The organism is Cohnella sp. GCM10020058 (assembly GCF_042683485.1).
GTDB lineage: Bacteria > Bacillota > Bacilli > Paenibacillales > Paenibacillaceae > Cohnella.
In genome coordinates this window covers 355,890-413,560 of sequence record NZ_JBHUJV010000015.1, presented here as the reverse complement: position 1 = coordinate 413,560, position 57,671 = coordinate 355,890, and the positions used below count along the sequence as shown (strand labels likewise).

The window sequence follows — 57,671 nt, the reverse complement described above, 5'->3', positions numbered from 1 at the left end:
CCGCCGAAGTCTTCGAAGTATTCAATCTTGATCTTGTGCTTTGTGCCGCCCTGGAGAGAGATCGGTGCGCTCGTCTGCTCCTTGTCCCAATCGTTCACCCAGTGATCGATGACCGGCTGGTCGTCGATCCATAGTCTAAAGCCGTTGTCTCCGATCATGTAAAACGTATAATCGCCCGTCTGCGGCACTGCCAGCTGACCGGTCCAACGCACGTTGGCGTTGTCCTGCTTGCCCGCATAGGTCTGCAGCACAGGATCCAGATTCGTAAAGTTAATCTGCGAATCGATCGTCGTGCCCTTATAATCGCCAAAATCAAAGCTGCTCGTGCCGGCAAAATACTCGCCTAGCAGACCTTGGGCCCCCCCTACAGCCTGCGCCGCTCCATTCAAACTTGCGTCCGTCTCCGAGGCGACCGTCGTTACGGCCTCCGGAGCTCCCGTCGTACCGTCGCTTCCTGCCGCTTGCACCAGATAATAGCCTCCGGAAAATACCGAAGTCCACAGCAAGACAGCCGCCAGCAGGCGGCTTGTCCGCGCGGGTTTTCTCTTCACTCCAAATTCCCTCCCAATGAAAAAATCGCCAGTCATTAGGTAACCTTACGCTTTGGAAGCGCTGTGCAGATAGGCATGGAATGTAAAGAGATAGTCATTTCTCGGTAAATTATAGTTAGTTAGTTAGCTTAAAACAGAAACATTTCGTTAGGTAAATGGGTATAAAGATGCGTTTAAGGGGGGCGTTTTTCTCCTTTTCCTGCATAAGCAGGAAATTCCCATGCCATGCTAAGCTACGGTCCACAATACATGCCCGGGAAGCGTCGTCTACATGATCAACTTCAACCTGTCCAACCAAATCAATCAATGCGAGCATCTGATCCAGCAGCTCGTGACTCAGACTCAGCAAGCAAGCCAAATGTATCAACAACTGCAGTAGCAGGAGCAGCAAAACGCTTCGCGTCTGGAAGAACTTGCCCAACGCGAGCATAAAGCCGCCAAGCAGCAACAACAGCACTTCTCGTCGATTAACGGCATGAACAGAAGCTTCCAATAGCATCTGACTTCTCCCTGCAAAAAGCGAAAAAAGGTCGCCTGTCCGCCCGGTAATTCCACCGGGCGGCAGGCGACCTTTGCATATCACTGCAGGAGCTCGATGGCCCGCTTGGGCGTTCAGGTCCGCTCGATCCGCAGGGCGAGCGCGTCTCTGTACAGCGCCGCCAGCTCCCCCTCGGTCTCGGGATGCTGCCTGTAATGGTCGCCGAGCATCACCTTGTGATTGATCTCGATGACGAGCGGTCCATGCAGCGCGGTGTCGAGAATGTCGACGGAGCAGAACACCATATCCAGTGCCGCGGCGGCCTTTACGGCGAGCGGAGACAGGCGCGCGCGATCCGCATCCGGCACCTCGACGGAACTGGCGCCCTCCGCGAGGTTGTGCTTCCACGAACCGTTGCGCTGCTTGCCCACCCAGACGCGCGCTTCGCCGGCCAGTACGACGATCCGGTACTCGAACTCGGCTTCGCAATAGGGCGATACCGCCGCATGCCGCTCGAGCGCAAAAACGGCGCGAAGCGCCTCCCGCAGCTGTTCCTTATTGCGAACGCGGTAAACGTGTCTGCCCTGCGCGCCGTCGTCGGGCTTCACGACCGCGTCGCCGCCGAACCGCTCGAACGCGGATTCCGCGCGAATGTAAGTATCGGCGGCACCGGCGCCGAACCGGTGGCCCGGATGCGGCAGGAAGATATGCTCAACGCCGGGCACGTCTGCCGCCCGGAGCGCATCCGAGGCAGCCGATTTGCTCACAGCAAGCGCCGATGCCGAGCTTGGATTGAGGCCGAGCTCCGCATCCGTCATCAGAAAGCTCGCCTCGCCCCTTCGCGCCCGGTAAGTCAGGTTCGGCGTAATCGTCTCAAACGAGACGCCTTCCGCCTCGCCGGCCCGCTGGATCAGCTTCAAGTAGGGGCGGGTCGTGCCTTTTCCGTCCAATCGCTCCAGCCACTCATGACCCTGCGGGAACTGCGTGCGCAGCGCGTCGCGCAGCCAACCGCGCTCCGCCCCATCCAGGCGCGGCAGCATCGTGTCCAGGTCCCTCCGATCCTTCTCCCGGATCGATGAGCCCCCGCCTTTGTACAGCAGCTGGATCTCGGGTCGCAGATACGGCACTCCGCCTTCCGTCCGCAAAAATAGCTCGGCCGCCGGCTTGCGAACCGCTCGCGATCTGCGATACGTCCACATGCCGTCTACGATGTCAATCAGCATAAGCTGGAACGCCCATGGCGAATGCGCATCGCGCCTCACCCAAATATCAGTCTCCTCCGTCAGCCGATCCTGCGCGCCAAGCCGGGTCAGCCGGCCGTTTTCCGCCAAGTGAAGCTCCCAATCCGCCGCCAGCCGCTCATAGACCGAAGCAAATTCAGCGAGCGGCAGCAGCACGTCGATATCATCATGCGGCCGAGTCTGCCGGCCAAGATGCAGGTCAAGCGCCCATCCCCCTGCGATTCCCCAAGCCCCCCGCCAATCCGATAACAACCTTCGAATTTCCTCTACGCCTAGCGGCGCCCATCGGTACTTTGCGTCCGTCATATCCTTTTCCACCCGTTCGTTCTTGTTTCTTCTATTGTAATGGATGCCGCGCGCGTTGCGAAGGCGATCTTCCGTCCGCCTCTCCTGCGAGTCTTCTTATTCAGCCAACTTTCAGGCGCGTTTAAATGGCGTTTAAGGTTGACGGCGCATAATGAGTTACATCATCGATCAAGCCTATCGGCTACGATAAAAGAGGAGGGCGTTTATGGCCCAGCAAAAGTGGATCAAGTGGATCGTCGGACTGTCGGGCGTCGCTTTATTTACGGGGTTTGTCGGATTGGTGTCGGCCAAAGGCGAGACGACCTCGACCACGCCTGCCGAATCGTCGAACAGTTCGATCGCGCAAGGCGACGATCAGGTAACCGACCAGTGGCAGAGCCAGACGGACGACGGACAGACGGGCGGCTTTGGACGCCGCGGCGGAGGCCGATTCGGCGATACGGACTCGAGCAGCGGTACAAGCAACCAGAATCCCTCCGGCAATCAAGGCAGCATGAGAACGCATGCGTCTTAAAAATACTTAGAACCCCAGGAGGCGGCGCGTATGGAACACGATCATTTCCGGGCCATGAATACGACGATTGTCACGCAGGGCTTGCCGGTTCGCTGGCGCGCGCAGGCGAGGAACTGGTTCGCGTTCGCGGAAGCCCAGCTCAGCCGCTTCCTGCCGGACAGCGAGCTGTCGCGGCTAAACCGCGCCGAAGGCCGGCCGTTTCTGGCGACGCCGCTGCTCTATCAGGTGCTCGCCGAAGCGGACCGCTACCATCGCGAGACCGGCGGGTTGTTCAGCCCTTATCTGGGCAAGGAGATGGAGCGGCTCGGGTATGACAAGAGCTTCGAGCGGCTGAAGCGCGCCGAAGAGGAAGCAGGCAAGGCGAGCGGAGCATGCGGCGAGAGCGCGGGGGTTGTTGCAGGCGCAGTTGCGGGTGCAGCTACAGACACAGTTTCGGACGAAAGCCGCGGGACGCTACACCCCCCGGGTATCGCCGCCCCTGCCGCAGAGCTGGATCCGGGCAGCCGTGCGATTCGGCTGCGATCCGGCACGGCAGTCGATCTAGGCGGCATAGCCAAGGGCTGGACGGCCCGGCACTTGGCGAAGCTGGCCCGGCAGGACGGCGTACGCACGGGCGCCATCGGCGCGGGAGGCGACTTGATCCTCTGGGGCTGCCCGCCGGACGGGTGGCAGATCGGCGTCGCGGACCCTTGGCGCCCGGAGCAGGACGCGACCGGCCTCACGCTTCGCAGAGGCGCGGGCATCGCGACCAGCAGCGCGGTCAAGCGCCGCTGGCAGGACCGGGACGGGCATATGCGCCATCACATCGTCGATCCGCGCACCGGCCGGCCTGCGCTCACGGATCTGGTGCAAGTTACGATGATCGCGCCGGATGCGGTCATGGCCGAAGTATACGCCAAGTGCGCGCTGCTGCTCGGAGCGGACAAAGCTCCGGCGTGGCTTACGCGAGAGAGCCCCCGCTGCACGATGGTCGGCGTCCGGATCGACGGCTCGCTTATATACGGCGGCGATCTGGAAACGTATGTGATGGAGGAGCGTGTTAGCTATGAACGGATTGGCTGATTGGCTGACCGTGTGGACGACGACCCGCGCGGCCGGCATTACCTGTTATCTGCTGCTGTTCGTATCGACCGGCGCCGGCATATTGACGAGCCTCAAGCTGTTCGCGCCGAAAACCCGCGCGGCCGTGCTCTTCATTCACCAGTCCGCCGGCTGGTTCGGCTTCTTGTTCGGCAGCTTGCACGGGTCGGTGCTGTTGTTCGATAAATACGTCGGCTACAGCCCGCTGGAGCTGCTCATTCCTTTTGCCGCCCGTTCCCATCCTTTTTTGACGGGACTTGGCACGCTGAGCTTCTATATCGCGCTCCTGCTGCTCGTTTCGTCGGACATGATGAAGCGGCTCGGCAAAAAGACCTGGCGTACGATCCACTTTCTCGCATTCCCGGGCTTCTTCATGGGTCTCGTCCACGGGCTGCTCCTCGGTACCGATTCGAGCGAGCCCTGGATGAAATGGACGTATATCGCGACCGCCGGCTTGATCGTCGCGCTCACCATCTTCCGCATCGCCGTGCCGAGCCCGGCCGGCGTCCCGAAGACGCGGGCGAAGGCGGCAGCTTGACAGCCAAAAAAAAGCAGGCATGATCGTCCCTACCGGGGGCCATCATGCCTGCTTTTTGCATTTAACCGACTCGCACCACAAGCGCATTGCTCAGCAAGCGCCCCGGCTTCGTTACGTATTTGCCGTCTACCCACAGCCCGCTCGAAGCGCCGCCGTCCAGGTTCATCGCCTGCCAGGCACCGGCCTGCTTCATCATCTCCGCCAGCTGCGGTATCGTGGCGCCGCCCGTCGTGAGCAGGATCAGCCGGTGGTCCCTGGTAATCCCGATCGCGCTGCGGGCGCCGCCGTTCGTTAAAATTTTAGGGTCCTTGAAACCTTCGCCCAAGATATCGAGCGCGACTTTGCCGTTAGCGACGAGCTGCGGGCCCGCTTGCACGGCACCCTCGACGGTGCCTTGGTTAAAGCGTTCCATGAACGAGAGGCCCGGGACGATCTCCGCCAGTTGATGGGCATCGTATAAGAACGTCGCCCGTTTGTCGCCGGAGCTGTTTTTCTTCAGCTTGCCGCCGCCCGCGATGTAGCCGTACGGCACCTTGTAGTCGCTGTCGGTATAGGCGTCGAAAAAAGTACCGTTGATCGCGACCCGTGCCTTCGCCCGTTTTGCCATGCTGCCCAGCTCCTCAACCTTGCCGATCTTGTCCCCCGCGAGCACCGTATCGAGGCGAACCGACGGATGCAGCAGCACGATGGAGACGACTTGGGCGGAAAAGGCTTTGCCGCCGACCTTGAAGCGCTTCGACGCTTGCTCGACCGGCTTCATATCGGCCGGATGCTTCCCTCTCGCGACGGGCAGCCGCAGCGTAGCGCCCGCCGGCGCCTGCAGCTGCGCCGCGTCGTTGTCTCGCTCCCACCGCACCGTCCACCCGAACGCTGCGTTTAACGCGGACAAGGGGACGTACAAGCTCCCGCCTTTGTTGAACGGTGCAGCCTTCAATGTCACGGAAGCGCCGTTCAGCATTGCAGCCGCGCTGCCGGACGACAAGGCAAGTGTCGCCTCCTCGCCCAGCGACAAAGTCACGGAGCGGCCATCCCCGCTAGAGGCCAACCGCCCGCCTGCGAATCCGTCCAACGAACGAAGCGTAATAAAAGATCTTCCTTGCGCATCCACGTAGATCAAGCCCTTTGCGGGCACGGCTGCCGCTGCAACCGCCCTGGCATCCGAGCCTGCCGACGGCAAGACGACTGCGATCGCCGCGAAGGCAATCATGAACCACAACCACCGTTTTTTCATCTGTCTATTTCTCTCCTCTATCCCGTTCTCTTCTCTTTATCGGCAGCGAGCGGTCCGGCTGTAATTTATGGGCTATCGGCACGCAAAAAAGGAATGTCTTGCAGCCCGTTGCGAGCCGTGCAAAACATTCCTTCAAGCAGATCCGATCAAGCCATTCGCGCCGCCGTTAAGACCTACGCGTATCCGTCGGCTGCGCCTTCAGCGAGAACGGCCGCGGCCCTTGGTGCGGCCGTCCGGCCGGCTGTTGTCGCCCGCCGCCAGTCTGCGCCTGGCCTGCGCGCCCTTGCGGGGCTGCGCCGCCGCGACCGCCTTGACCCGCCGGCGCCTGGCCTCGGCCGGCGCCGTTGCCCGGGCGGCTCTCGCCGCGAGGCGCGTCTGACCTGCCGCCGCCGCTGCGCCCCGACTCCGGCCGGCCCCCGCGGCCAGCCTCCTGCCTGCCGCCGGCTGCGCCTTGACGGCCCGCTTCCTGGCCGCCGCTGCCGCCGCGACCGGCTTCGGCACGACCGCCTTGCCCAGCGCTCTGACGGACACTGCCCTGACGGCCGCCGCCTTGACGCCCGCGTCCGCCGCCGCGCTGTTGGTCGGCTTCGTCCTTCGGCTCGGCCGGTGCGGAGCCCAGCGGATACGGATGCCCCTTGATCTCGGGGATCTTTTTGCCGATGAGCTTCTGAATATCCCGCAGATACGGCAGCTCCTCATCTTCGCAGAGCGAGATGGCGGTGCCGCTCAGGCCCGCGCGGCCGGTACGGCCGATGCGGTGCACGTAAGTCTCGGGCTCGTTCGGCAGGTTGAAGTTGATCACGTATGGCAGCTCGTCGATGTCGATGCCGCGCGCCGCGATATCGGTCGCGACCAGGATGCGAGTCGTGCCGTTCTTGAAGCCCGCAAGCGCGTTCTGCCGGGCGTTCTGCGACTTGTTGCCGTGGATGGCAGCCGACGAGACGCCCGCCTTGGCCAGATGGCGGACGACGCGGTCGGCGCCGTGCTTGGTCCGAGTGAACACGAGCGCGGACGTAATCTTCTTATCGCGCAGCAGATCAAGCAGCAAGCTCTGCTTGTTGGCCTTGTCCACCAGATAGACGGATTGCTCGATCCGCTCGGCCGTGGAGGATACCGGCGTCACCTCGACCTTGGCGGGATTGACGAGAATGGTCTGCACCATCTTGGTAATCTCGGTCGGCATCGTCGCCGAGAACAGCAGCGTCTGCCGCTTCTGCGGCACCTTCGCAATGATGCGCTTCACGTCGTGCACGAAGCCCATGTCCAGCATCCGGTCGGCTTCGTCAAGCACGAGGATCTGCACGTGCGACAGATCGATGAAGCCCTGGTTCATCAGGTCGATCAGACGTCCCGGCGTAGCGATGACGATATCCGCGCCGCGCGCAAGCGCATCTTCTTGAGGCTTCTGGGACACGCCGCCGAAAATGACGATGCCGCGCACGTCAAGGTGACGTCCGTATGCGCGCACGTTGTCGTAAATCTGGATCGCCAGCTCTCGTGTCGGCGTCAGAACGAGGGAACGAATGGGCCGGCGCTTGCCCGGGGGCTTCTGCTGATCGCTCAGCAGCTGAAGCATCGGCAGCGAGAAAGCGGCCGTCTTGCCCGTGCCAGTCTGCGCGCAGCCGAACAGGTCCCTGCCCGCCAGCACGACTGGAATCGCCTGCTCCTGGATCGGCGTAGGCGTCGTATAGTTTTCTTCGCTCAGCGCTTTGAGAATCGCCGGCTTGAGCTTAAGGTCATTGAAGTTCATGGAATCTCCTTTATGTTAAAGCGTATCGTACGAATGGTCATTCCAAGCATTATACCTCACTTGAGACTGCGAATGAAAGGCAATGACGCCATATGGCCGCATGGAATGCAAAAAAAGGCAATTAACCCGGCCGTTCGAAGCGCACGCCTGCCGATTCTGCTACTATTAAAATAAACTATACCCTTTCCAGAGGGAGGCTACCCAAGATGAATAACGCCAAGCCTGAACTCGCGGACGGACGCTTTAAAATCGTCACGCTCTGCGGATCCACGCGGTTTAAGCCGGAGTTCGAGCGTATCAACGCCGAATTGACGCTTAAGGGCAACGTCGTCATTTCAATCGGCGTCTTCGTGCATGCAAGCGGTCCCGCGGTTTCCGAAGCGCAGAAGCAGCTGCTGGACCATATCCATTTGCAAAAAATCGACATGGCCGACGAGATCTTCGTCGTCAATCCGGGCGGTTACATCGGCGAAAGCACGAGAAGCGAGATCGAATATGCGACCCGAACGGGCGTCCCTGTCCGATATCTCGTCCCTCCGGGCCAGAGCGATGCAGGCGACCTAACCGCGGGGAGGCTCGCCCCTTGACCCTTATCGTACATGCCGAATCTCCCGAAGGACGTTATCTGCGGCAATCGGATCCCATGCTCGCCCGGCTGATCGAGCGGGTCGGCGAGATCCGCCTGTCGCCAAGCCGCACGCCTTACGAATCCCTCGTCGGCTCCATCGTCTCTCAGATGCTCTCCGCCAAGGTCGCAGGCGTGATCAAGCAACGGCTCGCGACGCTGAACGGCGGGCCGCTCACGCCCGAGTCGCTGCTTGCGCACGACGAGGAGACGCTGCGGGGCATCGGTCTCTCCTACGCCAAAATCCGCTCGATTCACGATCTTTCCCGGCGTACCTTGTCCGGCGAGCTGGATTACGAGGCGCTGGGCGTGCTGCCGGAAACGGAAGCGGTCGCCATGCTGACGCAGGTCAAAGGGATCGGGAAATGGACGGCCGAGATGTTCCTGATCTTCTCGCTCGGACGGCCGGACGTGCTCTCTCTGGGGGATGCCGGCTTGCAGCGCGCCGCGCAGTGGCTGTACGGACGCCTCAATCCCGACGAGGCGCCCGGCTGTCTGGGACGGTACGCGGATCGGTGGAGCCCATACCGCAGCATTGCCTGCCTCTATTTGTGGCGGGCGATCGACGACGGCTATGTGGACGGGCGGTCGGAGCTCTAGAACATTAGGCGGACGCGCTCCTAAAAATAAGGTTGTGCGGCCGAAGGGGAACGACCGCATGAAGCCGTTCGACTATTCGCTGGACTACGCCAACCTCGACCTGCGGGCGCATCCCGAGCTGTACGCGGTGGGCCGGGGCGAGCAGGGCGTGCTGATGGTAGAGCCCTACAAAAGCGAGATTTTGCCTCACTGGCGGTTCAAGACGCCCGATGAAGCGATCGACTCTTCCGAAAAAATATATGCCATGTTCCTGGCGTACAAGGCGGCGGACGACTTCATCGGCATGGATATGGCCCGCAAGTTTCTGCAGATGGGCTTCACCCGCGCCCGCCGTTATGCGAATCACAAGAGCGGCCGCAAGTACGCGGCGTCCGGCGGCGGCAAGCTGCCCGATAAGTACGATCCGGTCAAGGCGAAGTCCGCGACGATTTTCAAAAAGAAATGGGACGAGGCGCGCACCGACCCCGACTACTTGGCGATGAAGCGTCGTCATCGGGAGCGGTACGAAGAGAGCGCGCCTTAAGCCCGTCCCGGCCTACAAGCAGCCCAGCACCCAGCCCTCCAGCGCTGCCGTCCGAAGCTCCTGGAGCGTCAGCGTTTCCAGTTGAAAGTAAGGTGCGAAGACGCCCTCCATGTCGCGCTGTTGCGCCCATTCCGCGACGGCGAAAGCGTCGATCTCGTGAGCGGACAGCGAACCGCCGTAACGCGCGTCCGGCGGGGAGGCTTTGTACGCGAGACGTTCCTTGCATACTTTCGGATAAACCTCCGCCACGACATGCCCGCCGATCGGCCGAACGGCCGCCTCTCCGCTTTCGGCCTCGACAATATGATCGTAAGGCCAACATTCGACCCGGCCGCGATCCGAGCGCTGCCTGAGTTCAGCCAGCCAGGGCAGACCCGCATGCGTCGAGTAGGAAACGGTTTTGGTCATATGCCCGTGACTGCGGTCCAGGTCGAGCACACTGCTGGCGCCGACGGCGTAACGCGCCTCCGTCAGGCGCAGCAGGTTCGCATTGCGGTATGGCGCCCCACGATTCTTGCATTCGTCGATGGAGAGCCGCCGCGTGTCCCAGCTGTGCGAGATCCACGCAAGAAAGTCGTCCCAGGTGCGCAGCCCGTAATACGCGAGCTCGGACAGCGGGTACGAAAAGCCGTGATCGATGCCCACGAACACGCACCGGTCCGTCTGCGCCAGCTCCGACATCAGATAAACATGCAGTTCGGACCGCGACCATCTTCCTTGCGAATGGCGGGGATTGCGCACGATGGCAGGCGGTTCGCCGTCCGCAGCCCGAACGACCGCAAGTCCGGGGATCGCCTTGTCGGGAAGCCCGGCTCCCGAGTAATCTACGCCGATATAGACGTCGAACAGCCTTTTCTTAATCTCCAAGCCCGCTGTCCCTCCCGCGTTTTCGTAATCGCAATCTTCATTCCGCGTCTCTATTCAAGCCTTAATTCGTAGCCGCTATTCGCGGTTTCGGTTCGCCGTCAGCCACTTCTCCGCAGCGTCGACCGCTTGTCTTGCTCCGAACAGCCGACATTCGGCTTCGCCGATGCGGCCGGACGCGACATGCCCGCTTTTGTCGAACGGAATGCCGATTTTATCGAAATCGTCCGCGTCGTACGCGTAGTCGTCGAACCGGCGCCATGACCGCTCCCCGTCTATCAGGACCGCGGTTCCCATGCGCTTTGTCGGCATATCCGGGACACGTGTCTCGGCCAAGTGCATGCAGGTACACGATTCGTACCCGGCGCCAAGCAGCAGCACCTTCGCATTCAGTTCGCAGAGCCTGCCGAGCGGCGATTGCTCCCCGAACTGCGGCGTCAGCGGATGCTCGGATACGATGTATGCGGCATGCCGGCCGTTTGCCGTAAAGGACACTTGCGGATGGCTTGAACGCAGCGTGCCCGGCCAGGTCCGGAACAGCTCGGCGATCCGCCCCATCCTCCGCGTCGGCGTGAGTACCGGATCGAACCCGGGCATCTCTTGGTAAATGGTCTCGAGCCAGTCCGCAGGCACCGCCGGATTCTGCCATTCGGCCGGATCGCTCCAGTCTCCGCTCTGCGCGGGCATGACGATCGTGCCGTTCTCGCCGACCGCCTGCAGAAGCGCCAGGATCACGGCCTGCGGGCCGCCGCAAACCCAGCCCGCGGGACAAGGAGGAATGGACGAGCAGCGTGTCGCCGGGTTGTACGCCAATTTGCCCGAACTGCTCCGTCATCGACGTTACCGTATTCGGCCGCCTCGTGCGGGCGATGATATCTTTTTCGCTCATCGCTTAAAAACCCCTTTCTTATGTAATGAATTCAACCGGAAAATCGGACAGGCTTAACTTTTGTCGCCCGGCGTGTTATATCTGTAAGATAAAAGCGTGAACGAATGGAGGACTGCCGGATGAACGTCTCGTCGCTGGTCAAGTACATCCTGACCAAAAAAGGCGCCATCAAAGATTATCCGTTCGGCGATCAGCCGCTCGTGCTGAAGGTGTCGGGCAAAGTGTTCGCGCTCGTGGACGAACGCGGCGAGCCGCCTTCCGTCAGCCTGAAGTGCGATCCTGTGCTGGCGGAGAGCCTTAGGGAGCAGTATGCCGCCGTCATCCCCGGCTACCACTTGAACAAGATGCATTGGAACACCGTTCGCCTCGACGGCACCGTGCCGGACGCGGACCTGAAGGCCATGGTCGATCATTCCTACGATGCGGTCGTGAGCAAGCTGAAAAAAGCGGATCGCGAAGCGCTGGAAATGCGCCTAGCCCCATATCCCAAGGACGATGACGCCCGAGGTAATAAGTAGCGAGGTCGCAAGCCTTCGTATTCCTTGCTTTTCCTTCAGCAGCCACAAGCCGAGTGCGGCACCGAAAACCGTCCCGATCTCGCGCATTGGCGCGAGCTGCGTTACGGACGCAAGCGCCAGGGCGGACAGAAAGAGGATATAGGCTCCCGGCGCGAGAATGCCGCCGAGCAGGATCGTTTTCCAATTCGCCTTCAGCTCGGCGGTCATATGGCCCGAGCGCCAAGCGACCCATGTTAAGGCGACGAGATTGCCGACATTGGTCGCTTCGTTCAACATGACGGCCGGAATGTAATTGAGCGCGACTTTGTCGACAACGATATAAGCGGATATAGTGACGCCGACTGCGAATGCCAACAAGGGAGCTTTTCCGAACTTCGTGCCTCTAACAAGCCGGACATTGCTTAATCCCAGAATCCCAGCGACGATCGCGGCGACGCCCAGCCAACCGATGGCGGACAGCTCTTCGTGAAGCAGCAGGATGCCGGCGAGCGGGACGAGCAGCGGACTCGTTCCTCTCATGATCGGATACGTCTGGGACAGATCGCCGGCCTCATAAACCGACGCCAGCAGCCGGACATACAGCCCATGCAGCGCCATCGAGCCCGCGACGGCGAGACCGCCGATGCCCAGAAGCGCGCCCCCTGCCCATTCTTGCAGAGTCCATGGCAGGAATACGATAAGCGCGACGAGCTGGCAGTACCATAGAAATGCATTTTTATCCTGGCTTTTCTTGGTGAACAGATTCCATACCGCATGCAGAAAACCCGAACCGAGCACGCAAGCGACCGCTATGCCGAACATCATCCACCTCGCAAACACAACAAATTAGAGGACCGCTACCTCAAGCGGTCCTCTTCTTTTTAACGCTCCACAAATAACTCGCGGTACCGCTCGTAATCCGCCGTCCGGCAGCTGAGCGACAGGCGCGTACCCTCTTCCTCGTACTCGGTGCTCCGTACGTCGGCATGCTCGTTGAAGTAAGCGACGAGCCGGCCTTGGTCGTAAGGAATCAGCACCTCGCCCTCGACATAGTCGCCGAACACACGGTCCCGTATCATCTTCACCAGCTCCTCGACGCCCCCTCCGCTCGCGGCGGACAGATAAACGATGTCGCCGTCGACGCGCGGGAAGTCGCCGTCCGGCAGCAGATCGGCTTTGTTATAAGCGTAAACGGCCGGAATCCCGTCCGCGCCCAGATCCTTCAGCGTTTCCCGGGTCACGGCGACATGCTGCTCATGCTCGGGATTGGCGGCATCCACGACGTGGATCAGCAGATCCGCCTCGGACACCTCTTCGAGGGTGGAGCGGAACGCTTTGACGAGATGGTGAGGCAGCTGGCTGACGAAGCCGACCGTGTCCGCGAGCAGGAAGGTCTTGCGGTCCGGCAGCGAGATGCTGCGGACGGCGGTCTCGAGCGTGGCGAACAGCATATCCTTGGCAAGCACCCGCTTGCCGGATTCCGGTTCGTAGGCGGCCAGCACGGCGTTCATGAGGCTCGACTTGCCCGCGTTCGTGTAGCCGACAAGCGCGACGACGGGAACCTCGTTTTTCTGGCGCTGCTTGCGCTGGACCTGACGGCGCGCGACCAGCTTCTCCAGCTCCTGCTGCATATGCGAAATGCGCTCTTCGATTCGCCGGCGGTCCAGCTCCAGCTTGGTCTCCCCGGCGCCGCGGTTTTTGAGTCCGGACCCGCCGCCCTGGCGTCCGAGCGATTCGCGTAGACCTACGAGGCGCGGCAGCATGTACTGGAGCTTCGCCACCTCGACCTGCAGCTGCGCCTCCTTCGTCTGTGCGCGCTCGGCGAAGATATCGAGGATCAGGATCGTGCGATCAATGACCCGCCGCTCGAGCGCGGACTCCAGGTTCCGAATTTGCGAGGGGGACAGCTCGTCGTTAAAAATGACCGTCGAGGCGTCCAGCTCCGCAGCGATCGCCTTCAGCTCCTCTACCTTGCCGCTGCCGATATAATGGGCGGAATTCACGCGTTCCGCCTTCTGGGTCAGCTCGCCGACCGGCTCGATGCCGCAAGCATCCGCCAGATTGCGCAGCTCTTCCATGGCGTATTCGAATCCAGGCGCGTTGTTCAGCTGTACGCCGACGACGATCGCGCGCGCCAGGTTCTTCGGTTCAATATCTACTCGTTCCATCTATTCATCATCCTCTCATGATCAGTAAAACAAAAAAACACAGGCATCGTCCGCCTGCGTTCAGGGTGATCAGATCGAGGATTCGCGATTTTCCCGGCGAGGGAAAATCGCGTATCGAAATCCAGCTTATTCAAAGGGCCGGCCGCCGGCGGACAATAAACGTCCGCGAACAAGCGGACCGGCGCAGCTCCCGCGTGGGTTGCCTTCGAATGTAGACAGACTTCATCTGAGTCCCCTGCCGGCAGGCAGAGCTTGGGCGCTAATCATTAGCCGACCAAAGTGCGAACTCGGATGTAGTCTATCACACGGCAACCCTCCGTTTCGTAAAGTACCTCGATTCTAACACACGGCTCCGCCAGATGGCAAACGTTGTTAGATGTCGGGCATGCAGCTCCAACTACTTGCTCTGTACATAAGCGTCGATTTGTTGCTGGGCTTCCTCCCTGATCTTATCCATGCCCGCCAGCTTCGCTTTCTGGACGAATGTATTGAAGGCTTCTTCGCTGTTGCGCACCGAGCCCATCTTGAAGGGAAGGAAATATTGCGTCTGAACGTTGCCGAGCGCCGATACTTCGGTCTTCAAGTTGTCGAAATTAAAATTTAATCCTTCGAGCGGAGACGTGTACAAAATTTGCTCTTCCACCTGCTTCAGCAAGGCCACATAATCGTCGCTCCACGAGGCGTCGGGCGGAATCTGCCGCGGATCGCTGAACCAGAAGCCGGCCGCATCCTGGGGATACGTGTTGGTCTCCGCCGTCACGCCTTCCGGCAGCGCCAGCTTCCCGTCGCCGTTAATAACGTAATTCGTGCCCTCGATGCCCAAGTAGACGAGTCGGTTATAGTCGGGAACGGACATGATGCGGTCGAGCGCCATCAGCGTTCGTTCCACGTTTTTGGCGCCGGCCGGAATCGAGACGCCGCCGCTGATCCACGGTCCCGCGGATGCGCGTCCTTCCGCGTCGATGAACGGAATGATTTCGATATCGTATCCCTTTTCGTTGCCGCTGCTCAAAATTTTGCGTACGCTGATCGTGTTGGCGGTAGCGAACGCCGACTTGCCTTGGTCGAATGCGTCAAGACTGTTCACCTTGTTCGAGAAGTAGTCGTGGGTGATGTAACCTGCATCGTACCACTTCTTCATCGTATCGGCTGCGGCGAGAACCTGGGATTTAAGCGGCTCTTCTTCAACCGTGAGCAGCTTGGCCTTGCTGTCTTCGAGCGTAAAGTAAATGCCGGGACCGTACGCGATCTGGATCTGCGATTGTCCCTGGTCGGCGATGAGCTGCGACAGCAGCTCCGTATCGACCGAGTTCGAGCTGAGCGCTGCCGGAATCATATTGGGCTCGTTCGCTTTGATCGCTGCAAAATAGGGCTCGAGATCGGACAGCTTCTTGATTTCCGGCACGTTGTACTTTTTCCGCAGATCGCCCCGGATAATCGCGACTTTAATGTTGGGAGCCCGCGAAGGCGCCGGCAGCATATAGATTTTCCCGTCGATGCTGCCGGCTTTAAGCGCTTCCTTATTGACAGAAGCATAGTACTCCGGCATGTACTTCTGAATCTGCTCCTCTGTCAGTGCCTTGAAGGCGCCCTTGGTGGCATGTTCCACAAAATTAATCCAGTTCGCCGAGAAAATCCAGTCGGTGCCGCTGCTGTTCGTCAGAATAAGCGGATATTTGGCGGCATAATCGCTCCAGCCCAGGTAGTCGACTTCGAAGGTCGCGTTAATATCCGTCTTCAGCCGTTTGTTCAATTCTGCCATTACGGCCGGCATTCCCGCCGGTGCCTCGCCCAGAAGATACCCTTTCAGGTTGACCTCTTTGGACGTATCGATCGGCGGCTCCGTCGCTTCCGGAGAAGCGGATGCGGCTTCCTGGGACGAAGCCGCCGTCGAGGCGGACGGCGAAGCCTGGCTTTCTCTGTTTTTCCCGTTGTTCTCCTTGCTGCAGCCCGCCAACGCCAGACTCGCAAGGACGATCAGTGCCAATACGACGACGAACCCTCTTCTCATGCTCTGCATTCGTTAACCCTCCATCGATTTTTTAATTCTGATGTATAGCTCCCCAGAACCGTACGCAAGGCGATCCGAGGTGCATGTCGAAGAGTCGGAACCATGGTTTCCGCCCCCTAATGCCATTGTCTCTCAACCTTTTACTGCGCCGATCATGATGCCTCGCACAAAATACTTCTGGGCGAATGGATACGCCAGCACGATCGGACCGGTGGAAATGACCGTCAACGCAAGCTTCAGCGTTTCCTTCGGCATTTCGATTGCAATGGACGTATTCACGATCGCCGAGCCGATCTCGCTGGTGGCCAGCACGCGATATAGCACGTATTGAAGCGGGAACAGATCCCTGTTCTCGACGAACAGCATCGGCGTCCACCAGTCGTTCCAGTAGCCCAGCGCCGTGAACAGGCCGATCGTGGCCAGGGCCGGCTTCGACAACGGCAGCGCGATCGTGGCGAATATGTTGAATTCGCCCGCTCCGTCCATCCTGGCCGACTCGATCAGCGAATCGTGCAGGGAGCCTTTCATAAAACTTCTGAGAATCAGAATGTGGACGACGTGAAACATCGGAACGAGCAGCAGCACGATGAATTTATCCTTGAGATCATAATAATTGTTAATGACGATATAGAAGGAAGCGAGGCCTCCGTTGAACAAGGTCGTGAAGTAGAGAAAAAATGAGAGTTTATTGCGGTATTTAACTTCCTTCCTGAATAACACGTAGGCCGCCATTGCGGAGACGAACAAGGACAATATCGTCCCAAGCACGGTAATCGCTATCGTTATGCCATAGGCATGCAGGATCACGCCCGGATCGCTGAAGATGCGCTTGTAAGCCTCTATGGAAAATTCGCGGGGAAAAAGCGAGTAGCCGAAGCGAATAATACTGTTCTCGGAGCTGATGGAGCCCACGATCAGCACGATAAAAGGAATCAGCGAAGCCAATCCAAAGCCTCCCACGATGAGAGAAGCGGCGACGTTAAATAGCTTCTGGTCCGGCGTTTGCTTGATTTTCATGGCGCTTGCCTCCGTTAGTCCCGTTAATCTAGAAGAGCGAGTAATCTTTGTTGTACATCTTCACTGTCCAGTTGGCGGCTAAGATGATGACGAAGCACAGGATGGACTGGTAGAAGCCGGCAGCCGATGCGAGTCCGAAGTCGGGTGTGCTGACAATGGATCTGAATACGAGCGTATCGACGATATCGGTGGAATCCATCAGCATGGAATTGCTGCCGATCAACTGGTAGAACATATCGAATTCTCCGCGGAGCACTCGCCCGAGTCCGAGCAGAACCAAAATAATCATCGTTGGAATGAGCAAGGGGAGCGTGATGTAACGGATCTTCTGCCAAACCGTAGCGCCATCGATGGTAGCCGCTTCGTAACATTCCTGGTCGATTCCCATGATCGCCGCCAGGTAGAGGATGCTTCCGAAGCCGACCCATTTCCACACATAAAACAACGGTAGCAGAAAGTACCAGTAAACCGGCGTTCCGTAAATATCGAGCGGTTGTCCGCCGAAGTGCTTGATCAGCGTATTGACCACGCCGTATTCGTAGTTGAACAGATTGTAGGCGAACGCGGCTACGATAACCCAGGAGACGAAGTAAGGGAGGAGCATGAAGGATTGCACGGACTTCTTCAGCCACTTGCCCCGCATTTCCGAGATCAGAATGGCGATCAGCATGGAGAAGAACGTGTAGCAGGCCAGAAACGCGATATTGTAAAGCAGCGTATTGCGGGTAACCAGCCACGCTTTGCCGGACTTGAAGAAGTATTCGAAATTGCTCCAGCCGCTCCACGGGCTATGCCAGATGCCGCCCGAATAATCGTAGTTTTTGAAGGCGACGATAATGCCGGCCATCGGCAAGTAGGCGAAGAGAAGGAAGTAGACGACGATCGGGACGAACATGATGTACAGTGCCTTTTGTTTACGCAGCTCTTTTAACAAGCCGTTTGATTGCTGCCGCGTGGCGGTTCGCCGTTGTTTACCTGCATGCTGAAGCGTTTTCACATTCGCCATCCTCGTTTTCTGTTCGTTATGCTCTTCATTTTAGAGGACGGATTCGTATTAATATACGACACGATGTTAGTATGTTCTTGGTTATGTTGCGAACATCGCCGGACGGTCATGGCGCAAAAAAACAAGACAGGCCGCCTCGATTAACGCAGCGGCCTGTCTTGCCGAAACCAACGATATCAAACACCGTTATCTTTGCATCAGCTTCGCCGCTACGGCCGCCAGATCGGCGTCACCGATCGCCCTGCCGCCCGCGATTCCCAGCGCCAGGTAAAGGCTCCATTCGGGATCCGACGAAGACTTGCCGTAATACTTCGAGATGACCGCAAGATCGCCGACCGACCATGATGCGGCATCTAAGGTCTTCACCGAAGCCTTCAACGCCGCCAGCTTGGCGCTAAGGTCCGCAATCGCCTGCTCTACGTCGGCAGGCGCAGCCGAGCTGTCCGCGTAAACTTCGCCTGCACTCCCGATCGCCGACTGCAGGGCCGACTTCGCCGACGCCGAATACTGTCCGATAAACGCGCCGACTTCCGTCGCCGCGGCCAGTCGATTGGCCGCAGCGGCAAGCAGCGCCTGCAAGCCCGACTTGTTCACCGTCGCCAGGCTTACGGTTGCGCTTCCCCCCGTCGCCGCCCATTCGCGAGCGGCATCGGATATGGATGCCTCGACCGCCTCTAGGCTTGTCGTGCTCGCCGCGTCTGTCTCCAAGGCGCGGAACGTCAAGTCCGCCAACGACGCGCGGTTGGTAACTACGGCATCTTCGTCGGCGTTCGCGATCAGCAGGCGCAGCTCACCTGGCGTGTCCGCATTCGCATACACGGCCAGACCGGCTTGCGCGGCCGCGGCGGCGACGAACGCCACCCGCTCTTCGTCATAGCGAATGGTCATTGCGGATGCGTAGATGGAATCCGGCAAGTTCTGCAGACCGACGGCCACGTTAAAGTTCTGGCCGGCATATACCTTATCCTGCACGGACAATGTCACGGCAGCCTCGTTTTTGGGCACGGAAACGGAAGGCTGGTAGAAGTAGACCTCGCTGATGCTGAAAAACGCGCTGCCCGTTCTGCCTTTGCCTATGATGCGGATATATCGGGCCTGCACGTCGTCGAATGCGTACTTCTCGGTCTCCGCGGTCAGTCCCGAGCTTTGTCCCTCGTCGATTACCCGCGTCCAATGGACGCCGTCGACCGACGTTTCCACGTCAAAGAGATAATGACGGCCGAGACCCTGGTACCAAAGGATGCCGACCTCGTTTACCGTTCTGACCTTGCTCAGGTCGAACTGGGCATACGCATAGCCCGGCGGGTATTCGGCATACGCAGCATTGACCGAGTCCGACCAGATCGAGCCGGCATTCTCGTCATAGGCATTTTCTGGCCCGAATCCGTTGCCGCCCGGCCCGTTGCTAGAGACGCCATTAGCGGTAACTCCGTAGATGGGCAATAGCCTGGACGAATGAATATGCACCGTATAAGTCCGCTCGGTCCCGTCGCCTGCCGTCACCCGGAGAACTGCCGTGCCGGGAACCGCGCCGTCATAATCCAGCTGGACGGCAGCGGCCGTCGATCGCGACAGCCAGGTCATCGTCGGGATCGGCTTGTTGCTCGCGTACTCTACGTCATAAGTTAGCGTGTCCGGCGAAAATCCGGCGATCGCCGCGCCGTTCACCAGGATGGAAGCCAGACCGGCATCGCTCTCGCTGGTGCCTCCGCCCGTGCTCTCCACCTCCGTTACCGTGCGTGCGGCGAGGTCCAGTTCGACGGCTACCGAGCCCGATTCGAAGGTCCATTTGTCCCCGTTTTGAACGAGCGATACGTTGGCGGGCAGGGCCTCGTTCCCGCCCCAGCTGAACGCGACCGCATTGCGCATGCTCGTCTTGCCTTCGCCAAGCACGCGAAACGCCATCCGGTCCCCGTTGAACTTTTCGCTGTCGTAATGCACTTTCTCCGCCTTGACTTGCGCTTCGCTCGCCGTTAATTCCTGGAACCTCAATGCGCTGCGGGCGCTCGTGACCAGATAGTCGCCGTTGGCCAGCGTCTGTACGCCCTGCTGTTCCGGGAAGAAACGCAGCTCCAGGTTTTGCGGCTGGGATGTCTCGATATCATCGACTACGATAAGCAGATTCGGTTTGAGGAAGATCAGGTGCCGCTCGTATTTCTCCAGCCCCAGGTCGGCCGGATACGTGCCGGCGGCTTCGCCTACCATATAATCGAAGGTCGGATTCGATTCCGCTTTTAAGATATCGGCATCCGAGCGGGCCGTCTTGGAGGCGACGCTATCGAACCAAGTACCGCCTTCCCCGATCTGTCCGATTTCGTTTACAAGCAAGGTGTTATGGTTCGAAGTGAGCTTATCCGCGTACCCGTCGTCGCGGATCAAATATTCGCCGTTCGCGTACACGAGGAAATGGTTGGCATCCGGATGCTGATGCCCGCCGCCGAAGAAGCCGTCCATCGACAGGTCCTTGTGCCCCATGGGCGGACCGGACTTAAACGCGACAATGCTCTCATCGCCTGACCAGTCGGAACGCGAGACCGCCAATCCCAGGTTATCGAACAAATGCAGGGTCGGCTGGGCGCTGACCGGCGTAGCCGCGACCGTCGGATCGTAATAGAGAATGCCGAGCCATCTTGAAGCGCTATTTCCCACGTTCTTGCTGTCGATCCGGTCCGCCATCCACTGCGCCAATCCATCCCGGTTCTCCGCGGCGATGACGCGCATCAAGTAATCGGGCCCGTAATAGTTATAACCCTCGTTATCGGCGAGATTGAGGAAGCTGCCGGTTGGCGTCCATCCATTCTCGCTCAACATGGAATAAGCGACATACTTGCTGCTGTTTTTATAAAAATCGTTTTGCAAAATAGCGCTGCCCACGAACTTCTCCGCCAGCTTCGCGAACTTGATGGTCCATTCCATGCTGTACTGCCAATAGGCGAAGCCTTCGTAGCTCGCTCCGTCGGCCGGCATCCAGTCTTCGATCGCCGCGAACGCGCTCAAGCTGTACCCGAACCAATCCACCGCCTCCGGCTCCTCATCGTAGATGGCCAGCGAGGCGGCGGCGAGACCGCTCACGAGGACATGCATGATATTATGCGCCGGCACGCTGGCCCACCAGACTTTAGCCGTGTTATGGCCGATGGCTTTGTTGTACACTTCCTCGCCATGCGTCTTGAGCGCTTCGCGTATGACCGTTCGATCGCTCTCGGACAGATCGTCATACAGCCAATCGTATACGACCGCCAGGCCGAAAAGCAGGTGTCCGGCCGCCAGGCTAACGTCGGTGACCTCGCCGTTCCTTCCCCAGGTCGGATAGGCAGCGGCAGTCGTCGCCCACGCGATAGCCGCATTCTTGTAGGCCGCGTCCTCGGTCAACAAATACGTAAAAGCATAATCGACCATCCGGGCGGCTACGTCCCGCTGCCACAGCTCCTCCTGATCCGAACTCGCATAATAGGTCGGCGCAGCGGCAATGGTCACGGATTGCCGGTACTCGCTCCAGAGGGCGGCATGCGTACCTCCCGGTTGAATAGCCGTCCGCAATTGGGCGATCTTTGCACCGTCAAGCAGCAATCTGGCGTGAACGCCGGCATAGGCCTGCAGCGTCTCCGCCAAATCTTCGACCGCGATCGTGACGGTCGAGATCGCCGAATTGCCCTGCGCATCCAACGCGCCCACCGTGAACCGGTCGTTGCCGGAATAGCCCGGCGTTGGCGCGTACGTCCAAGTGCCGTCGGACTTGACGAGCGCACTCCCGTGTGCGGCCGGAACGAGCAGCCTGTAAGTCAACGCTCCTTCGTTCGCGTCAACGGCCTCGACCTGCCCGTTAACCGCTACGCCGTTCCGGGTGTTCTCGGCATAATTCGGAACCGTAATGTTGGCGCCGCTGTCGACTCGTACGCTGCTATATGCTTGATAGCCGCCTTCGACCGTGGTTGCGGTAATCAAGGCAAGTCCCTTGCCGACGGCGGTCACCTGGCCCGAAGCGTCCACGGTCGCTACCGACGGGTCTGAAGAAGACCATTGGACGCTCGGGTTGTTCGCGTTTGCCGGTGCGACCGCGGCATGCATGAGCGAAGTCTGACCCAACGCCAGATCGCTCGCATTCGTATCCAGCGCGACGCCGGCGACGGCATTCCATTCCTCGAGGACGATACCGTCGAACCATGCCTCGCCCGTGCCGGTTCCCTTATACGTATTGCTTAGCCCTACCCTTACCGCTTGCGCCGGCGCTTGAACGATCCGCTCGATCTGCGTCCAGTTATTTTCGTCTCGCGCGCCTTGCGCGGACACTTCGAAGTATTTCGTGCCGCCGATGTCGATCGGACTGTCCCCGGCGCCGGAGTGAAAGACGTACTCGATGCCCGCTGCCGCGTTGCTCGAATCGCTCGTCCTCACCCAAGCCGAATATTTATAGGTTTTGCCGTCGACCACCGGGACGGATTGACTGGTTACGACCCGGGCGGTAGAAGCCGCGGTCAGTTTCAACGACTGCAGGCCCGCTTTATGGACGGCAGTATCGAGCGTTGCGCCAAAAGCGCCGGAGTAAGCTGGCGACGGTCCTTGCCAGAGCGTCCAATTCGCGGCCGTTCCCCCCGTCCAGTTGGCCGCCGGCGCTCCCGCGGTTTCGAACGAACCGTTCTGGACCAGATTGACGACCGCTACCGGATCGCCGGACCCGACAGTCAGAACGGCGCTCGCCGTGAATCCGCCGTCTGCGGTCGAAGCCGTAATCGTCGTCGTACCGTTGCCGATTCCCGTGACGATTCCGGAACCGTCGACGCTCGCCGCCCCGGCATTGGAAGAAGTCCATACGACATTCGGATTGCTCGCATTTGCGGGCGCTACGGTCGCCGTAAGCTGCAGCGTGCCGCCGACCGCCAAGGTCGCCGCATTCGTATTCAGCGTCACGCCCGTTGCCGAGGTCCACTCTCCGAACTGAACGTCGTCGAACCAGGCAGCGCCCTGATCGTCGGCACGGCCGAGGTAATAATTCGAGATTACGATTTTGGCGGCGCCGGCCGGTGCCGTCATTACCGCTTCCGTCAAGCCCCACGCTCCGTTGGACCCGGGAGCGGTTGCCGTGTAGTAGGCCGTGTTGTTCGTATAAATCTCTTGATTGTCGGCATTTTTAAAAACGTACTGCAAGCCCGCGCCGGCATTCGTCGCGTCATTCGTTTTGATCCAGGCCGAAACTTTATACTTTTGCCCGGCGACGACATTCATCGTCTGGTAGACGGTCGGACGGACGCCGGCATTTGCGGTTATTTTCAGCGCATAATCGCCGATATGCGCCTCTGCGCCGTCGCGGCTCGCCGCGTATCCCGAAGCCGGCGACCATGCCGACCAATTGGCCGCAGGCGCGCCGGACGTCTCGAACGAGCCGTTCAGCGCCAGGTTAGTCGCCGCTGCGCCTACCGGCCGCGGATAGGCAACCATTCCGCCCGCGGCGAGCAATCCTTCGACGAGGGCGATAATCAGCGCAACGACCAACCCTCTTCTGAGCTTGAACCCTGCTTTTGTCATTTCAAAATCTCCTCCCGATTCGACGAGCCTTAGAAGTAAGCGTTTCCAAACATGGCAATCCTGCGAGATCTTCAAGCGCCCCCTTTCGTCACGACTCTTTGCAACCCCATTTTACAAATCGATGTTTCTAAAATATACGACACAAAATTACGATCTTCTTGGCTCGATTATGCAGTTGTCATTGACGGATTCTCAGGTATGGGGCGATCTGATACACTGACGGTAGACATGTTTTTCGGGATGGGAACGAGGAGAGACCGCCATGCTCAGAGCGATCATTGTAGACGATGAAAGGACGACGAGAGACAGCCTCAGTCGTTATCTGCCTTGGGAACGGATGGGCGTCGCTTCGATCGCGACCGCCAAAAACGGATTGGAAGCGCTGGAAACCGCTCAAGCCGCGGCGCCGGACATTTTACTGACGGACGTTCGCATGCCCAAGATGGACGGGATGGAATTAGCGGCTAAAATAAGGGCGATATATCCGTCTTGCAAAATCATCTTCTTAAGCGGGCATGCGGACAAGCAGTATTTAAAAGAAGCGATTCACCTAAAGGCAATCAGTTTCGTCGAAAAGCCGATCAATGTGACGGAATTGGAATCGGCCCTGTTGAAAGCGATTGCGGAATGTTTGGATGACAGGCGCCACCTCGAGGAAAATCAGAGAATGATCGACGGGTTGGGCGAGCGCCGATGGCGGATGCGTCAAGAGCTGGCCCGCGAGTTGACCGGCCTTCCGCCGGATCCTTCGGAGCTCGAAAACCGATTCGGCGATCTGTATATCCGATTTTCGCGGCATCCGTTCTTCACGGCTGCCTATGCGATTATCGATGGGCCCGCAACGACGGATAACCGCATGATCCACGGCCTTCGGTCCGCGCTGCTCGAACAGCTCGCGGCGCCCGAGGTGTTCGGTTGGGCGGATTGCCTTGCGGGCTTCGACGTCCGGGACCGCCTCTTCATGATCGTCGCGGAGCGAACGGATCGTCCCGCCGCCGAGCGGGACGCAGCTATCGTGGCGGCGCTGCGCCATCTGCAGGAATGCGCGGCAGATCGCATCCGTTTAACCTTAAGCGTCGGACCTCGCGTTCGCGAGATCGGGCAAGTTCCGGCTTCCTTCCAGGCCGCGATTGCGGCGGCCGCGCTACGTTTCTATCGCGGAGACCGCAACGTCATTCGCTATGATGCTGTTCCGACAGTCGAATTCCGCATCGACAGCAAAACGCATGAACGCTTTCGTCGCCATCTGAGCACCGACGATCGCGGGCCTGCGCTGGCACTTATCCGGCAATTGGCGGCGGAAGCGGCACATACGGAGGATCTCGACCTCCATCGCGTCAAGTCCGTGTTCTATCAGTTGACCTTAATCGTGCAGGAGGCGGCTGCATCATGGGGAATCGCTCATTCGGACGACGGCAGCGAAATGCATGCGATTTGGCGGCATATCGATCGAGTCGGCTCGTTGGACGAATTGGCGTCCGGCTTGCTGCACCGAATCGGAGCGATGTACGACCGAATCCGGGACAAAGACTCCGTCGGGCGAAAAGTGTACGAAATTACGCAATATATTCGCGCGCATTATGCCGATTCCACGCTTTCCACGCAGTCGATCGCGCTTCATGTCAGCTTCAGCAAAACGTACCTGTGCGCGTTCTTCAAGAAGAACGCAGGCAAAACGATCAATGAATTCATTACGGAAGTTCGCATGGAAAAAGCGAAGGATCTGCTGAAAGAGGGACAACTGAAACAGTATGAAATCGCCGACGCGTTAGGTTACAAGGATGCGAACTACTTCACGACCTTGTTCAAGAAACATACCGGTTACACGCCCACCAGGTACATGGAGATCTATTATCCGGTCTCTGAAGCGCAGGCCGGTACATCCGGGAGCGGCAATCGATGATTCGCGCCTGGATGAATGCCTTCGGCAATTTAAGCATCAAGTATAAACTGTTTTTTTCCTATTTGGCGTTGATCTTGCTTCCGCTGGTGACCTTTCTGCTCGTCAACTCGTTCGTGACGGAGCGAGAAAACGAGAAGGAAATGGTCTACTCCGCGCAGCAGACGTTAAAGCAAACGGATTCGTATATGGAATTCAAGACGAACTCCGTCCTGAATGTGTTGAACATGATGGCGATGAACGACGAAATCATGGCGTTGATTCAGTTTGATTCCGAGCGCTATACGGACAATATCGGGCAATGGATTATGGACGAACAAAGACTCGAGGCCTTGTTCCTGCTTGCCAAAAACAACCCCGACGTCAGCAATGTCCGCATCTATATGCGCCAAGGCATGGTCTCCCTCTCCCAAAGCGAGGAGATCAGGGATCTGGGCCGCTATGCGGATACGCGCTGGTTCCGGCAATTGCTCGACGGCAGAAATACGGTCGAATGGTTCGGCGCCGATTATTTTCCCGAGGAAAATGAAAATGTCATTCATGTCGTACGCAACATTCCAAGCGACCGCAATCTTTATGAGAGCATCGGCGTGATCGACTTTGAAATTCCGCAGGATCGTATCAAGAAGATTCTCGATCAGTCCGTTTATACGCAGGGCACCGTCCTCGCCATCGTCAATAGCCGGAACGAGATCGTCAGCACCTCCAGCAATGCCGGCGAACATCCTCCGAACAATTACATGGACATCCTGTCCGATTTTTCTACCGATAACCTGCGCCAAGGCGTTCTCCGCAAGCAGCGTCGGGACGACGGCGATTGGCTGGTCGGCGCGCAAAGCATCGAATATTCGGATTGGACCCTGCTTTTGATTACGCCTTACGCCGACATTCTTAATCTGAGCCATAAATCCAGAAAACCGATGATTGTCGTATTTTTAATCATTGCGCTGGTCACCCTGCCGCTGTCGTTCCTGACCGCTTCGTCCGCCGTAAAACGAATTAAAGCGCTGATCGTCCAAATGCGAAAGGTCAGGCGAGGGGACTTCAATGACGCCTACATTCCAAGCGGCAAGGACGAAATCGGCGAGCTGATCAAAAACTATAACTACATGCTGGGGACGCTGGCTGCCACGATCGAAGAGAAATACGACCTCGGCAAAGCGCTCAAAAGCTTTGAGCTCAAAGCGCTGCAAGCGCAAATCAATCCGCATTTTCTGTACAACACGCTGGACCTGATCAATTGGATGTCCGTCGCGCATAAAGCGCCGGCCATCGGCGCCGTTGTCGAGGCGCTGGCCAAATTTTACAAGCTAAGCTTGAGCAACGGCGAAGATACCGTCACCGTTCGCAATGAACTCGAGCATGTGAAGGCTTACGTACAAATCCAGAACCTGAGGTGCGACGGGGCGATACGGCTGAACATAGAGGTTCAGGAATCGATTCTTGATTATCCGATCATCAAGATCGTACTGCAGCCGATTATCGAGAATGCGATTTTGCATGGCATCCTGGAGAAGGAAACGGAGAGCGGAACGATCACGATCCGCAGTGAGACTCACGACCGGAATATTACCTTGTACGTCCAGGATGACGGCGTCGGCATGTCCGAGGAAAAGGCCGCCCGCATTTTAAACGATCCCGATTCGGCGGAAGAACGACCGGGATACGGACTGAAAAATATCGATCAGCGGCTAAAAATGCACTACGGCGAAGCTTATGGTCTGGCATTTTCCAGTCAGCCGGGCCAAGGCACGCTTGTCGTCGTTCGGATTGCCGCCGTTCAGCTCGCGGCTGTCGCGGATACAGAGTAAAGGTTGGACCTCAGTTTCCATTCGAAGCTGCGGTCCACATTTTTTAAACCTTCTGTTCCTTTCCGGTTGCCGCAGATCGATACACCGCTTCTATGGAAGCGATGACATGCCGGCCGTAAGCCCCCGAGCAGCCAGGCTCGCGTCCTTCCCGAATCGCTTGAAGCAGGTCCAGATATTGCAGAACGAAGGGATCCGCCTGCTCGGCGATTTCAACTTCCTCGTACTCCCCGCCGCGGCTGATCAGAAGCTGGTATCCCGTCATCAATTTGAGCATCCCTTTCGTGCAGACAATCTCGGTTTCATTACGCGCCGCTCCGGGATAGCCCGATTGCACCATCGTTGCAGGGATGCCGTTATCGAGCTCCAGAAAGACCGCTCCGCTGCCCTCCACATTGCCTCTTGGACCATGATGGCTGACGGAGGCTCGCACGCTTCGCACGCTGCCGTCGGTCAACCATTGAATTTTATCGATGGCGTGGGCGCCCAGGTTAAACAGGATGCCGCCCCCCGCCTTCTCCTTTTCAAGAAACCAGTCGGGTCGCCGCAGCTGAAAATAATCCGTATGCCGGGCGTCGTTGATCATGACGATCTCGCCCAGTTCGCCGCTTTGAAGAATCCGCTTGGCCTCCAGGTTGTGCGCCATATACTGCTGCGTGTGTCCGATCAGCAAGCGGACCCCGGCCTTGTCGGCGGCCTCCATCACTTCGTCGCATTCTTGGACATCTAAAGCCATCGGCTTCTCGAGCATGAGGTGGCATCCGTATCCGACGGCCTGCAGCGCCGCTTCTTTGTGCAAATGGTGCGGGAGCGCGATCGTTACGATATCCGGTCTCTCCGCATCGAGCATCGGCCCGAACCGATCGTAGGCACGGATGCCATACTTGTCCGCGACTGCCTTGGCTTTGCCGATGTCGAGATCCGTCACGGCACATGCCGATATGCCGTCGACCGCCCGAATGGCCTCCAGATGGTTGCCGGCAATCGCGCCCGCCCCGAGCATTCCCGTTTTTAACGTCTGGTTAGGCATGTCCGACCGTTCCTTTCCGTCCCCTATCGTTCTGAGTAAAGCCAGTTTAGCAGACCGACGGACCGTCGAGAATCGATACAGAGAAATTGCGTAATCCAGCAAAGAATATCGTAGTTCTGCCTCGGGCGTTCCCCAGCGGTTTTCAATCGCAGCCGGGTCTGTTACTATATAAGGCAATAGAGCCGCATGCGACTGGCGAGATCAGTGGAATCGACCACGAGGGAGCATGCGGAAGGACCCTTCCGTTCGCCTGGGAGAAAAGGATCCGCGAGCAAGACTCGTATGCGAATACGAGTCTGCCGCGGGTCCTTTTTCGTTCAAAAATCGGCATTCCCATTCAAGGAGGACCTAGCCATGACGACAATCATGAAAGCTAAGGAAGCGGCGGAACGCGTCTATGAAAACGTCCGCTCGCGCGCACAGGCATTCAAGGAAAAAGGCACCCAACCGCAGCTGGCCGTTATTCTGGTCGAAGGAGATCCGGCTTCCGCGTATTACGCCCAGGCCAAACGAAAAATCGCGGACCGGCTCGGCATCGCCTACCGCCTGCACGAGCTTCCGGCGGATGCGACCGAATCGTCCCTCCTGCGTCTGATCGCCGACTGCAACGCGGATGCCGCCGTACACGGCATCCTGCTGGAACTGCCGCTGCCCGCCCACTTGTCCGCGCGCCGCATCGAGCGGGCGATCGCGCCGGACAAAGACGTCGACGGCGTCGCGCCCGCGAACAAGCTGGCCGTCGTCACGGGCGAAGCCGGCCTCTATCCGGCCACGCCCCAGGCCTGCATCGCGCTCGTCAAGCATTACGGCTACGCGCTCGAAGGCGCCGACGTCGCGCTGATCGGACGCGGCCAGACCGTCGGGCTGCCGCTGTTCCATTTGCTGCAGCACGAGCAGGCGACCGTCACCGTCTGCCACTCCCGCACGCCGGATATCGCTTCTCACCTGACCCGCGCGGCGTTCGCCTTTGTCGCCGTCGGCCGTCCGGATACGGTGACGCAAGACATGGTCCATCCCGGCCTCGTCCTGGTGGACGCCGGCATTAACGAACTCGCGGACGGCAGCATCGCCGGCGACGTCGCCGCGGACGCGGGCGAACGCGCTGCCGCATACTCGCCCGTACCCGGCGGCGTCGGTACGCTGACGACCGCGATCGTATTCAGGAACTTGATGGACGCGATCGATTTGCAGCAAAAGGAGGCGAACCGACAATGAGCGAAATCTCGTGGGACCGGTCGATTCGGAGCTTCGTCGGACAAGCGGGCAGCGCGGCCCCGACGCCCGGCGGCGGCAGCGTAGCCGCGGTGGTCGCCGCGCTCGGGGCTGCGATGACGTCGATGGTCGGCCGACTGTCGCAAGGCGACAAATTCGCGGCGATCCGGCCGCAGGTCGAAGAGACGCTCGCGCGGATGACTCGCCTGAGCGCCGAATGCGAAACGCTGATGCATGCGGACATCGCATCGTTCGACCGCTACATGGGCGCGCTGCGGCTGCCCAAGGCGACCGAAGAAGAAAAGGCGCAGCGCCGGGCGGCGCTGCGAGAAGCGGCCGTCCAAGCGACAGCGGTTCCTCTCCGTTTGATGGAGCAATGCCGGGAAGGCTTGACGCATACGCTGCAAATCGCGGAAGGCGCCAACAAGAACGTCCTGTCCGACCTGGCCATCGCCGCGATCCTGCTGGAGGCCGCCGCGCGGTCCGCCCTCCTGACCGCGGAGATCAACTTCGGTTCCCTTCAGGACGCGCAGCTTGAAGCGGCGTATGCCGAGCAAGCAGGCGAGTTGATGCGGGGCATTGCGGACATGGCGCGAGAAGCACAGGGTATCGCCCGCCGAAGGAAGCGCGAATGACCGCAGGGCTTGCAGCCATTCGCGCTTCCGAGGTTCACGGACGCCCGGCCTCCCTTGCCCGGTCGAACGCCAACCGATACAATTCCTTCAACTTGGTCAGGTTCAGTTTATTCAATCCTTCGATGAAGGCGTCCCACTCGGACATCGGCTTGTAGCCGAGGATAAACCGGGAGACGTTGGCCCCGTAGTACTTGTCCAGCTGCTCCAGCGCCGGCCCGGCCCAGGCGATCTCGCTCGCGTCCAGCATCGGTGGTTCGCCGGAGATGGGGGACGCGTACTTGGCCGCTTCGCGATAGGCATTCTGCTCGTCCGCGCCGCTGAGCGACATGAGCGAGCTATAGTCGAAGCGGCCGTACGTGCCCGCCGTCATGATGCCCGCTTTCTTGCGCAGGTCGTTGGGCTCCTTGAACAGCGGCAGCAGCCTGCGTTTGCCATCCACGACCTCGTAGGTCTCGCCTTCCTTGCCCCAGCTCATCAAGTCCATGCCCTCGTCGGCGTACAAAAAGTCCAGGTAACGCAGCGCCGTATCCAGACGTTCCGTCTTGGCGGAGATCGCGTAGCCGAGCGGTTCGTAGTCTTTTCTCGGAAGATAGGCGAACCCGTCCAGCCCGCTTGGCGGCGCCATGAACGTCAAGTGCTCGCCCGCTTCCAGCTGCGCGTTCATAATCTCAATCTGGCCGATGTACTGGACGGTGATGAACGATTGATTCGTCGTCATGAACTGCGTCCAGGCCTTATAGTCCATCGAGAGCCAATCCGGCGGCATGAGCCCTTCTGCGTAAAACTTCCTTAAGTATCCGATCATCGCCTTAAAATTCGGATCGGTCGGGCCGTACTTGACCTCTCCCGTCTCGGGGTCCTGATAGAACGAAGGGTAAATGCCGAACGCCGGTCCGAACGTGGCAAGGGTGCCGAGCCCGTGCCTGAAGACGAACGGGTAGCTGTCCGGGTAGAGCCGCTTCAGCGTCTTGGCGGTCTCGTAGAGCTCGTCCCAGGTGGAAGGCGGCTTAAGTCCGTGCTTGTCGAAAATGTCGTCCCTGTAAAACCAGACGATCTGGTTGCCCGCGCCCGAGCCGTCGCTGAGCAACTGGTACATCTCGCCGCTTGGCGACGTCATGCGCACGGCGACATCGGGCCTCGAAGCGAGGAACGCCCGGACGTGAGGCATTCGGTCCAAGTAACCGAAGAGGTCCAGAAAAGCGCCCCGCGAGCCGTATTTCTGCGCATCGGCCGGATACACCGTGAATAGATCCGGCATGTCGCCCGACGCGATCGCCAGCGCCATCGACTCGGGTCCCGTCTGCGTCACCTGCTCGATGGCGATGTTCGTCGCCTCCCGCACCCAACGCCATACGGGCCAGTCGGGCCTTGCAGGCCAGGCTTGCGATTCCTCCGTCAGCATCGTGAGCGGCTCTGCGCTCGATACGGATGCGGACGCAGACTGGTCGCCCGCTTTAGAAAACACGGCGGTCGAAGCTGCCTGGTTGCCTCCCCCTCCTAAGCAGCCGGTCAGTGCGGCCAAGACGGCAAGCGCGCCGAGAACGGCGAGCGCCATTCGCACGGCAATACCCAATATTTGCTTGCTGTACTCAATCAACCGGATTCCCCTTCCCCCGCGGCTCTTTTCACGAGCTATGCTCCCGTTTTCGGTGCTCGCTCGGCGTCGTGCCCGTAAATTTCTTGAACATTCGGTTAAAGGACGTAATGTTCTGATAACCGACCGTCTTTGCAACGTCATTGATCTTGGCGCGGTTGTCGCAAAGCAGCTCCTTGGCCCGCGCGATGCGCGTCTCATTGATGTAATCGACGATGTTGACGCCCGTCTTTCCTTTAAAATAAGTAGACAAGTAGCTGCTGCTCATCTTCAGCTTGTCCGCGAGCGTATCCAGATAGATGGCCTCCGACAAATGCGCATTCACGTAGTCGATGACGAAATCCGTGACCGCGTCCTTTTCTTCTTTCTTCGCCTTGACGGCTTCCGCCGCTTCCTTCACCAGGTCCAGCAGTTGCCGCTCCAGCTCTGCCGCAGTCTCGCACCGTGAGAGCTCTGCCTCGGCATGCGCGAGGATAGACGTCAGCCGGTCCGGATCCGCCGGGGATTGGACGGCGGCGACGCGTATCTTGCCGACCGTCGACTCGGCGAACCGCAACAGCGCGGCCGCCGTCATCGAATCGCTCTCCCAGCGGTCGAACAACCGCTGCAAGATCGCCGCAGCACGCTGCGCGTTGCCTTCCTTTAATTGGACGAGAAACTCCTTGTCCTGATCCGGCGGCAAACCGACAGGCGACTGCGGCTCGGGGGGGACGACGATAATCTGCGTCTCGTCGGTCAGCCGCCGCTCTCTGACGAGCTGCTGCGCTTCCTCGTAGGCGGACGTCAGTTCGTCCGAAGACCGATGGACCGGCGTCACTGCGATCGTCACGATGCCGTACGCCTTGTCGTGCTCGAACACGTCCTTCATCCGCTTCAGCAGTCCGAGCAGATCGTCCGTCCGGTCGGTCGGCACGAGGCTCAGAATCTGATTGCGCTCGATCTGGAACGTCTGCGCGTCGGAGAACGCCGGCTGCAGATGAGCGTCAATATATGCTTTCAGATAATAAAGCCATTGGCCGATCGGCTCGGCATCGCCCGAATCGCGGCACCGCGACTGAACCTGATACAGTACAAAAACGAACGGCCCTTCCGAGAAGGAAAGGCTCGCGCCGTCGGCCTCGCGGCTGCGGATCGCCTTCAGCCGGTTGACGAAGCCGACCTGCCGGCGCAGCTCCCGGCTCCCGCGAAGCTCGTCGTCAATCAGATTAAACTCCCGGATGCCCGACCGGTTCGGCATCGCTTCGTTCATCGAGCGCAGTGACTCGATCACGCGCTTCAACGGATTGTTGATGCGGACGGCGAACATGACTGCGATCAGAATGCTGAGCAGCACGGCGGCGGCAAGAATGGTGATCAACGTGAGGCTCAGTCGCGACTGGTAAGCGATCTGCCCGGCCGGTACGCGATAAGCGTAGCTGTAACCGGTTGCAGAACCTTTTCGGATAAAATAGTAGTCGTCGCCGCGAACGAACCGTTCCTTGCCCGGCTTCGTCAGTTCGTCGTAGGCGAGGAACGGCTTCTCTCCTTCCCTGAGGTAAAGGATGCGCCCGTCTCTGTCATAGACCGCGAAGTTGTCGAATTTGCTTTGCTGGAACGCATCGTACATTTTCCCGGCTTCGAGGAACACGACCATGAACGAATCCGCGCTGCCGTCGTACTTGAACACGACCGGAATCAGGTCTCCGATCGGCTCGGAGCTGCCACGGAAGATGGAATTATGAAAAGAGGCCGAAGGGAACACCCGGTAGGTATAAGGTTCGGAAAACTGCGCAGTCCAGAAATCCGGCGGATACGCCTCGCTTGCGTAAAACTTGCCGAACATGGCCCGGGCGCTCGTGCTCGTGTTTTTTTCCAGTACCGTCTTGCCTTGATCGGTAACAAAAACGATGTTGTCGATAAACAGGTACGGGTTGGCGACCCAGGTCGAGATATCGCTAATGATCTGCGGGAACTCGTCGTAGCGGGGAGGAGCCTGGAGGCGCTGCACTTCTTCGCTGAAGAACAGGTACATTTGCTTTTTGACAAGATCCAGGTGCTTTTCGTAGCCGTTCATCGCATTGTCCAGCATCAGCGTATTGGAATTGACGATCTCTTGCTTGACGATGCGCTTGGATATCGAGATCGCATAAACCGTGAGCGAGACAAGCAGCACGATGATGCACAGAAAGCCGGCGATAAGCCTCATAAAAAGCGAGTAGGATCTGCGTCTGAAAAAGAGCATCGGCTGAAGTTGTCTCATGCGACCCCCAAGCGTTAAGGATAATGTGCTTCGCCGAATCAGGCACCTCAATCTTAACAAGCCTTTACTCGTGTGTAAATCGCAACATCCCGGCCGCGTCAGAAAAGCGATCCCCGGATCCGCACGGATCCGGGGATCGCCCTCTTGAAGGCTTCGCCTGCGTGAAAATCAGAAGGTAAACGGCACCGTCGTCGTCGTACCTGCGTCGGCGGACGCCTGCTTGATCGTGCCGCCGTAAGTGACGCTGAACGTGTAGTTGACAGGCAGCAGTTCCTTGCGCGCGATGCCGCCCGAGAACGTGCCGAACGTACGCCAGCCTCCTGCGTAGTATGCGGCTTCGCCGCCGTCGAGCATGTTGCCTTGGGCGTCCTTTAGCTGCAGCGTGACGCTGGTCGTCTGAAAGACGACGATCGGGTCGCTTCCCGTATCCTGCGGTTTTTGCAGCGCAGCGCCGCCGTACGCCATGGCGAGCGTATAGTTGCCGGGCAGCAGCTCCATGGACGCCTCGCCGGAAGCCGCAGTCGTGCCCAGCGTGTGCCAGCCTGTCGCGTAATAGGATGCCTCGCCGCCGCTCAGCGGCGTTCCTCCGCTGTCTTTCAGCTGCGCGCTCACCTTTACCGTCTGAAAATCGACTGTCGCGTTGTCGCCCGTATTTTTCGATAATTGCAGTGTCGTGCCTTCGTAAGCCATGGAGAACGTATAGGTGCCGGGCAACAGTTCCTTGGAAACTTCGCCGCCCGTCGCCGTGCCGAACGTCCGCCAGATGTCGCTATAAAAGGAAACGACGCCTCCGCCCAGCGCATTGTTCTTGCTGTCTTTCAGCCGAACTTTGACCTTGAAGGTTTGAAAATCGACGACGTTGCTGTTGCCCGTATTTTGCGGCTTCTGAACCGTCTTGCCTTCGTAGGTGATAGCGAACGTGTAGTCACCGTCCGGCAGCGTCTTGTTCGCCGTCCCTGTTGCGTCGGTCGTGCCGAACGTTTTCCAGCCGCCGGCATAGTAGCTCACTGCGGCGCCTGCGATCGGGTTGCCCGCGCTGTCCGTCAGCTTCGTCCGGACAGTCGTCGCCGCGAGCGCGAAGGCGGCCGTATGCGCGCTCTCGACGTTGACCGCCTTGTCGACGGATCGGTACAACACGCTGTAGGTGCCTTGGCGATCGAACGTGACCGGCCCTGCGTACGGCAGCCAGGTGGCGCCGTTATTCAGGCTGTACTCGGTCTTGTCGATGCCCGAACCTCCGGTATCCGCGGCGCTCAGCGCGAGCGTGACTGGGCCTGCGTAGGCCCCGTTCGCACCGTCCGGCTGCGCGGGCGACAGCGTCGCGGTCGTCGCCGGCGCCGTCAGATCCGCTACCGCCGGCGTGGTGTCGTTGTACATTGCCACGTAGTCGAACAAGAATTGGCTCGTATACCGGTTTCCCGCGAACAGGAACGTATCGACGGACGACACGTTCGCATTGTTCAGGAACTTGATGCCGGTCACCTTGTATGCACCGTTCTCCATCGTCCCCGGCGCGTCAACCGGTCCCCCATAGCTCTTGAATGCGTCCGCTTCTATCGTCAGATCGTACGTTTTGCTCGCGGTGTCGATGTCGATGCGGAGCTTGATCCACTGATTCTTCGGCAATTTGAAGATCGGATTCAGGTTGTTCGCGGGAATCTTGTAGTCCTTGAAGGTTCCCGTAGCCGCATCCAGGTTGTAGTAGCCGAAGTTCCCCTCCGAAAAACCGCTAATCCTTGCGATGTCGCTGTTCTGACCGCGGATTTTCCATTCGTAGTTGCCGAGCTCCGTGTTCATAAAACGAGTCTCGAACGTCACCTTCCCGCTCAAGGGCGCGGTCGTTCGGATCACGGCCGGACTCTGCGTATAATCGGAGCTGCTGGGCGCATAGGCGTCCGTCACCTGCATCGACTGCCCCGCGCCGCCTGGAGTCGCGACGACCGTGACCGAAGAGACGCTGTCGACGTTGGCGTTCGCGGCCGTCCAGCCGCCAGTCGATCCGAATGCGCCGGCTGGACGCTCGTCGAATGAATCGTAATAGTCGCCGCCGCTGACCGTCGACGGCTGGGTCAACGTTAGGCTAGGGCCGTTCACCGAGCGATTGCCGTCTCCGTCGACCGCCTCGATTTTAAACGCATACGCGCTTCCTGCTTGCAGCAGCGTCGCGTCGTACGCATACACGCTGCCTGCGACCGTCGCGATCTTCTCGAACGAAGTCTGCGATGCCGCTTTGCGGTAGATTTCATACGAAGCCACTTCGCCGGAATTGTCGGTCGCAGCATCCCATGCCAGCCGGGCGACCGCCGGGAATAGATGAACAGCGCGAAGCGACGCGCCCGTCCAGGCCGGCGGCGTCGTATCGCTGGCCGGCAGCTCGAGCGGCGCGCTGTCCAGCGAAGGATTGTCGCTCGTATCCATCGCCCGCAGGACAATTGCATACGCCGTGCCGGGCACGAGACCCGTAATCGTCGCGGTCGTCTGGCCGCTAGGCACGACCGTCTTCTGCACGTCGTTCGCGAAGATTGCATACGCCTTCACCGCGACATTGTCCGTCGACGCCGTCCAGGAGATCGTCGCGGACGTATCCGTACGGGAGACGAGCTGCACGTTGCCGGGTACGCTCGGCCGAACCTCGTCGTCCTTCTTTTCGATCAGGGCGATCCAGTCCAGGTTCATGCCGCCTTGCGCGTCCCACATCGTAATGTCGACAGGCCCGGCCGGCAGCTGCTGGTCCGTCTTGACGCGCAGGCCCTTCCATACTTCCGGCGTACGGCCCCAGTCCGGCACGCCGTTCCCGTCCAGCGTTGCAGGCGCTTCGACGTAGTACGGAGTATCGCCGATCATCGCGAGGCGTCCCGTCATCGTGCCGACGGGATCAAAGCCGGCGACGTACTTGAGGACGAGATCGTATTTGCCCGCTTTAGGGACGTTGATCGTCCATTTCACCCACTGGCCCGTCGACTTCCATTCTCCGAGTCCGACGCCGCCCGACAGGAACGGACGCGTCGAATACTTCTTAGGACCATCTACGGCGACGTAGGCTTCGGCTTCTTTCCATTGGAGGTTTAACGTCGATCGTTTGTCGTCCGGATTCGTCCACACTTCGACAGGCGCCGGGTTGCTGGTACCGATGCGCGCCAGCTTCAGCAAACTTGACGCCCCGCGCACGAGAATAGAGGCTCCCGCTTCAAGATAGACAGTGTTCGGCTTGCCATGCTTTTCGAAAACGAAGCCCGCCGGCGCTTCCTGAACCTCGTAAAGGCCCGCTTCGTTGTTCAGCTTGCCCCATGCGACCGGCACGCCTTCCGTATCGCCGTAGACCTGCATCGTCACGCTGCTCGCCGCCCCATCGATCTCGACCGGCATCGTCGCGTTCGGCTGTGCCTGCGGCATCGGCGCATTGTTCAGCTTGAAGGCATGCTGCCCCTTATCTACGTGCAAGAGCAGCTTGCTGCCGGACATCGCCCACTGCATGCCCCGATTGGCGAGACCGCTCGCGACGGCGCCGCCGCTCGGGAAGTCGGTCCCGGTGTCGAAGTCGCGAACGCGCAGGACGCCTGGCGCTTCCAGGGATATCTGCGTCGGATCCGCCTGACCCGACACGGACAGCTGCGCTCCGTCGTAGGCGATCGTAGCGGACTGGTCGCTTTCGATCAGCGTAACGCCGTTTTTGACGACTTTTTTCCCGTCGACGAGCAGCACCGACGCGCCCTTCAGCGCGACCGCCGAGCCGTCGAAGCGTATGCTGCCGGCATCGATCTCGCCGGTCGCCGTCGTCAGGCGGACATAAACGACCGTACCGTCCTCGAAGGTCAGCTTCATATAATTGCCGTGGTTTTCCGAGGCGATGTTCTGCGGAGTAGAATTCCGCTTGTATGCTTCCATCGTAGATACGAAGGTTGAAGACGTCGCCTTGGGCGCGCTGAAGATCGCGTGCACCTGCTCGTTCGCGGCGAAGCTGCCGCCCGGCTTCACTTCGTTGCCTCCGACGCCGATGTATCGGCTCGTCTTGGCAGCGCTCAGATTGTCCGGCGCGTAAAAGCGAACCTTCAACGCCGCGTCCCCTTTGAGGATTGTCGCTCCTGCTTGGTCGCTGTCGAGATCGAGCTGGTCTTGGGCATGTAGCCGCCATTCGAACGCATTGCCCGACGAATTCGCGGACTTCAGCCTGTCGACCACAACGAACACGTCGGGCCGCAAATAAATGACGTCGCGGTCCGACTGGCTGAGCGCGCTGCCGTACGCGGTTTTCGCATCGGCGCTAACGGCGTCGAAGACCGGCGTCGTCACGAAGCTTTTCACCTTGCCGTCCGCCTCGATATCGTTCGGCTTCTGGCCTACGCCGCCGTCGTAAGTAATCGCGTTCGCGGCCAGCGTCTGGCTCGTGAATTGCGTCCGGTGAATCGAGGTGTAGCTATCGTAATAACCCGCCTCGATCGCCAGCGATTCGCCGAAGGCGTTCACGACAAAGCTGTTCTGATCGGCATAGCTGTGGTTGTAGCTCCCGTACGGGCTCGATTTGAAATACATCGAGACGCGGTCCGGGTCGTACAGCTCGGAGTGCATGGCGACTAATCCCACATCCTCGAACCATCTGGCTCTAGGCAGATCGACCGGCGGTCGCGAAGATAGATTGTCGTCCCCGTAGAAGTAATTGTTGTTCATCGTGTAATCCGGTCCGGTGCCGATGGCTTCGGCCGCCCATTTGAGACGCGCGTCCCCGCTCAGCTGCGACAGCCGGTCGTAGATGGTCACGCTTGGCTTGTCAGGCAAATATTCGCTGTCGTCCCCGAAAATGCCCTTCGGGGTACCATGCGGGAAAGCGTAAAGCGGGTACAGTCCCTCGTTGCGCGAGAAGGCTTTTTTATACAAATTCAGTCCGGTCGAGGCAAGGAGTACGTCCTCGAACTCTTGTCCGATGAGATTGGACCACTGCCAGTAGCCCGTGCCTTGGGACCAACCGCCGTCCTCTCCGCCCCATGGCGGCATGATGTTGATGTAGGCGGGCACGATCTTGGCGTACCAAGTCTCGGCTCGGCCGTCCGGATACTCGCCCAGCATGGCGGTGGCGATGATCCCGAGATAGCCGAACGCCGACCAGCCGTGCGAGTTGTATGGACGATTTTTGATATTGGTATCCGGATTGTCGACGAGCGAGGATACCATCGATCCGGTATGCAGGGCGATCAGGTTTTTGAGATTCGTGCGCTCCTGCGCCGACAGCGCGCCGTACAGCCAGTCGTAGGCCAGCGCCGCGGCCAGCGCGACCGAACGCTGGATTTGGTCTTGTTGGCCGGACGGTCCGCTCGGGTCCCAGCCCGCGATGCCGGCTACGCTCGGGCCGCCGAACAGCCGGATTTTCGCGTCGGTCAAATATTTCGCGTCTTGCGTAACGAGATATAAAAAGGCCGTATCCAGCATCCGGTTGATCAGCGGTTTAGCCTTGCCCGCGTAATCGTCCAGCGTCCCGGTCAACGGCGGATCCCCCGGCGGATTTTGATTGGCCGCCAGTAAATCCGTGTTTACGTCGATCTTTTTCTGATCGATAAACGCCTTTCCGCTGCCCGACAAAGCGAGGTTCTTGAAGTCCTGCAGCGTGTCCGGCGTCGTCCAGATGCGCGGGTGGCCCGTCGGCACGCTGCCCATCAGTTCGGCAATCGGGGGCACGACGAACGGTACGTTCTGCGCCTCGATGCGGAACTTGCGCACGTCGCTCCATACCGACCAGCCTTCGGCCTTCTGGAAGCGTACCCGCCAATACCAAGTGCCGCTATCGAACGTATGCGGAAAATTATAAATGTTTTCGGTCAACGCATTATTTTCGTACGTAACGCTGGCCACCGACGCGTCGCGGCTGACCTGCAGGTCGTAGCCGATCGCGCCCGGCACCGCCGGCCATCTGAAGTCCGGCGGATTCTGCGTCGTCGTCAGCCCTTGGACAGGCGCGAACGGCAAATTGTAGCCGCCGATGACCGACGCCGGCCATGCCAGGCCGGTCTCTTCCGCCTGCGCGCTTTTGATGGCGTTCCCGACGTTCAGCAGGCTCGCGAACAACGCGATGACCATGCTCAACGCCATCGTTTTTTTCTTCGTCCAACCCCTCATCGTCCCAGCTCCTTTTCAACTTGCAAGTATGAATCGTCAGGCAGACTGCTTCCTGCGAGTCGCGCCTCGCATTCGTGGAAACGCTTTCTACCATGCCTCCCTTCCGTACACGCCTATGGTAGCCGAGGGGTACGCCCGCCGTATATGAACGGATATCGGGATACGTGCAACTATTTCTCTATTTCAAAAAAAGAGATTAGCTTCGAAAAAAGAGATCAGGATGCGGACACACGATCCGCTATTCCAGCTAACGGATGGTTTTTGGCGTGCTTTTCGCCGCAATAACGGATCTCCTGTCCGCCGACGCCTAAATAGTCCCGAAAACGCAAAAATAGCGGATCCTCTGTCCAGAGAGAGCATGCGAACGGCCGAAGGGGTTGGAATGCGCAAAAGAAACCGCCCTTTGCGGAAACGGCTGCTTGTCGCATCCGCCATCCAAAGGAACGGTTTCTCTCCGTTACTGCCTAATTTACTTCGTCACCTGTACGAGCAGCGTCTCGCTTGTCGTCGCGCCGGCCGCATTCGCGAGCTCCGCGCGGTATTCGTAGCTTCCCGGCGATCGGCCGGAGACGGCGGTCGTCGCGGCTTGCGCGGACGGCGTGCCGGCGGTCAACTGCTGCGTATCGATCAGCACGCCGTTTTCGTACAGCCGGTACGTCACGCCGTTCGTGCCCCACCACAGGTTCATCGACACGTCGTAGCCGCCGTCGCCGTCCCAGTTGTTCGCGGACAGCACCGGCTTGCCCGGCTTCGCGTCTTTGACGGTGACGGTCAGCGTCTCGCTCGTCGTCTTGCCCTTCGCGTTGATCAGCTCGGCCCGATAGCGATAAGTGCCGTCGGTTCGTCCCGAGATCGCGGTGACGGCCGATTGCGCCGCCGGCGATGCGTTCGCGAGCGATTGCGTATCGATGAGCACGTCATTCTCGTACAGCTTGTAGACGGTGCCGTTCTCGCCGTACCACAGGTTCATCGCAATCTTGTAATCGCCGTCGAGCAAACCCGTATCGTACCCGTTGTCGCTCGACAGCACCGGTTTGCCGGGCAGCCCAGGCCCCTCGGTTGCCTCTTCGCCTTTGATCTGCTCCGCGGTCAGGGTCACTGTGCCGAATGCCGCAACTTTTCCCGCGGCATCCAGCTCATAGACGGCGATCGCGTTGCCCTCGGCGGCGACGAGATCGCTGCCCGCCGCGTAGTGAGCCGCGCCGGCCGGGGCCGCGCCGCCCAGATTCGGCGCAGCCGGCAACTCCGCGGCCGACGCATAGACGGCCGCCTTCAGCGCATGGCCTGGCGGCACCGGCACCGGCGCAGACGTATCGCCCACGATCAGCCGCGTCGTACCCGCGGCCGTTCCCGGCGCCGCCGTCACGCTGAGCGCGGCCGCCGGATACGGCGCGATGTCGGCCGCGGCCAGCTGTCGCGCGCCGAACCGCGCGATCTTGCCCGTCGACGTCGACGTCTCGTAGACGCCGACGTAAGCGCCCGCCGCTGCCGCGGGCAGCTCCAGCGCGGTCCCGCTCGCAAGCGGGACCGCCCCGCCCGGCAGCGTTGCGCTGCCCAGCTTCGGCGTCGCCAGCGGCGCCGTCGAGACGACCAAGTGCAGGCTGTTCGCCGCATCCGATGCGACCGCGGTCACCCGGGTCGAGCCCGGCGCGCTGCCGGGCGCCACCGCGAGCGGCGACGACAATCCCGGCGCCGGCTCCTGCGGCACGACCGAGAAGCGTATGTCGTCGAACAGCAGGTAGCTGAACCCGCTGGCGTAGAAGCCGACCTTGCCCGACGGGCGGTAGCCCGGATCGGTGGCGTCCTGCCGGAGCGTCCCGTTCACATACACTTTGAGATGCCCGCCCTCGGCAATGACTTTTACGTCATACGTCGTATCGGCCGCCAGATCCCAGCCGGTTTGAGGCGCCGTTTTCAGCACCGCCCAGCTGCCGTTGTACAGCACCCAATCCGACGTGCCGTCCGCCTTCATCTTGTAGCCGATGCGGGTCGAAGCGGTCGCGTCCTGCCGGTCGAAAATGTACAGCGTGCCCCCGCCGGTCGGCAGCGTAGGCGGCGTCCGGAGCTTGAACTCGAGCATGTAATCCGAGAACGTCTTATCCAGCAGCCCGGTCGCGCCGTTCAAAATCTTGTACCAGCGGTTCCCGTTCGCATCCAGATAAATGCTGCGGTTCGGATCGACGGGCCAGCCGTTGCCGCCCGACTCGAAGTTCGTGAAGTGCATGACGTTCGACACGATGACCTGGATGGCCGCCGTCGCATTCGCGTTTTCGACCGAGGCCGCCGTAATCGTCGCCTCGCCCTCGCTCACGGCGGTGACGACGCCGCTCGCATTCACGGTCGCGACCGACGGATCGCTGGACGTCCAGGTCAATCCCTGGTTCGCCGCGTTAACCGGATCGAAGGACACGGTCAGCTGCTTCGTCTGCCCGGCGGTCACGCGCACCGGATTTTCCGTCGGAATCACGCCGGACACGTCGGTCGTCGACGCCTTGAACTGGATGTCGTCGAACATCATGTTCGTGACGTTGTTGACGTAGAAGCCGACCTTGCCGCTTGCGTTGTGTCCCGGGTCCGAGCCCTTCATCCGGAACGCGCCGTTTACGTAGACGCTGTAGTCCGCGCCCTTTACGAGGGCCTTAATATCGTACGTCGTATTCGGCAGCAGGTCCTGACCGGGCATCTTCACTTCCTTGAGCACCGCCCAGGCCGAATTGTACAGGAGCCAGGACGACGTGCCGTCCTCCCGTACCTTGTAGCCGATCCGGGTCGACCCGCTGCCCACCTGCTTATCGAAGATGTACAGCGTCGCGAACGCCGGCATCGTCTCGGGCGTTTTCAGCTTGAAGGTCAGCTCGTAGTCGGTAAAATCCTTGTTGATAAGCGTCGACGCGTTGTTCAGCAGCTTATACCACCGGTTGTCGTCGACCTTGACGATCGACCGGTTCGCGTCCTGCGGCCACAGGCCCGAGCCGTTCTCGAAGTCCGTCCGGTCCATGACGCCGTCGCCGGCCTCGACGTGAACGGATGCGACCGCCGTCAGGCTCGGATTGACGGCCGAGGCGACCGTGATCGTCGTATCGCCGACCGACTGCCCCGTGACGACGCCGGCCGCGCTTACGGTGGCGATCGACGGATCGGCTGACGCGAACGTGAGCGCCGCGTTGCTGGCATTCCACGGCACGACCGCCGTCTGAAGCTTGACGGACTTGAAGCGATCGACGGCGATCGCGTCGTTGTACACCGCGACGCCGGTCACCGGGAATTCGTGCGGTCCTGCAGTTGTTCCTGGCGTTCCTGACGTGCCGATGTCGCCGAACGGAATTTGCGGGAAGCCCGGGATCTGGCTATAGGCAGGCGCGTTGGCCGCTAACGTCAGATCGCCGCCCGCCAAGTTGACGAAGCCGGGATCGGTCGAAGTCACCCAGTTGTTCGCGTACTGAACCAGATTAAATTTGTCGTACGCGCCGTACACATTGGTCGTCACGCTCTGGGCCACCGCCGGATTGTAGACGATGTTGCCCTGGAACGTATTGGTGTCCGGGTAATAGCGGTTTTCGTCAAAGAAGGCGGCTAGCTCCGGATACTTGGTCAGGTACGGCGTGCCGACGAAGTTGTTGTTCGCGGCGAACAGCGCCTGCCACTTCGGCATGTAGTTCTTCGCGATCTGTCCGTCCGGACTGTCGCCCAGATAGATATCCGCGTAGTCGTACGGCACCTTCGCGTCGACGAAAATGTTGTTCCGCGAGAGGATATGCGCGCCGCCGTTGTTCTTGATGGCGGAGTTGCCCATCTTGTAAAAGACGTTCTCCTCAATCTTGAGTCCCATCGTGAAGTTGTCGGGATAAATGCCCTCGACGCCGGCTTTGCTCGTTCCGATGTCGTGGAAGTAATTGCGCCGGATGACGGTGCCCCGCTGCTGCGGCGTCTCACCCGCGTTCATGTAGATCGCGCCGAGGTCCGAGAAGCTTTTGCATACGTCGTAGATCTCGTTGTACTCGATCAGATGATCGTTGCCGAAGACGAGCACGCCCGGGTGGGGCGCGTCGTGCAGCTCGTTGTGCGACATCCGGTTGCCGACGCCCGACAGGATGACGCCGGGATTGTACGCCTTGTGGTAATAGGCGAAGTCGTGAATATGCGAGTTTTCGACGTAGTTGTTGCCCGGCGCGAGCGTCGTCTTGTTGCCGCCGCTCAGCGTGACCGCGGTACCGCCGATATGGTGGATATGCGAGCCTACGATACCGAGGTCGGTGCCCGGCGCGCCGTCGAAGATGTTGTAAAAAAATCGGCTCTGCGTGTTGATCAGCACGCCGCTGTTCGTGAAATTGCGGATCTCGCTGTTCACGATGCGCACGTGGCTGCCTCCGACAATGACGGCCGCCGAGTCCCTTCCGTTTTCGAGAATAAGCTCCTTGAAGTCGATATAGGAAGCGTCGATCGCATTGATCATCGGCGTCTTCAGCATCGTCACCGTGATCTCGGGATTCGCGGTCTTAAACTCGGCGTTCGGCAGGAAATACAGCTTGCCGGCGCCGCGGTCGATGTAGTACTCGCCCGGCACGTCGATCTCCTCGAGCAGGTTTTGCGCAAAGTGGAAGTCCGGGTACCAGTTCTTGTACAAGCCGCTCATCTCGCCGTAACGCAGCGTGATCGTCTTGTTCGCCGTGTCGATATTGGCGATCTTGTTGTACGACCATTCCCAGCTGTAGCCGAAAATGCCGTCCAGCCAAATGTCGTCCGCCTGCGTCCAGTGCTGCGGCCGGTCGTACGTATACGTGAACGTGCCGCCTCGCTGCTGCAGGTCCGCATCCTTGCGCGTCGGGCCCGGGTCGATGATGTCCCCCATCTGAACCGTGCCTTCGTTCGGCCAGCGGGCGAGCGTCATGCCTTGGCCGTTCACATACAGCTCCATCGGCGGCACCTGGCTCAGGTCGTTGGCCAGATAGTAGCCGTGGCGGCTCATTACCCCGTAGTCGGTGATACCGAGCGCCGCGAGGTCGATCTGCAGCACCTTCGACCTTGCGTCCTGGCTGATGATCCGATTCAGCACGGCGCTGTCGGTCACCGGCACAAACCCGCTTTTCGGGATATCGCGTCCGCCCGACAGGCGGACCGTCTCCCCGGGGTACGCCATGTACGTGATCGTCTTGCCGGCTTCGCCCGAGTCGTCCGCGCCGAGCTCGAAGCTCGACGTCCGTTCGTACAGCCCTGCTCTCAGGTAGACGGTGACGCCGCCGTCCGGCAGGCCGCCGCCTTCCTTCATGTCGCGGATGGCGTCGCGCGCCTTCTCCAGCGTCTTGAAGGGCGCGGCGATTGTGCCGGCATTGGCGTCGCTGCCGTTCGTCGCGACGTACAGGACTGCGCCGTTACCGGGCGCCTCGTCGGTCGCAGCGGATACTTGCATCATCGGAAAAGCGCAGAATACTACCATTAAGCCTGCGAGCCAAGCCGTCATCCGTCTTTTCATGAGCATGCGTTTCCATCTCTCCTTAACGTATGAGTCTGGAACACCGCGCCCGACTTCGGCGCCTTTCTCGTTGCCGCGGACCGCTTATGCGATTATTTTTCGATTATTTTTTCAGACCCGACGTCTTCAGGTATTCCTCGAATTGCTTGGTAACCTCTGCGACGTACTTTTCCTCGCCGGCTTCCTTCAGCTTCTCGTACAGCCCCGGCCACGTCTTGTCGAAGTCGAGCGTACCGGTGTTGATGCCCTTCTTGTACTCGCCCCACACCGCGTTCAGGTTGGCGATCTCGGTGACGACGGGCTCGGAGTTGAACTTGAAGCCGCCGACCGGATTCAATTCAGCCGTTTCGTTGATTTTCTTCGTTTGCTCCCATACGTCCTTCGGCTGGCCTTCCTTCAGGTAGCTGTTGAACACGTTGCCGAAAATGAAGTCCATGTTCGGACGGTACTTGGAATCCGCCGTCGGCGTGATGAAGCCTTCCGCGCTCTTCGTATAGTGCTCGCCTTCGATGCCGTTGCTGATCAGGTTATACAGCTCGGCGTCGCTGTTAAGCAGGTTGATGAGCATCATGGCGCGTTCGGGATTCTTCGACGTGCGGCTGATCGACAGGTTGGTCGTCGCCGAGTAGCCGTTGGTAAACCAGTCGCTGATCGGCACGATGACGACGTCGTTGCCGCCGTTGCGTCCTTTGACTTCGGCTTCGACGCCCGGCTTCAGGACGTTCTGGAAGTCGACCGCGATCTGACCCTTCGCTTGGTAATCCGTCATCTTGGCCGTGGCCGCGTCTTTGTAGATGTAGCCGGCTTTGTACCATTTGCTCGCCAGCCTGAACGTGTTCAGCTCTTCCTCCGGATAGCGGTACAGCTTGTAGGTCGGGTCGCCCGACTTGATGAAGAAGTGGTCGTCAAGACCAGGAACGCCCCAATACGTGGCGTCGTGCAGCACGGTGTTGTAGTAGCCGTTGAACGGAATGATGTCCGGCTCGCCCTGCTTGATCTTCTCGAGGAACGGCTCGATGTCTTCCATCTTCTTGATGGAGGCGGTGTCGAGCTGGTACTTGTCGGCAAATCGCTTCTGAATGATAAAGCCGTAGCGGGAGCCGTTGATCTGCTGGTTGGCGACGCCGTAGATCTTGCCGTCTACCGTGAGGCCGTCCCACATATATTGCGGCATATCCGCCTTCAGCGCCGGCGCGTTTTGTTCGATGAGGTCGTCGAGCGGCAGCAGCGCGCCCTTGCGGACGAGCTCCTCCGGCTTGATCAGATAGCCGGTCCACATGATGTCGAACGTCTCGCTGGCGGCCAGCACAGTGTTCATCTTTTGCACGTAGTCGCCGAGTGCAACCGGTTTCAGTTTGACGGTCGCGTTGATCTTTTCTTTGACGATCTTGTTGACCGCGTCTTCGACCTTCTGCTGATCCGGCTGCATCTGGTTGAGCGGATAGTACCACGTCAGCTCGACAGGCTTGAGCGACGAATCGCTCGAAGCCGTTGCCGCCGCGCTGGAAGCGGCCGGGGACGAACCGCTCGCGCTTGGCGAAGCGGCGGCGTTGCCCCCGTTATTGTTGTTGCCGCAAGCCGCCAGCGCGGTTGCGGTCAGCAGCGCAAGCGCCGCCGTGGAGCCGATTTTTCTTTTCAGCATTCCTGTGACCTCCTAGTTTTTTGCTCTGATTCAAATATGTTAACCCTTGAGGGAGCCAACCGTAAGTCCTTTGACGAAAAAACGCTGGAAGAACGGGAACACGATAAGCATCGGCCCGCCCGCCAGAACGGCGATCGCCATTCGCGCGGAGTTGTTCGGGAAATGCGACAGATCGATGCCCAGCTGCTGGGCGAAGTCCGAGTTGGCCGTGATGAATTCGATGCTGTTCAGCGTCCGCACCAGCAAGAGCTGCAGCGGCACCTTGTTCGGATCGTCGATGTACAGCATGGCGTTGAACCATTCGTTCCAGTAGGCGAATGCGATGAGCAGTCCCATCGTCGCCAGGGCCGGCGTCGACAGCGGCAGGATGATGCGGAAAAAAATCTTGAACTCCCGCGCCCCGTCGATCTTGGCCGACTCGATCACCTCGAACGGCAGCTTCGACAGGAACCCTTTCATGACCATGATGTTGAACGGTGACAGCAGGACGGGCAGGATCAACGCCAGCAGACTGTCCTTGAGATGCAAATACTGCGTGACCAAAATGTAAGAAGGAACGAGTCCTCCGCTGAACAGCATCGTGAAGAAAACGTAGAACGTGGTCATCCGGTTGTACCGGTAATCCGGACGGGAGACGACGTAAGCGGTCATCGCGGTAATGAGCAGGCTAACGATCGTGCCGACGACCGTGACCAGCAGCGTCACCTCGTAAGCCCGGAACAGAATAACCGGCGAGTCGAGCATGTACCGGTAGGCATTGAGACTGAAGACGCTCGGCCAAAATTGATAGCCGTGCTGCGTCAGCGCCTGTTCGTCCGTTAGGGACACGGCAACGACGAGCAGGAACGGCAGGATCATCAAGACGGAGAGAATGACGAAGAACAGGTGGATTAAAGTGCGCGGGATCGGACTTGCTTGCTGCATCTGCGATTCCTCCTTACCACATTGAGTGATCCGGGTTGATTTTGCGTACGATGCCGTTAGCGACGAGCACCAGAATGAAGCCCACGACGGATTGATAGAAGCCTACCGCGGCCGACATGCTCACGTTCCCGACCTCGCGAAGCGCCCGGTACACGTAGGTGTCGATGACGTCCGTGGAGGAGAACAGGAAACCCGAGTTGTTCGGAATGAAGTAATGCAGCCCGAAGTCGCCGCGGAACATGCCGCCGATCGAGAGAATGAGCATGATGATGATGAGCGGCGTCAGCAGCGGCACGGTGATTTTCAGCGCCATCTGCGCCTTGGTCGCGCCGTCGATCCGGGCAGCTTCGTAATAATCCCCGCTAATGCCCATGATGCCCGCGAAGTAGATCAGCGTCGTGAAGCCGATCGCCTTCCACAGATGGACGACGATGAGGATGACCGGCCAAGGGCCCGAATCCTGGTACCAGCTGACCGGCTCGAACCCGAGGGAGATCAGCATCCGGTTGATGAAGCCGTCCGAATGATTGAGGAACGCATAGGCGATATAACCCACGAGCACCCAGGATAAAAAGTGGGGCAGGAACAGCGCCGTCTGGTAAAACTTCGTATACTTCGCCTTCAGCTCGTTCATGAGCACCGCCAGAAACAAAGCCCCGAGCGTCGTGATCAGCATATAGCCTGCGTTGTACAGCACGGTGTTGCGCGTGATTCGCCAGGCGGTGTCCGTCGTGAACAGAAATCGGAAATTGTCGAGGCCGACCCACTTGCTTCCGAACATCCCGAGATCGTAACGATAATTTTTGAAGGCGATGATAAGCCCGACCATCGGCAGGTACGCGAAGATCAATTTGTACAGAAGCCCGGGCAGCGACAGCAGGAACAGCTCCCGGTTGTTCTTAAAATGTTTGAGCTCTCTTCTTAAGAAAGACTTGCGCTTCGGCTTGTTGGCGATGTCGACCGGCGGCGATTCCGCATCGGCTAATGCGCTCGGACGGCTCTGGTCGCTCAAGGCGACCGATGCTTTGTTCGGCATGACGAATGCTCCTTCCCTTGCTTCCGTGCTTCTCTTGCTGCTGCCCTTGTTGCTCCGGCTTGCAGGTCTAACGATAGCGCAGGCGGCTTCGGAGACGGTACTGTACATATGCAGGATTCCTGTAAACGCGGGCTGTACGTATGCCAGAATGCTGTAACGGCGCGGCTCGCGGGCTCTACAGGCGCAGTACAGTGCAGTAAAGGCGCAGTACAGTACAGGCAACTCGCCGTTCTCTCGGAAGTAACGTCCGTGAGCGTTACTTCGACCCGCCACCCCGCCGTTCGCCCGAGGGTAGCGTTCGTGAACGTTACTTCGACCCGCCACCCCGTCGTTCTCCCGAAAGTAACGTCCGTGGGCGTTACTTCGATCCGCCAACCCGCCGTTCTCCCGAAAGTAACGTCCGTGGGCGTTACTTCGACCCGCCAACCCGTCGTTCTCCCGAAAGTAACGTCCGTGGGCGTTACTTCGATCCGCCAACCAGCCAACGCCCGCCAGCCTGGCAAGTTCGACTCGGTAGATTCGCGCAGCAAAAAGCCCGTGCCGGGTTACCGGACGGGCATGGCTCACGTTGGCTTACGTATGGCGTTCGATGGCGGATTTGAGCCTGTATTCCTTGGGTGTGACGCTGTACCGGCGCTTGAACAGGCGGTAAAAATAGCTCTCGTTGCCGAAACCGACCCGCTCCATAATCTCCGACACCGTCAAGTCCTGCTGCTCGAGCAGCACCCTCGCCTGTGCAAGCCTCGCCGTGTTGATCCGGTCGACGACCGTCTCTCCCGACTGCGCCTTGTAAACCTGGCCAAGATAGACCGGGTTCATCTTGAGCATGTCCGCGATCTTCTGGACGTTGAGATCCGGATCGGCGAAGTGCTTGTCCACGATCTCCGCGATCGTGTCGGCGAGCAGCCGGCTCTTGTCCTCCTTGCCGCTCTGTCGCTGCTCGAACATCTCCCGCGCTACGGCGAGCAGCACGTCCCGCGCTTCGTCCAGCGTCTCGGTGCCGACCAGGCGCCGATTGACCGCGTGAAGGTCGACAGATACCGGATTCAGGTTGAATTGATTGATCTCGCCGAGCGTATTGCTGATTGTCATCCCCATCTGCAGCAGCGCCGAAAACATATTTTCGAAGCTGAACGCGCCGATCGCCCGCTTCCAGCTCTCGATCGCTTCCGTCGTCTGCGCCAGATCGCCGCTCTTGAGCCCTTCGATCAGCTGCTTGTCCAGCTCGCCGGGAATCCGGAATTGCTCGTTGCGCTCGTTGGCTTCGATGTCCTCCGGCTCGATGACTGCCCCGTGGCCGAGGATCATCCGGTAATCGGACTGCCGGAGCGTCAACGCGTAGTGGCGAGAAATATCGTGATAATGCTCGAACTGGCGGCTCAAGGCGACGGTGAACGATATGCGGTAAAAGGACATGATCGTCGCCTGAAGCTCGCGGAAGCGTTCGGCCAGCGACTCCAGTCCGCCATCGCCTTTGAAGCTGACGATAAATACGAGGTGACCGTCCTTCATGTCCGCGTATTCGCAGCCGTAATCGCGGCGAAGCAGCTCCTCGCCGATGTTGGCGATGGCGAAGGTGAAGAGCGATGCAGAACTTTCGCCGGACGCCGCGGCAAGCGCATCCCCACGATCGAGCCGGACGACGGCGAGTCTAAGCGCGCCCTCCACTTCGATGTCGATGCCGTATTGCTCCCGGTTCTGCCTGAATTCGGCCTCGGATACGGCTTCGCTCCCGCCGAGCAGGCTGCGCAGATGATACACCTTTGCGATGTTGCGCTTGGATGCCTCGTCCCGCTCCAATCCCTTCAGCTTGTCGACCATCCCCATGTAATTGGCTGCGATCAGCGTCAGCTCGTCCTCCGCCTGCGGGTGTCCGCGCGGGTCCTCGGGAATCAGGCTGAGCAGGCGACCGACCGGACGATACAGCCGCAGGGAGAAGAACACCGACAGCAGCACGGCGAACAGGACAACCGACAACATGACCCCGATCTCCGTCCACTTCATCCGGTTTACGTTCCCCAGCACCGAATCGTAGTCGCGCAGGCTCAGGATGCGCCAGTTGTTCATCCCCTTTTCCAAATAGGCGACCTTGTACTTCTTGCCTGCATGCCGGTAAACGAAGTCCTCGAGCGTGCTGGACGAAGCCGCGATCCGCGGCATGACCTCGTCCTTGAGCGACAGCTGTGCCGGGGACAGCGGCTCGCTCGACATGAGGACGTTGCCGTCCCCGTCGGTCACGAGGAGCAGATCCTTCTCCCGGTCGGCCAGCTTGTTAAGCGCCTTCACGTTGTCCAGCAGCCAGTCCGGCTTCACGGTCAGAATCAACACGCTGCCGTTGACCGAGCCGAGCGAGGGACCGTCGTATAGAAAACAGGCGAAAACGTCGATGCCGCTGCCGCCGCCGTCCAGATCGAGCGGCATAAGTTGCAGCTTCGGGACGTCTGGATGCTGCTCCAGATAGCTGCCTAAAACTTCATACAGCCGGCTGTTGTCCATACCGTGATTAAGCGAGGAAAAAAAGCGATTTTGGCTCGGGTTGTAAAAAGCGACGGCATGCAAATAGGGCGACTCGGCGACGGTCCGGTCGAGACGGTCGATCTTCAGGACGCTCTGCCGGTAATCGGCCCCCGCCTTGAGCGCGATCAGCTCGTCGTCGTTAAATAGGGACACCGCCATGTCCTTGACGATGCCGTTCATGTTCTCGATATTGTAGTTGATCTGCGTTAGCAGCTTGCGGTCGGCGTCGTTCTGCAGGCTGAGAACCTTGCCGCGGGCGTTGACGTTGAGCAGATAGGCGGTCACCGCCAGGGTAACGACGACGAGCATGAAGCTGAGGAGGATCCGCTGCAGGAACTTGCGCGTGCGAAGCGTTCGGAACACGTTCATAAGACTTCTCTCCCGAAGTGCCATGGTGCACTAACTATAATCGCTCTCTCTTTTTGTTGTCAACGGATGGCAAAAAGGGAGCAGCCGGACGTAAGGCGTGCGTCCGGCCGCTCCCGTGCCCATATATCAGTCAATTGCGCCCGTAATACAGCTTGAGATTGGCGATATCCACAAGATACAGGACATCGACGTTGTTGGCATTCCGCTCGACGGCGAGACGCTGGATCGGGATGCCCGACGCGAGCGACGCTGCGGTCCAGCCCGTGCCCGACTGCACGGCCATAAAAGCGCGATCCGTTCCGGCAGCCGTCACGTAATAGATGCGCGACTGCATGCCTGTCCAGGTGACGTCGATGGCGGCCGTCGTCTCGGCGGCGTCGTAGACGGTCTGCAGATTCCAGCCGCTCGCGCCGCGCGTCGCCTGCTTGACCGAAAACGTCGTGCTTCCCTCTTCGCGGTAACGATAAGCGATGACCGGCTTGTTCGCCGAATCGACGGTCAGCTTGGCGCTCTGCACGCCGGGGCCGCCGGGATCGCTGCCGCTCTGCACGTAGGCTTCGGTCGGCGCCATCGGCTGCACGATGTCCGCCGTCGTCAACGATACGGGCACCGCTACGGGCGTGCCGTCGGCCTTGGCAAACGTATTCGCGGACGGGCTGTACTTGAGATAGGACAACTGGTGGCGCAGCGGACTGGCCGCGAAGTACGCCCATTCGAACAAAATGTGCAGATCGCCGTTCGCGTCGAACGTCAGGTCGTCCGGATACACCGAGCGATTAAGCGTCGAAGCGATGACCGCGATCTGACTCCACGTCGAGGCCGCATTGTCCCAGCGCAGCAGCACGCCGTTGCGCTTGCCGGCGGTGTCCAGGCTGGACCGGACGAGCAGGTACAGGTCGCCGTTCGGCGCCGTCGTCACGACCGGGTACGTGACCTTCATCGTCTGGTCGGGCATATCCGCCGAATGGTTCTGCGGCGCGCCGCCGACCGTATCCGACCGGAAATAGTGCCAAGCCGAATCGTGCATGGACGCGAACACGTGGAACCGGCCGCTGCCGTCCCGCGCGATCGACGGCTGGTTGTGGCCGTTGTCGTCGGCGTACTCGGCTACCTTGGCGCCGTCCATGACCGGAATGTTCGACCACGCCCCCGTCCCGTCGCGCCTCGCGATGTATACTTTGTGCGTGCCCGCGGTGCTGCCCGGCGCGTTGTACGCCATATAGGCGTACTCGAGTCCGGTGCCGTAGGTTTCGAGCGGACTCCACCAGCCTGCCTGGTTGCTCGAATCCATCGCATACGGCACCTCCGTCAGCGTCGCCGCCGCGCTCCCCGTGCCCACGGGCAGCAGCGAGACCAGCAAGAGTCCCGCGACCCACGCCCGCCATTGCTTTTTCCAAATCATCATTCACCTTCTCCTCTCCATTGCCCGGAATGAACCGCAGCTTGCGGAACGTCCGCTTCGGCAGCGGACGCCGGTGAAGCGTTTGCATGAACGGCCGCCGAACATCCGGCGACAGGCTAATCGTATCATGCGGGCCGCAGCGCGCGTCAGCAACAAAATGATGCAGGAGATAGAACAAAATGAGGAGATTCAGGGTCGGGTAGAACAGAATTGTACTTGGGGGTTGGCGGGAACCTGGAGATGAGGCTCGAAGTGTGCGCGTAGATCATCGTTGACGCTTAGCACGGCGATGGCGCGTGAAGCGTAAAGCTACCTTCAGGAAAACCGCGCAGAACGCGCGGTTCCCGAAGACGAGTCCTAAATCAGGCGAACTTGTACGTATAGAAGCGCTCCGTGCCGAATCGCTCTTGCACTTCGCGGTTCTTATGCGGATTTTTCTCGAACAGCTGCGGGACGTAAAACTGCGATCGATGCGACAAAACCGAGGCGATCTTCTGCTGCAGGAATTCGCTGACGCCCACCAAGACGTCCGGAGCGCCGATCGACTCCTGGTGATTGTGCGAAAAGGCGAGGCAATGCACGGGCGGACGGGCGGACGGCTGCAGCTTGCCGATCGTGCGGACGACGGCGGCGCCTGTCGCGTCATGGTCCGGGTGGACTGCGAAGCCCGGGAAAAAGGTGATGACGAGCGTCGGATTAAGCTCAGCGAGCAGCTCGCCGATTTTCAGATCCAGCAGGTCCTGATCCTCGAATTCGAGCGTCTTGTCGTGGAAGCCGAGCAGGCGAAGATCCTGAATGCCGATGGCCTTGCAGGACTGCTCGAGCTCGCCCTTGCGGATCTGCGGGAGCGTGATGCGGTTGGCAAAAGGGGGATTGCCCATATTGCGCGCGCGCTCGCCCAAGGTCAGGCAGGCATAGGTGACCTGAGCGCCCGCCGCGATGTGCTTGGCCAGCGTGCCCGAGATGCCGAAGCATTCGTCGTCCGGATGCGGCAGCACGACTAAAATACGTTGTTCCATCGATATCTTCCTTTCCAGGTCGTTAGGTTAAAAGGGTTCGCGGCTGAGCTGCAGGGCGACGACCAGCTTGCCCGAGCTGTCGTGGCCGGCCATGATCAGACGCTCCGCGTCCGTCTCGTCATAGTGCGTCAATCCCTCTGCGTAAATCCAGCCCTTCTCCATTTTCAAACCGACCCTGTACGGTCCGTTGCCCGAGATCGAACCGATGCCGTACCGGATCAACGCGTTCGTAATGAAGTTTGCCGCCGGATGCTTGGTGCTATCGTTGTGGGCCGCGTAAGCGCCCGTCGTCAATTCCAAATGTATGTACAGGTCCTGATCCTTGAGCGAATCGATCCTGTTCTGTATTTCCACGTTTTGAATCGGTAACATGCCGGCGCCTCCTCCGCTATTTATGATTCAATATACCACAGTCAGCGAAACGGCGCATGCGCAAGGACTCGTCCTCCCCTCGTTCCCGCTCGCATCATGCCGATCGGTCCCGTCGAATACGGGATGACCTGGGAATGAAACCGCGAATCGCGCTCCTAAATTCCCATTTGGCTTGTTTATTCGCATGCGGGGTTGGGGTATGTTCTTGGTGGCACCCACTATGGAAGGAGCGATCGAGATGGCAAAGGAACTGGCGCTGCACGAGAAGCTGGAAGTTCATGAGATCCTGACGCTGAAAACGTCGTGCGCGACCAAGTCGAGGGCGATGTTGGAGCTGGCGACGGACGAAAAACTAAAAGCATTGATCGAGCAAGATCTGGTGAACGCGTCCAAGGCGATCGAAGAATTAAAATCCATCCTACAATAAGAGGTGACCGATATGGCAACGACGACGATGAAAAAAGAAGAGCTGCTCAAAGCGACGGCGCCGCTGGACGATCTGGCGATCGCGACCGACATGCTGCTGTCCGCAAAAGCCGCGGTACGCAGCTACGCCGTCGCGCTGACGGAGACGGCAACGCCCAAAGTTCATAAAATCCTGAAGTCGCAGCTGGATACGGCGATCGAGACGCATCGCAAGATTGCGGCCTACATGATCGAGAACGAAATGTACCACCCATACAACGTTGAAAAACAGGTCGAGCACGACGTGCTCAAGGCGGATAACGCTTTGTCTCTCATTAAGGAATAGGCAGCAGCCGGGCGCCTTCGGGCGCTTTTTTTTATGGACGATAATATGCTACCGTATAGGTATAGACAATGAGAAGCCGGAATTCGGAAAGGACGTCGTATCTGTATGAAAATTGGAATTTTGGATCAAGCGCCGATCGTAAAGGGCAGCAACGCGCCGAATGCGCTTAGAAACGCAGAAGAGATCGCCGTCCTCGCGGACGAGCTCGGCTACCATCGCATGTGGATGGCGGAGCACCATAATACCCGCAACTTCGCCAGCACGGCGCCCGAGATCGTGGCGGCGCGGCTTGCCGCGCTGACGAAGCGCATCCGCATCGGCACCGGCGGCGTCATGATGATGCACTATTCGCCGCTCAAGCTGGCCGAAGTGTTCAAGACGCTCAGCGCCTTTTCCCCGGGGCGCATCGACTTCGGCGTCGGCCGCGCGCCGGGCGGCGACCACTACTCGACGCGCGCGCTCGCCGAGGGTCGCGCGCATCTGCCCGGCGACTTGTACGACAAGCTGCACACGACGATGCAGCTGATCGCCGACCGCGCGCCGAAGGATCCTTTGTACGAGGGGGTGCTGGCCTCGCCTTACGATGTGCCGCTGCCGGAAGCATGGCTGCTAGGCTCCACCGGCAACAGCGCCGTCCGCGCGGGTCGTCTCGGCGTCGGCTACTCGTTTGCGCAGTTTTTCAACGGCCAGATGACGCGGGAGATATTCGACGCCTACCGGGATAACTTCGAGCCGTCGTATTTCATGCCCAAGCCGATCGTCCTCGTCACTTACTCGGCTACGGTCGCCGAAACCCGGGAGGAAGCCGAGTACATCGCGAAGCCGGCCGACCTGATGCGCCTGTCGCTCATGCGGGGCTCCCTGCAGCAGGTGATGACGCCGGAGGAAGCGCGAGATTATCCGTTGACCGAGGCGGACCTTGCCGTCATCCGCGAGAACCGCAAGCTTCATCTCGTCGGTACGCCCGTCGAGGTCGCCGAGCAGCTGCATCGGGACCGGGAGCTGTACGGGTTCGACGAAGTGATGATCAACAGCACGCCGCATGGCATGACCTCGCGATTGAGCGTGTTTCGCTTGCTGGCGCGGGAGCTGCTCCAATAGGAATAGGTTGGTCGGACAGTCGAATCCTCTTTCGGAATTCGCCTGTCCGGTCGCCTGCCCTCACACCTTCGCCCACATTTCCGACGGGTTCAGCTCGTACACCTCGTTTTCACGAAACATGAATTGATGCATGATAAACTCTCTGCGGATCGTTGCGTAGTCGTCGTGGTAGTTTTTGATGAACGCGTTAATTTCCGGCTCGCCGTAATGTCGACCAGGCTCCAGCTTGGATGCGAGATGCGCCAGCACGATCAGCTTCTTTTTCAGCTGCGCCGGCAAATGCTTGAGCTTGCCTTCCGCAGTGAAAAAGTTTTTGACGACAGTGTCTTTCAGGCGCAAATCCTCTTCGTTCCCCACGTTGTTCGTCCTCCCTTCTCTGTCTTTGTAAATGAGTGCGACAGCCGCGTTTGCGTTGTTTTTAAGAAAGTAATCGTTGAGCGTGAAAAAAATCGAGTTTTTTTCCCTTCGCTCGTGAATGAGACTCGCCTCGCGCAGCTTCGTCGCATGATGCGTGATCGTAGCTGGCGCCAGATGCAGCCGCTCCGCCAGCTCCAGACCGCTCAGTTCCCCGCCGGCCAGCAAGATCAGCATCCGCAGCCGCGTCGGATCCGCCAGCGCCTTATGGTAGGCGACGACTTTGTCGAGTTGCATGGTGCACCTCCACGCCACAGATTAGATTAACATCTAATTAGATGTTAATCTAATCTCAAGAGCACGTCAATAAGCTAGCCGGGGAGGCGGTATCGCCTGTCGTAGTGCAGGCGATGCGGCTTCCCGCGCCTCTGCGAGCCCAATCCCCTGTCGTAGTGCAGGCGATGCGACTTCCCGCGCCTCCTCCAGCCTAATCGCCTGCCGTAGTGCAGGCGATGCCACTCCTCGCGCCTCCTCCAGCCTAATCGCCTGCTGTAGTGCAGGCGATGCGGCTTCCCGCGCCGTCGCCAGCCTAATCGCCTGTCGTAGTGCAGGCGATGCGGCTTCCCGCGCCGTCGCCAGCCCAATCGCCTGTCGTAGTGCAGGCAGTGCGACTTCCCGCACCTCTGCGAGCCTAATCGCCTGTCGTAGTGCAGGCGATGCGGCTTCCCGCGCCGTCGCCAGCCCAATCGCCTGTCGTAGTGCAGGCGATGCCACTTCTC

General features: G+C 59.6%; 40 protein-coding genes and 1 riboswitch (1 of these 41 only partly in view). Of the genes, 14 read left to right on the top strand and 26 right to left on the bottom strand.

All coding sequences use genetic code 11. The annotated features are described in order from the left end of the window. The 3 genes from ACFSR7_RS26440 to ACFSR7_RS26430 all read right to left on the bottom strand — a co-directional run. Window positions 1-551 carry the beginning of a PA14 domain-containing protein gene (locus ACFSR7_RS26440; protein WP_378166800.1) on the bottom strand. The gene continues 2,506 nt to the left of window position 1, outside the view, so 551 of the gene's 3,057 nt are visible here — the first part of the coding sequence; it begins with the start codon at window positions 549-551; its stop codon lies off the left edge, out of view. 115 nt (window positions 552-666) lie between these two features. Next, entirely contained in the window at window positions 667-1,050 is a 384-nt protein-coding gene (locus tag ACFSR7_RS26435) for a hypothetical protein (protein ID WP_378166798.1), read from the bottom strand. A gap of 113 nt (window positions 1,051-1,163) precedes the next feature. Then, entirely contained in the window at window positions 1,164-2,576 is a 1,413-nt protein-coding gene (locus tag ACFSR7_RS26430; protein WP_378166797.1) for an ATP-grasp domain-containing protein, read from the bottom strand. Window positions 2,577-2,781: 205 nt separating this feature from the next. Between ACFSR7_RS26430 and ACFSR7_RS26425 the strand changes: the two genes are divergently transcribed. From ACFSR7_RS26425 to ACFSR7_RS26415, 3 genes are read left to right on the top strand one after another with little or no spacing between them, the layout of a single operon-like run. Further along, window positions 2,782-3,090 carry a hypothetical protein gene (locus tag ACFSR7_RS26425; RefSeq protein ID WP_378166796.1) on the top strand — a complete coding sequence of 103 codons (309 nt, stop codon included), beginning with the start codon at window positions 2,782-2,784 and terminating at the stop codon, window positions 3,088-3,090. A gap of 30 nt (window positions 3,091-3,120) precedes the next feature. Next, window positions 3,121-4,152: an FAD:protein FMN transferase gene (locus ACFSR7_RS26420; RefSeq protein ID WP_378166795.1), complete on the top strand. Its 1,032-nt coding sequence runs from the start codon at window positions 3,121-3,123 to the stop codon at window positions 4,150-4,152. Beyond that, complete coding sequence (locus tag ACFSR7_RS26415) at window positions 4,136-4,708, top strand: ferric reductase-like transmembrane domain-containing protein (RefSeq protein ID WP_378166794.1); 573 nt, start codon at window positions 4,136-4,138, stop codon at window positions 4,706-4,708. Before ACFSR7_RS26420 ends, ACFSR7_RS26415 begins: the two co-directional genes overlap by 17 nt. A 61-nt stretch (window positions 4,709-4,769) precedes the next feature. Here the strand turns inward: ACFSR7_RS26415 and ACFSR7_RS26410 are convergent, their stop codons facing one another. Then, window positions 4,770-5,939: a phosphodiester glycosidase family protein gene (locus ACFSR7_RS26410; RefSeq protein ID WP_378166793.1), complete on the bottom strand. Its 1,170-nt coding sequence runs from the start codon at window positions 5,937-5,939 to the stop codon at window positions 4,770-4,772. Window positions 5,940-6,105: 166 nt separating this feature from the next. After that, window positions 6,106-7,689: a DEAD/DEAH box helicase gene (locus tag ACFSR7_RS26405; RefSeq protein WP_378166792.1), complete on the bottom strand. Its 1,584-nt coding sequence runs from the start codon at window positions 7,687-7,689 to the stop codon at window positions 6,106-6,108. Between the two features lie 206 nt (window positions 7,690-7,895). Between ACFSR7_RS26405 and ACFSR7_RS26400 the strand changes: the two genes are divergently transcribed. From ACFSR7_RS26400 to ACFSR7_RS26390, 3 genes are read left to right on the top strand one after another with little or no spacing between them, the layout of a single operon-like run. Continuing rightward, on the top strand, window positions 7,896-8,276 hold the full coding sequence (locus ACFSR7_RS26400; RefSeq protein ID WP_378166791.1) for a hypothetical protein: 381 nt from the start codon (window positions 7,896-7,898) through the stop codon (window positions 8,274-8,276). Further along, complete coding sequence (locus ACFSR7_RS26395) at window positions 8,273-8,914, top strand: DNA-3-methyladenine glycosylase family protein (RefSeq protein WP_378166789.1); 642 nt, start codon at window positions 8,273-8,275, stop codon at window positions 8,912-8,914. Before ACFSR7_RS26400 ends, ACFSR7_RS26395 begins: the two co-directional genes overlap by 4 nt. A 58-nt stretch (window positions 8,915-8,972) precedes the next feature. Continuing rightward, window positions 8,973-9,437, top strand: coding sequence for a DUF4385 domain-containing protein (locus ACFSR7_RS26390; protein WP_378166787.1), 465 nt, complete (start codon window positions 8,973-8,975; stop codon window positions 9,435-9,437). A gap of 12 nt (window positions 9,438-9,449) precedes the next feature. On the opposite strand, the gene ACFSR7_RS26385 is transcribed toward ACFSR7_RS26390, so the two are convergent. Further along, window positions 9,450-10,304: a hypothetical protein gene (locus ACFSR7_RS26385; RefSeq protein WP_378166785.1), complete on the bottom strand. Its 855-nt coding sequence runs from the start codon at window positions 10,302-10,304 to the stop codon at window positions 9,450-9,452. Window positions 10,305-10,379: 75 nt separating this feature from the next. Next, a complete protein-coding gene (locus ACFSR7_RS26380) occupies window positions 10,380-11,036 on the bottom strand; it encodes an AAC(3) family N-acetyltransferase (RefSeq protein ID WP_378166783.1) in 657 nt (218 codons plus the stop codon). Between the two features lie 273 nt (window positions 11,037-11,309). Between ACFSR7_RS26380 and ACFSR7_RS26375 the strand changes: the two genes are divergently transcribed. Beyond that, window positions 11,310-11,708 carry an MmcQ/YjbR family DNA-binding protein gene (locus ACFSR7_RS26375; protein ID WP_378166781.1) on the top strand — a complete coding sequence of 133 codons (399 nt, stop codon included), beginning with the start codon at window positions 11,310-11,312 and terminating at the stop codon, window positions 11,706-11,708. Here ACFSR7_RS26375 and ACFSR7_RS26370 read toward each other — a convergent pair. The 6 genes from ACFSR7_RS26370 to ACFSR7_RS26345 form a co-directional block, all read right to left on the bottom strand. Continuing rightward, entirely contained in the window at window positions 11,664-12,509 is an 846-nt protein-coding gene (locus ACFSR7_RS26370) for a DMT family transporter (RefSeq protein ID WP_378166779.1), read from the bottom strand. The two genes, ACFSR7_RS26375 and ACFSR7_RS26370, sit on opposite strands and share 45 nt — an antisense overlap. Before the next feature lie 59 nt (window positions 12,510-12,568). After that, window positions 12,569-13,855 (bottom strand): GTPase HflX, encoded by a 1,287-nt coding sequence (hflX, locus tag ACFSR7_RS26365; RefSeq protein ID WP_378166777.1) that lies wholly within the window; start codon window positions 13,853-13,855, stop codon window positions 12,569-12,571. A 397-nt stretch (window positions 13,856-14,252) separates the two neighbouring features. Beyond that, window positions 14,253-15,875 carry a DUF3502 domain-containing protein gene (locus ACFSR7_RS26360; protein ID WP_378166775.1) on the bottom strand — a complete coding sequence of 541 codons (1,623 nt, stop codon included), beginning with the start codon at window positions 15,873-15,875 and terminating at the stop codon, window positions 14,253-14,255. Window positions 15,876-15,998: 123 nt separating this feature from the next. Continuing rightward, a complete protein-coding gene (locus ACFSR7_RS26355; protein ID WP_378166773.1) occupies window positions 15,999-16,883 on the bottom strand; it encodes a carbohydrate ABC transporter permease in 885 nt (294 codons plus the stop codon). A 28-nt stretch (window positions 16,884-16,911) separates the two neighbouring features. Then, on the bottom strand, window positions 16,912-17,880 hold the full coding sequence (locus tag ACFSR7_RS26350) for an ABC transporter permease (protein ID WP_378166771.1): 969 nt from the start codon (window positions 17,878-17,880) through the stop codon (window positions 16,912-16,914). A gap of 195 nt (window positions 17,881-18,075) precedes the next feature. Beyond that, the gene (locus tag ACFSR7_RS26345) at window positions 18,076-23,412 is read right to left on the bottom strand and encodes an Ig-like domain-containing protein (RefSeq protein WP_378166769.1); all 5,337 of its coding nucleotides are present in this window, start codon (window positions 23,410-23,412) and stop codon (window positions 18,076-18,078) included. 262 nt (window positions 23,413-23,674) lie between these two features. On the opposite strand from ACFSR7_RS26345, the gene ACFSR7_RS26340 reads away from it, so the two are divergent. Together ACFSR7_RS26340 and ACFSR7_RS26335 are read left to right on the top strand one after the other, a co-directional pair. Continuing rightward, a complete protein-coding gene (locus tag ACFSR7_RS26340; RefSeq protein WP_378166767.1) occupies window positions 23,675-25,315 on the top strand; it encodes a response regulator transcription factor in 1,641 nt (546 codons plus the stop codon). Beyond that, on the top strand, window positions 25,312-27,123 hold the full coding sequence (locus ACFSR7_RS26335; RefSeq protein WP_378166765.1) for a cache domain-containing sensor histidine kinase: 1,812 nt from the start codon (window positions 25,312-25,314) through the stop codon (window positions 27,121-27,123). The genes ACFSR7_RS26340 and ACFSR7_RS26335 overlap by 4 nt, the downstream gene beginning before the upstream one ends. 43 nt (window positions 27,124-27,166) lie before the next feature. On the opposite strand, the gene ACFSR7_RS26330 is transcribed toward ACFSR7_RS26335, so the two are convergent. Further along, window positions 27,167-28,150, bottom strand: coding sequence for a Gfo/Idh/MocA family protein (locus ACFSR7_RS26330; protein WP_378166763.1), 984 nt, complete (start codon window positions 28,148-28,150; stop codon window positions 27,167-27,169). Window positions 28,151-28,328: 178 nt separating this feature from the next. Then, window positions 28,329-28,413: riboswitch (ZMP/ZTP riboswitch) on the top strand. Between the two features lie 91 nt (window positions 28,414-28,504). Here ACFSR7_RS26330 and ACFSR7_RS26325 point away from each other — a divergent pair. After that, window positions 28,505-29,365: a bifunctional 5,10-methylenetetrahydrofolate dehydrogenase/5,10-methenyltetrahydrofolate cyclohydrolase gene (locus tag ACFSR7_RS26325; RefSeq protein ID WP_378166761.1), complete on the top strand. Its 861-nt coding sequence runs from the start codon at window positions 28,505-28,507 to the stop codon at window positions 29,363-29,365. Beyond that, window positions 29,362-29,997 carry a cyclodeaminase/cyclohydrolase family protein gene (locus ACFSR7_RS26320; protein ID WP_378166760.1) on the top strand — a complete coding sequence of 212 codons (636 nt, stop codon included), beginning with the start codon at window positions 29,362-29,364 and terminating at the stop codon, window positions 29,995-29,997. The genes ACFSR7_RS26325 and ACFSR7_RS26320 overlap by 4 nt, the downstream gene beginning before the upstream one ends. Before the next feature lie 34 nt (window positions 29,998-30,031). On the opposite strand, the gene ACFSR7_RS26315 is transcribed toward ACFSR7_RS26320, so the two are convergent. The 11 genes from ACFSR7_RS26315 to ACFSR7_RS26265 form a co-directional block, all read right to left on the bottom strand. Further along, on the bottom strand, window positions 30,032-31,594 hold the full coding sequence (locus tag ACFSR7_RS26315) for an extracellular solute-binding protein (RefSeq protein WP_378166758.1): 1,563 nt from the start codon (window positions 31,592-31,594) through the stop codon (window positions 30,032-30,034). 28 nt (window positions 31,595-31,622) lie between these two features. Continuing rightward, window positions 31,623-33,830 (bottom strand): helix-turn-helix domain-containing protein, encoded by a 2,208-nt coding sequence (locus ACFSR7_RS26310; RefSeq protein WP_378166757.1) that lies wholly within the window; start codon window positions 33,828-33,830, stop codon window positions 31,623-31,625. Window positions 33,831-33,998: 168 nt separating this feature from the next. Further along, window positions 33,999-39,935: a DUF4962 domain-containing protein gene (locus ACFSR7_RS26305; protein ID WP_378166756.1), complete on the bottom strand. Its 5,937-nt coding sequence runs from the start codon at window positions 39,933-39,935 to the stop codon at window positions 33,999-34,001. Window positions 39,936-40,404: 469 nt separating this feature from the next. Then, window positions 40,405-45,405, bottom strand: coding sequence for an Ig-like domain-containing protein (locus tag ACFSR7_RS26300; protein WP_378166851.1), 5,001 nt, complete (start codon window positions 45,403-45,405; stop codon window positions 40,405-40,407). 103 nt (window positions 45,406-45,508) lie between these two features. Then, the gene (locus tag ACFSR7_RS26295; protein WP_378166754.1) at window positions 45,509-47,047 is read right to left on the bottom strand and encodes an ABC transporter substrate-binding protein; all 1,539 of its coding nucleotides are present in this window, start codon (window positions 47,045-47,047) and stop codon (window positions 45,509-45,511) included. A gap of 39 nt (window positions 47,048-47,086) precedes the next feature. Then, window positions 47,087-47,971, bottom strand: a complete 885-nt coding sequence (locus tag ACFSR7_RS26290) for a carbohydrate ABC transporter permease (RefSeq protein WP_378166753.1) — start codon at window positions 47,969-47,971, stop codon at window positions 47,087-47,089. A gap of 13 nt (window positions 47,972-47,984) precedes the next feature. After that, on the bottom strand, window positions 47,985-49,007 hold the full coding sequence (locus ACFSR7_RS26285) for an ABC transporter permease (RefSeq protein ID WP_378166751.1): 1,023 nt from the start codon (window positions 49,005-49,007) through the stop codon (window positions 47,985-47,987). Window positions 49,008-49,580: 573 nt separating this feature from the next. Then, complete coding sequence (locus ACFSR7_RS26280; RefSeq protein WP_378166750.1) at window positions 49,581-51,893, bottom strand: helix-turn-helix domain-containing protein; 2,313 nt, start codon at window positions 51,891-51,893, stop codon at window positions 49,581-49,583. A 130-nt stretch (window positions 51,894-52,023) separates the two neighbouring features. Continuing rightward, window positions 52,024-53,298: a BNR-4 repeat-containing protein gene (locus tag ACFSR7_RS26275; RefSeq protein ID WP_378166748.1), complete on the bottom strand. Its 1,275-nt coding sequence runs from the start codon at window positions 53,296-53,298 to the stop codon at window positions 52,024-52,026. A gap of 359 nt (window positions 53,299-53,657) precedes the next feature. Continuing rightward, on the bottom strand, window positions 53,658-54,314 hold the full coding sequence (gene bshB2, locus ACFSR7_RS26270) for a bacillithiol biosynthesis deacetylase BshB2 (protein WP_378166747.1): 657 nt from the start codon (window positions 54,312-54,314) through the stop codon (window positions 53,658-53,660). A gap of 27 nt (window positions 54,315-54,341) precedes the next feature. Then, window positions 54,342-54,686, bottom strand: a complete 345-nt coding sequence (locus tag ACFSR7_RS26265; protein WP_282910432.1) for a YojF family protein — start codon at window positions 54,684-54,686, stop codon at window positions 54,342-54,344. A gap of 238 nt (window positions 54,687-54,924) precedes the next feature. On the opposite strand from ACFSR7_RS26265, the gene ACFSR7_RS26260 reads away from it, so the two are divergent. The 3 genes from ACFSR7_RS26260 to ACFSR7_RS26250 all read left to right on the top strand — a co-directional run bounded on the left by ACFSR7_RS26260 (window position 54,925) and on the right by ACFSR7_RS26250 (window position 56,538). After that, entirely contained in the window at window positions 54,925-55,113 is a 189-nt protein-coding gene (locus ACFSR7_RS26260; protein WP_378166745.1) for a spore coat protein, read from the top strand. Window positions 55,114-55,125: 12 nt separating this feature from the next. Then, window positions 55,126-55,437: a spore coat protein gene (locus tag ACFSR7_RS26255; protein WP_378166743.1), complete on the top strand. Its 312-nt coding sequence runs from the start codon at window positions 55,126-55,128 to the stop codon at window positions 55,435-55,437. Window positions 55,438-55,542: 105 nt separating this feature from the next. Then, entirely contained in the window at window positions 55,543-56,538 is a 996-nt protein-coding gene (locus ACFSR7_RS26250; protein ID WP_378166741.1) for an LLM class flavin-dependent oxidoreductase, read from the top strand. 60 nt (window positions 56,539-56,598) lie between these two features. Here the strand turns inward: ACFSR7_RS26250 and ACFSR7_RS26245 are convergent, their stop codons facing one another. Then, on the bottom strand, window positions 56,599-57,189 hold the full coding sequence (locus ACFSR7_RS26245) for a DUF2087 domain-containing protein (protein ID WP_378166739.1): 591 nt from the start codon (window positions 57,187-57,189) through the stop codon (window positions 56,599-56,601). Between the last annotated feature and the right edge of the window lie 482 nt (window positions 57,190-57,671).

Bases quoted from the DNA above. Each gene is read 5' to 3' on its own strand.
- ACFSR7_RS26435 (WP_378166798.1), bottom strand. From the start codon at position 1,050: ATGCTATTGGAAGCTTCTGTTCATGCCGTTAATCGACGAGAAGTGCTG.
- ACFSR7_RS26430 (WP_378166797.1), bottom strand. From the start codon at position 2,576: ATGACGGACGCAAAGTACCGATGGGCGCCGCTAGGCGTAGAGGAAATT.
- ACFSR7_RS26425 (WP_378166796.1), top strand. From the start codon at position 2,782: ATGGCCCAGCAAAAGTGGATCAAGTGGATCGTCGGACTGTCGGGCGTC.
- ACFSR7_RS26420 (WP_378166795.1), top strand. From the start codon at position 3,121: ATGGAACACGATCATTTCCGGGCCATGAATACGACGATTGTCACGCAG.
- ACFSR7_RS26415 (WP_378166794.1), top strand. From the start codon at position 4,136: ATGAACGGATTGGCTGATTGGCTGACCGTGTGGACGACGACCCGCGCG.
- ACFSR7_RS26410 (WP_378166793.1), bottom strand. From the start codon at position 5,939: ATGAAAAAACGGTGGTTGTGGTTCATGATTGCCTTCGCGGCGATCGCA.
- ACFSR7_RS26405 (WP_378166792.1), bottom strand. From the start codon at position 7,689: ATGAACTTCAATGACCTTAAGCTCAAGCCGGCGATTCTCAAAGCGCTG.
- ACFSR7_RS26400 (WP_378166791.1), top strand. From the start codon at position 7,896: ATGAATAACGCCAAGCCTGAACTCGCGGACGGACGCTTTAAAATCGTC.
- ACFSR7_RS26390 (WP_378166787.1), top strand. From the start codon at position 8,973: ATGAAGCCGTTCGACTATTCGCTGGACTACGCCAACCTCGACCTGCGG.
- ACFSR7_RS26375 (WP_378166781.1), top strand. From the start codon at position 11,310: ATGAACGTCTCGTCGCTGGTCAAGTACATCCTGACCAAAAAAGGCGCC.
- ACFSR7_RS26370 (WP_378166779.1), bottom strand. From the start codon at position 12,509: ATGTTCGGCATAGCGGTCGCTTGCGTGCTCGGTTCGGGTTTTCTGCAT.
- hflX (WP_378166777.1), bottom strand. From the start codon at position 13,855: ATGGAACGAGTAGATATTGAACCGAAGAACCTGGCGCGCGCGATCGTC.
- ACFSR7_RS26360 (WP_378166775.1), bottom strand. From the start codon at position 15,875: ATGCAGAGCATGAGAAGAGGGTTCGTCGTCGTATTGGCACTGATCGTC.
- ACFSR7_RS26355 (WP_378166773.1), bottom strand. From the start codon at position 16,883: ATGAAAATCAAGCAAACGCCGGACCAGAAGCTATTTAACGTCGCCGCT.
- ACFSR7_RS26345 (WP_378166769.1), bottom strand. From the start codon at position 23,412: ATGACAAAAGCAGGGTTCAAGCTCAGAAGAGGGTTGGTCGTTGCGCTG.
- ACFSR7_RS26340 (WP_378166767.1), top strand. From the start codon at position 23,675: ATGCTCAGAGCGATCATTGTAGACGATGAAAGGACGACGAGAGACAGC.
- ACFSR7_RS26335 (WP_378166765.1), top strand. From the start codon at position 25,312: ATGATTCGCGCCTGGATGAATGCCTTCGGCAATTTAAGCATCAAGTAT.
- ACFSR7_RS26330 (WP_378166763.1), bottom strand. From the start codon at position 28,150: ATGCCTAACCAGACGTTAAAAACGGGAATGCTCGGGGCGGGCGCGATT.
- ACFSR7_RS26325 (WP_378166761.1), top strand. From the start codon at position 28,505: ATGACGACAATCATGAAAGCTAAGGAAGCGGCGGAACGCGTCTATGAA.
- ACFSR7_RS26320 (WP_378166760.1), top strand. From the start codon at position 29,362: ATGAGCGAAATCTCGTGGGACCGGTCGATTCGGAGCTTCGTCGGACAA.
- ACFSR7_RS26310 (WP_378166757.1), bottom strand. From the start codon at position 33,830: ATGAGACAACTTCAGCCGATGCTCTTTTTCAGACGCAGATCCTACTCG.
- ACFSR7_RS26305 (WP_378166756.1), bottom strand. From the start codon at position 39,935: ATGAGGGGTTGGACGAAGAAAAAAACGATGGCGTTGAGCATGGTCATC.
- ACFSR7_RS26300 (WP_378166851.1), bottom strand. From the start codon at position 45,405: ATGAAAAGACGGATGACGGCTTGGCTCGCAGGCTTAATGGTAGTATTC.
- ACFSR7_RS26295 (WP_378166754.1), bottom strand. From the start codon at position 47,047: ATGCTGAAAAGAAAAATCGGCTCCACGGCGGCGCTTGCGCTGCTGACC.
- ACFSR7_RS26290 (WP_378166753.1), bottom strand. From the start codon at position 47,971: ATGCAGCAAGCAAGTCCGATCCCGCGCACTTTAATCCACCTGTTCTTC.
- ACFSR7_RS26285 (WP_378166751.1), bottom strand. From the start codon at position 49,007: ATGCCGAACAAAGCATCGGTCGCCTTGAGCGACCAGAGCCGTCCGAGC.
- ACFSR7_RS26280 (WP_378166750.1), bottom strand. From the start codon at position 51,893: ATGAACGTGTTCCGAACGCTTCGCACGCGCAAGTTCCTGCAGCGGATC.
- ACFSR7_RS26275 (WP_378166748.1), bottom strand. From the start codon at position 53,298: ATGATGATTTGGAAAAAGCAATGGCGGGCGTGGGTCGCGGGACTCTTG.
- bshB2 (WP_378166747.1), bottom strand. From the start codon at position 54,314: ATGGAACAACGTATTTTAGTCGTGCTGCCGCATCCGGACGACGAATGC.
- ACFSR7_RS26265 (WP_282910432.1), bottom strand. From the start codon at position 54,686: ATGTTACCGATTCAAAACGTGGAAATACAGAACAGGATCGATTCGCTC.
- ACFSR7_RS26260 (WP_378166745.1), top strand. From the start codon at position 54,925: ATGGCAAAGGAACTGGCGCTGCACGAGAAGCTGGAAGTTCATGAGATC.
- ACFSR7_RS26255 (WP_378166743.1), top strand. From the start codon at position 55,126: ATGGCAACGACGACGATGAAAAAAGAAGAGCTGCTCAAAGCGACGGCG.
- ACFSR7_RS26250 (WP_378166741.1), top strand. From the start codon at position 55,543: ATGAAAATTGGAATTTTGGATCAAGCGCCGATCGTAAAGGGCAGCAAC.
- ACFSR7_RS26245 (WP_378166739.1), bottom strand. From the start codon at position 57,189: ATGCAACTCGACAAAGTCGTCGCCTACCATAAGGCGCTGGCGGATCCG.